The 54,155-nt window shown below is 73.6% G+C and carries 57 protein-coding genes and 1 riboswitch (1 of these 58 running past the window's edge); of the genes, 29 read left to right on the top strand and 28 right to left on the bottom strand.

From position 1 onward, the window contains the following. The 6 genes from ACZ6Z8_RS23515 to ACZ6Z8_RS23490 all read right to left on the bottom strand — a co-directional run. On the bottom strand, positions 1-41 hold the start of the coding sequence (locus ACZ6Z8_RS23515) for an alpha/beta hydrolase family protein (RefSeq protein WP_465612030.1). Its footprint begins 1,168 nt before the window's first position; 41 of the gene's 1,209 nt are visible here — the first part of the coding sequence; the start codon lies at positions 39-41; the stop codon falls past the left edge of the window. Between the two features lie 101 nt (positions 42-142). Next, positions 143-349, bottom strand: a complete 207-nt coding sequence (locus ACZ6Z8_RS23510; RefSeq protein WP_465612029.1) for a hypothetical protein — start codon at positions 347-349, stop codon at positions 143-145. 43 nt (positions 350-392) lie between these two features. Further along, complete coding sequence (locus ACZ6Z8_RS23505) at positions 393-1,448, bottom strand: serine hydrolase domain-containing protein (RefSeq protein ID WP_465612028.1); 1,056 nt, start codon at positions 1,446-1,448, stop codon at positions 393-395. A gap of 192 nt (positions 1,449-1,640) precedes the next feature. Continuing rightward, the gene (locus ACZ6Z8_RS23500; protein WP_465612027.1) at positions 1,641-2,555 is read right to left on the bottom strand and encodes a glycoside hydrolase family 19 protein; all 915 of its coding nucleotides are present in this window, start codon (positions 2,553-2,555) and stop codon (positions 1,641-1,643) included. Positions 2,556-2,790: 235 nt separating this feature from the next. Next, a complete protein-coding gene (locus ACZ6Z8_RS23495) occupies positions 2,791-3,207 on the bottom strand; it encodes an HIT family protein (protein WP_465612026.1) in 417 nt (138 codons plus the stop codon). A gap of 300 nt (positions 3,208-3,507) precedes the next feature. Continuing rightward, positions 3,508-4,203, bottom strand: a complete 696-nt coding sequence (locus tag ACZ6Z8_RS23490) for an MSMEG_1061 family FMN-dependent PPOX-type flavoprotein (protein WP_465612025.1) — start codon at positions 4,201-4,203, stop codon at positions 3,508-3,510. 212 nt (positions 4,204-4,415) lie between these two features. Here ACZ6Z8_RS23490 and ACZ6Z8_RS23485 point away from each other — a divergent pair, with 212 nt between their 5' ends. Next, positions 4,416-4,733: an antibiotic biosynthesis monooxygenase family protein gene (locus ACZ6Z8_RS23485; RefSeq protein WP_465612024.1), complete on the top strand. Its 318-nt coding sequence runs from the start codon at positions 4,416-4,418 to the stop codon at positions 4,731-4,733. 19 nt (positions 4,734-4,752) lie between these two features. Here the strand turns inward: ACZ6Z8_RS23485 and ACZ6Z8_RS23480 are convergent, their stop codons facing one another. Beyond that, on the bottom strand, positions 4,753-4,998 hold the full coding sequence (locus ACZ6Z8_RS23480; protein ID WP_465612023.1) for an SCO4226 family nickel-binding protein: 246 nt from the start codon (positions 4,996-4,998) through the stop codon (positions 4,753-4,755). A 236-nt stretch (positions 4,999-5,234) separates the two neighbouring features. Next, positions 5,235-5,362, top strand: a riboswitch (FMN riboswitch). A gap of 227 nt (positions 5,363-5,589) precedes the next feature. Between ACZ6Z8_RS23480 and ACZ6Z8_RS23475 the strand changes: the two genes are divergently transcribed. From ACZ6Z8_RS23475 to ACZ6Z8_RS23430, 10 genes are all read left to right on the top strand, one after another. Beyond that, positions 5,590-6,357, top strand: a complete 768-nt coding sequence (locus tag ACZ6Z8_RS23475) for a riboflavin synthase (protein ID WP_465612022.1) — start codon at positions 5,590-5,592, stop codon at positions 6,355-6,357. Then, the gene (locus ACZ6Z8_RS23470) at positions 6,354-7,001 is read left to right on the top strand and encodes a nicotinamide mononucleotide transporter family protein (RefSeq protein WP_465612021.1); all 648 of its coding nucleotides are present in this window, start codon (positions 6,354-6,356) and stop codon (positions 6,999-7,001) included. The genes ACZ6Z8_RS23475 and ACZ6Z8_RS23470 overlap by 4 nt, the downstream gene beginning before the upstream one ends. Beyond that, positions 6,998-8,269 (top strand): bifunctional 3,4-dihydroxy-2-butanone-4-phosphate synthase/GTP cyclohydrolase II, encoded by a 1,272-nt coding sequence (locus ACZ6Z8_RS23465; protein WP_465612020.1) that lies wholly within the window; start codon positions 6,998-7,000, stop codon positions 8,267-8,269. Before ACZ6Z8_RS23470 ends, ACZ6Z8_RS23465 begins: the two co-directional genes overlap by 4 nt. Positions 8,270-8,354: 85 nt before the next feature. Further along, on the top strand, positions 8,355-8,828 hold the full coding sequence (ribH, locus tag ACZ6Z8_RS23460) for a 6,7-dimethyl-8-ribityllumazine synthase (protein WP_402816734.1): 474 nt from the start codon (positions 8,355-8,357) through the stop codon (positions 8,826-8,828). A 103-nt stretch (positions 8,829-8,931) separates the two neighbouring features. Beyond that, positions 8,932-9,204 carry a phosphoribosyl-ATP diphosphatase gene (locus ACZ6Z8_RS23455; RefSeq protein ID WP_030279806.1) on the top strand — a complete coding sequence of 91 codons (273 nt, stop codon included), beginning with the start codon at positions 8,932-8,934 and terminating at the stop codon, positions 9,202-9,204. A gap of 63 nt (positions 9,205-9,267) precedes the next feature. Beyond that, positions 9,268-10,116, top strand: a complete 849-nt coding sequence (gene hisG, locus ACZ6Z8_RS23450) for an ATP phosphoribosyltransferase (RefSeq protein WP_402816736.1) — start codon at positions 9,268-9,270, stop codon at positions 10,114-10,116. Positions 10,117-10,278: 162 nt separating this feature from the next. Continuing rightward, positions 10,279-10,719 carry a PH domain-containing protein gene (locus tag ACZ6Z8_RS23445; protein WP_465612019.1) on the top strand — a complete coding sequence of 147 codons (441 nt, stop codon included), beginning with the start codon at positions 10,279-10,281 and terminating at the stop codon, positions 10,717-10,719. 237 nt (positions 10,720-10,956) lie between these two features. Continuing rightward, entirely contained in the window at positions 10,957-12,300 is a 1,344-nt protein-coding gene (locus ACZ6Z8_RS23440) for a hemolysin family protein (protein ID WP_465612018.1), read from the top strand. After that, a complete protein-coding gene (locus ACZ6Z8_RS23435) occupies positions 12,297-13,340 on the top strand; it encodes a hemolysin family protein (protein WP_465612017.1) in 1,044 nt (347 codons plus the stop codon). The genes ACZ6Z8_RS23440 and ACZ6Z8_RS23435 overlap by 4 nt, the downstream gene beginning before the upstream one ends. Positions 13,341-13,492: 152 nt before the next feature. Continuing rightward, on the top strand, positions 13,493-14,479 hold the full coding sequence (locus ACZ6Z8_RS23430; RefSeq protein ID WP_465612016.1) for an NAD-dependent epimerase/dehydratase family protein: 987 nt from the start codon (positions 13,493-13,495) through the stop codon (positions 14,477-14,479). 20 nt (positions 14,480-14,499) lie between these two features. Here the strand turns inward: ACZ6Z8_RS23430 and ACZ6Z8_RS23425 are convergent, their stop codons facing one another. Next, positions 14,500-16,497, bottom strand: coding sequence for an AAA family ATPase (locus ACZ6Z8_RS23425; RefSeq protein ID WP_465612215.1), 1,998 nt, complete (start codon positions 16,495-16,497; stop codon positions 14,500-14,502). A 382-nt stretch (positions 16,498-16,879) separates the two neighbouring features. Continuing rightward, complete coding sequence (locus ACZ6Z8_RS23420) at positions 16,880-17,461, bottom strand: uridine kinase family protein (protein WP_465612214.1); 582 nt, start codon at positions 17,459-17,461, stop codon at positions 16,880-16,882. Between the two features lie 409 nt (positions 17,462-17,870). Here ACZ6Z8_RS23420 and ACZ6Z8_RS23415 point away from each other — a divergent pair, with 409 nt between their 5' ends. Next, positions 17,871-19,034, top strand: coding sequence for an acyl-CoA dehydrogenase family protein (locus ACZ6Z8_RS23415; RefSeq protein WP_465612015.1), 1,164 nt, complete (start codon positions 17,871-17,873; stop codon positions 19,032-19,034). A gap of 99 nt (positions 19,035-19,133) precedes the next feature. Here ACZ6Z8_RS23415 and ACZ6Z8_RS23410 read toward each other — a convergent pair whose 3' ends face one another. Then, complete coding sequence (locus ACZ6Z8_RS23410) at positions 19,134-19,646, bottom strand: hypothetical protein (protein ID WP_465612014.1); 513 nt, start codon at positions 19,644-19,646, stop codon at positions 19,134-19,136. A 229-nt stretch (positions 19,647-19,875) separates the two neighbouring features. On the opposite strand from ACZ6Z8_RS23410, the gene ACZ6Z8_RS23405 reads away from it, so the two are divergent. The 5 genes from ACZ6Z8_RS23405 to fxsA all read left to right on the top strand — a co-directional run bounded on the left by ACZ6Z8_RS23405 (position 19,876) and on the right by fxsA (position 24,852). Next, positions 19,876-20,316 (top strand): Lrp/AsnC family transcriptional regulator, encoded by a 441-nt coding sequence (locus ACZ6Z8_RS23405; protein ID WP_030058365.1) that lies wholly within the window; start codon positions 19,876-19,878, stop codon positions 20,314-20,316. A 31-nt stretch (positions 20,317-20,347) separates the two neighbouring features. After that, the gene (locus ACZ6Z8_RS23400; protein ID WP_465612013.1) at positions 20,348-21,955 is read left to right on the top strand and encodes an amidohydrolase; all 1,608 of its coding nucleotides are present in this window, start codon (positions 20,348-20,350) and stop codon (positions 21,953-21,955) included. A 42-nt stretch (positions 21,956-21,997) separates the two neighbouring features. Beyond that, positions 21,998-22,456: a GNAT family N-acetyltransferase gene (locus ACZ6Z8_RS23395; protein ID WP_465612012.1), complete on the top strand. Its 459-nt coding sequence runs from the start codon at positions 21,998-22,000 to the stop codon at positions 22,454-22,456. Between the two features lie 109 nt (positions 22,457-22,565). Beyond that, positions 22,566-24,218, top strand: a complete 1,653-nt coding sequence (gene lnt / locus ACZ6Z8_RS23390; protein WP_465612213.1) for an apolipoprotein N-acyltransferase — start codon at positions 22,566-22,568, stop codon at positions 24,216-24,218. Positions 24,219-24,273: 55 nt separating this feature from the next. After that, positions 24,274-24,852: an FxsA family membrane protein gene (gene fxsA, locus ACZ6Z8_RS23385; RefSeq protein ID WP_465612011.1), complete on the top strand. Its 579-nt coding sequence runs from the start codon at positions 24,274-24,276 to the stop codon at positions 24,850-24,852. Between the two features lie 91 nt (positions 24,853-24,943). On the opposite strand, the gene ACZ6Z8_RS23380 is transcribed toward fxsA, so the two are convergent. The 3 genes from ACZ6Z8_RS23380 to ACZ6Z8_RS23370 all read right to left on the bottom strand — a co-directional run bounded on the left by ACZ6Z8_RS23380 (position 24,944) and on the right by ACZ6Z8_RS23370 (position 27,531). Next, positions 24,944-25,318, bottom strand: coding sequence for an RNA polymerase-binding protein RbpA (locus tag ACZ6Z8_RS23380; RefSeq protein WP_030279777.1), 375 nt, complete (start codon positions 25,316-25,318; stop codon positions 24,944-24,946). Between the two features lie 277 nt (positions 25,319-25,595). Next, positions 25,596-27,212: a hypothetical protein gene (locus ACZ6Z8_RS23375; protein WP_465612010.1), complete on the bottom strand. Its 1,617-nt coding sequence runs from the start codon at positions 27,210-27,212 to the stop codon at positions 25,596-25,598. Between the two features lie 124 nt (positions 27,213-27,336). Beyond that, positions 27,337-27,531 (bottom strand): hypothetical protein, encoded by a 195-nt coding sequence (locus tag ACZ6Z8_RS23370; RefSeq protein WP_097238968.1) that lies wholly within the window; start codon positions 27,529-27,531, stop codon positions 27,337-27,339. A 405-nt stretch (positions 27,532-27,936) separates the two neighbouring features. On the opposite strand from ACZ6Z8_RS23370, the gene ACZ6Z8_RS23365 reads away from it, so the two are divergent. From ACZ6Z8_RS23365 to ACZ6Z8_RS23350, 4 genes are all read left to right on the top strand, one after another. Then, positions 27,937-28,329 (top strand): ankyrin repeat domain-containing protein, encoded by a 393-nt coding sequence (locus ACZ6Z8_RS23365; protein ID WP_465612009.1) that lies wholly within the window; start codon positions 27,937-27,939, stop codon positions 28,327-28,329. 24 nt (positions 28,330-28,353) lie between these two features. After that, positions 28,354-28,899 (top strand): GNAT family N-acetyltransferase, encoded by a 546-nt coding sequence (locus tag ACZ6Z8_RS23360; protein WP_465612008.1) that lies wholly within the window; start codon positions 28,354-28,356, stop codon positions 28,897-28,899. Positions 28,900-28,973: 74 nt separating this feature from the next. Beyond that, entirely contained in the window at positions 28,974-30,047 is a 1,074-nt protein-coding gene (locus tag ACZ6Z8_RS23355; protein WP_465612007.1) for a serine hydrolase domain-containing protein, read from the top strand. A 106-nt stretch (positions 30,048-30,153) separates the two neighbouring features. Beyond that, entirely contained in the window at positions 30,154-30,654 is a 501-nt protein-coding gene (locus ACZ6Z8_RS23350; protein ID WP_465612006.1) for an NUDIX domain-containing protein, read from the top strand. Between the two features lie 12 nt (positions 30,655-30,666). On the opposite strand, the gene ACZ6Z8_RS23345 is transcribed toward ACZ6Z8_RS23350, so the two are convergent. From ACZ6Z8_RS23345 to ACZ6Z8_RS23335, 3 genes are all read right to left on the bottom strand, one after another. Then, positions 30,667-31,314, bottom strand: coding sequence for a vitamin K epoxide reductase family protein (locus ACZ6Z8_RS23345; RefSeq protein ID WP_465612005.1), 648 nt, complete (start codon positions 31,312-31,314; stop codon positions 30,667-30,669). Between the two features lie 96 nt (positions 31,315-31,410). Beyond that, the gene (locus ACZ6Z8_RS23340; RefSeq protein WP_465612004.1) at positions 31,411-32,226 is read right to left on the bottom strand and encodes a DsbA family protein; all 816 of its coding nucleotides are present in this window, start codon (positions 32,224-32,226) and stop codon (positions 31,411-31,413) included. 168 nt (positions 32,227-32,394) lie between these two features. Next, the gene (locus ACZ6Z8_RS23335) at positions 32,395-33,069 is read right to left on the bottom strand and encodes a hypothetical protein (RefSeq protein ID WP_465612003.1); all 675 of its coding nucleotides are present in this window, start codon (positions 33,067-33,069) and stop codon (positions 32,395-32,397) included. A 147-nt stretch (positions 33,070-33,216) separates the two neighbouring features. On the opposite strand from ACZ6Z8_RS23335, the gene ACZ6Z8_RS23330 reads away from it, so the two are divergent. Beyond that, a complete protein-coding gene (locus ACZ6Z8_RS23330) occupies positions 33,217-34,095 on the top strand; it encodes a CHAD domain-containing protein (protein ID WP_465612002.1) in 879 nt (292 codons plus the stop codon). Between the two features lie 82 nt (positions 34,096-34,177). Here the strand turns inward: ACZ6Z8_RS23330 and ACZ6Z8_RS23325 are convergent, their stop codons facing one another. Next, positions 34,178-34,951, bottom strand: coding sequence for a uracil-DNA glycosylase (locus tag ACZ6Z8_RS23325; RefSeq protein WP_465612001.1), 774 nt, complete (start codon positions 34,949-34,951; stop codon positions 34,178-34,180). A gap of 146 nt (positions 34,952-35,097) precedes the next feature. Between ACZ6Z8_RS23325 and ACZ6Z8_RS23320 the strand changes: the two genes are divergently transcribed. After that, positions 35,098-36,108, top strand: a complete 1,011-nt coding sequence (locus ACZ6Z8_RS23320) for a slipin family protein (RefSeq protein ID WP_465612000.1) — start codon at positions 35,098-35,100, stop codon at positions 36,106-36,108. A gap of 72 nt (positions 36,109-36,180) precedes the next feature. Then, positions 36,181-36,633 (top strand): CBS domain-containing protein, encoded by a 453-nt coding sequence (locus ACZ6Z8_RS23315; protein ID WP_465611999.1) that lies wholly within the window; start codon positions 36,181-36,183, stop codon positions 36,631-36,633. A gap of 60 nt (positions 36,634-36,693) precedes the next feature. Here the strand turns inward: ACZ6Z8_RS23315 and ACZ6Z8_RS23310 are convergent, their stop codons facing one another. The 5 genes from ACZ6Z8_RS23310 to ACZ6Z8_RS23290 form a co-directional block, all read right to left on the bottom strand. Further along, positions 36,694-37,104, bottom strand: a complete 411-nt coding sequence (locus ACZ6Z8_RS23310) for a PaaI family thioesterase (RefSeq protein ID WP_465611998.1) — start codon at positions 37,102-37,104, stop codon at positions 36,694-36,696. A gap of 103 nt (positions 37,105-37,207) precedes the next feature. Then, positions 37,208-40,111 (bottom strand): FAD-binding and (Fe-S)-binding domain-containing protein, encoded by a 2,904-nt coding sequence (locus ACZ6Z8_RS23305; protein WP_465611997.1) that lies wholly within the window; start codon positions 40,109-40,111, stop codon positions 37,208-37,210. A 128-nt stretch (positions 40,112-40,239) separates the two neighbouring features. After that, positions 40,240-41,244: a glycosyltransferase family 2 protein gene (locus tag ACZ6Z8_RS23300; protein ID WP_465611996.1), complete on the bottom strand. Its 1,005-nt coding sequence runs from the start codon at positions 41,242-41,244 to the stop codon at positions 40,240-40,242. A 241-nt stretch (positions 41,245-41,485) separates the two neighbouring features. Further along, positions 41,486-42,166 carry an aggregation-promoting factor C-terminal-like domain-containing protein gene (locus ACZ6Z8_RS23295; protein WP_465611995.1) on the bottom strand — a complete coding sequence of 227 codons (681 nt, stop codon included), beginning with the start codon at positions 42,164-42,166 and terminating at the stop codon, positions 41,486-41,488. A gap of 711 nt (positions 42,167-42,877) precedes the next feature. Continuing rightward, positions 42,878-44,320 carry an amino acid permease gene (locus ACZ6Z8_RS23290; RefSeq protein ID WP_465611994.1) on the bottom strand — a complete coding sequence of 481 codons (1,443 nt, stop codon included), beginning with the start codon at positions 44,318-44,320 and terminating at the stop codon, positions 42,878-42,880. A 330-nt stretch (positions 44,321-44,650) separates the two neighbouring features. Between ACZ6Z8_RS23290 and ku the strand changes: the two genes are divergently transcribed. Next, positions 44,651-45,691 (top strand): non-homologous end joining protein Ku, encoded by a 1,041-nt coding sequence (gene ku, locus ACZ6Z8_RS23285; RefSeq protein ID WP_465611993.1) that lies wholly within the window; start codon positions 44,651-44,653, stop codon positions 45,689-45,691. A gap of 46 nt (positions 45,692-45,737) precedes the next feature. Continuing rightward, positions 45,738-46,022, top strand: coding sequence for a hypothetical protein (locus ACZ6Z8_RS23280; protein WP_465611992.1), 285 nt, complete (start codon positions 45,738-45,740; stop codon positions 46,020-46,022). Between the two features lie 33 nt (positions 46,023-46,055). On the opposite strand, the gene ACZ6Z8_RS23275 is transcribed toward ACZ6Z8_RS23280, so the two are convergent. Both ACZ6Z8_RS23275 and ACZ6Z8_RS23270 read right to left on the bottom strand, forming a co-directional pair. After that, a complete protein-coding gene (locus ACZ6Z8_RS23275) occupies positions 46,056-47,444 on the bottom strand; it encodes an NADP-dependent succinic semialdehyde dehydrogenase (protein WP_465611991.1) in 1,389 nt (462 codons plus the stop codon). A 197-nt stretch (positions 47,445-47,641) separates the two neighbouring features. Next, positions 47,642-47,923: a DUF6158 family protein gene (locus ACZ6Z8_RS23270; RefSeq protein WP_465611990.1), complete on the bottom strand. Its 282-nt coding sequence runs from the start codon at positions 47,921-47,923 to the stop codon at positions 47,642-47,644. A gap of 132 nt (positions 47,924-48,055) precedes the next feature. Here ACZ6Z8_RS23270 and ACZ6Z8_RS23265 point away from each other — a divergent pair, with 132 nt between their 5' ends. From ACZ6Z8_RS23265 to ACZ6Z8_RS23255, 3 genes are read left to right on the top strand one after another with little or no spacing between them, the layout of a single operon-like run. Further along, positions 48,056-48,706, top strand: a complete 651-nt coding sequence (locus tag ACZ6Z8_RS23265; RefSeq protein ID WP_465611989.1) for an ArsR/SmtB family transcription factor — start codon at positions 48,056-48,058, stop codon at positions 48,704-48,706. Then, positions 48,703-49,998, top strand: a complete 1,296-nt coding sequence (locus ACZ6Z8_RS23260; RefSeq protein ID WP_465611988.1) for an MFS transporter — start codon at positions 48,703-48,705, stop codon at positions 49,996-49,998. The genes ACZ6Z8_RS23265 and ACZ6Z8_RS23260 overlap by 4 nt, the downstream gene beginning before the upstream one ends. A gap of 50 nt (positions 49,999-50,048) precedes the next feature. Next, positions 50,049-51,047: an adenosine deaminase gene (locus ACZ6Z8_RS23255; RefSeq protein WP_465611987.1), complete on the top strand. Its 999-nt coding sequence runs from the start codon at positions 50,049-50,051 to the stop codon at positions 51,045-51,047. A 123-nt stretch (positions 51,048-51,170) separates the two neighbouring features. On the opposite strand, the gene ACZ6Z8_RS23250 is transcribed toward ACZ6Z8_RS23255, so the two are convergent. The 4 genes from ACZ6Z8_RS23250 to ACZ6Z8_RS23235 all read right to left on the bottom strand — a co-directional run bounded on the left by ACZ6Z8_RS23250 (position 51,171) and on the right by ACZ6Z8_RS23235 (position 53,967). Then, positions 51,171-51,803, bottom strand: a complete 633-nt coding sequence (locus tag ACZ6Z8_RS23250; protein ID WP_465611986.1) for a vitamin K epoxide reductase family protein — start codon at positions 51,801-51,803, stop codon at positions 51,171-51,173. Beyond that, positions 51,800-52,594, bottom strand: a complete 795-nt coding sequence (locus ACZ6Z8_RS23245; protein WP_465611985.1) for a DsbA family protein — start codon at positions 52,592-52,594, stop codon at positions 51,800-51,802. The genes ACZ6Z8_RS23250 and ACZ6Z8_RS23245 overlap by 4 nt, the downstream gene beginning before the upstream one ends. Before the next feature lie 141 nt (positions 52,595-52,735). After that, a complete protein-coding gene (locus ACZ6Z8_RS23240; RefSeq protein WP_465611984.1) occupies positions 52,736-53,395 on the bottom strand; it encodes a hypothetical protein in 660 nt (219 codons plus the stop codon). 98 nt (positions 53,396-53,493) lie between these two features. Then, positions 53,494-53,967, bottom strand: a complete 474-nt coding sequence (locus ACZ6Z8_RS23235; protein ID WP_465611983.1) for an SRPBCC family protein — start codon at positions 53,965-53,967, stop codon at positions 53,494-53,496. Positions 53,968-54,155 lie beyond the last annotated feature (188 nt).

Here is a 54,155-nt window from a genome sequence, read left to right as displayed (position 1 = left end):
GCCGCCGCAGTGGTGCGACGTCGGCTCGGGTGTCGGGTCATGCGTCTGACGGTAGGTCGCAGCAAGGGAACTGACGTCAGCTCAGCGGCGTACTGTTCCCCTGCGGGACTGGCCCCCGGCGGCCCCTAGGGGGTGGACGCGGTCAGCGGATCGCCTCCAGGACCGTGGCGTTGGTCGGGCCGCCCGCCTCGCACACGGTCTGCAGCGAAACCGTCCGCGAACCGGCCTCGAAGTCGTCCATCGCCTCCCGCGGGAGCGACCGTTTGGCCGCGATCAGCGCGGCACTCACGCCGTGCGGGACGAGCCCGCAGGCCACCACCACATCGCCCGCCCCAAGCGGCTCCGGCAACGGCGACGGCGATCGCGACGGCAGCCGCAGCGGCCGGGCCCCGTCAGCGCCCCGCCGCGCCGAACCCGATCTGCAGCCTCCGCAGCAGCGCGGTGCCCGCCGGGTCGACCGACCGCCGGGTGTTGGCCAGCACCACCACCCCCACCTGCTGCTCCGGGTCGAAGGCGACGAAGGAACTGGACCCGCCCGTCCCCCCGTTGTGCCACAGCTGGAGGTGCCTGCCCTGCTGGGCGTGCAGCCGGTGGCCGAGCCAGCCGAGGTGCGCCCAGGCGAACGGATTGACCCGGTGCCTGGTCTCCCGGGTGAACAGGATCGCGGGCGCCAGCGGCGCGTCGGGCTCGCGCTCGGCGGCCAACTGCGCCCGCAGGAGCAGCGTGAGGTCGGCCGCGGTCGAGCGCAGCCCGCCCATGCCGGGAAGCGCGGCCAGGTCCCAGGAGGGCACCGGCCGCCCGCCCGGCGCGTGGCCGTGCGCCAGGCGTTCGGACCGTTCCGCGCCGGGCCGCAGGCAGGTGTCGGCCAGCCCCAGCGGCGCGCAGACCTCGCGCGTCACCAGCTCCTCGTACCCCTGGCCGGCCCGGTGGGCGAGGGCCATTCCGAGCAGCCCGGCGCCGAGGTTGGAGTAGCGGAAGCTGCGCCCGGGCGCGGAGTGCAGTCGGGTCCGGGCGAGGCCGGAGAGTATTCGCTCGGCGGTGCAATGGGCGTAGGGATCGGGCCGGTTGGGCTGGAGGAGTGCGCGTACCGCCATGCCCCGGGGCAGCCGGGGGAGCCCCGAGGTGTGGGTGGCGAGGTGCCGGAGCGTGATCGGCTGCCCGCCTCGGACCGGGACGGCCGCCCGGCCGGGGAGCGCCTCGGCGAGCGGCTCGTCGAGCCGCACCGCCCCGTCGAGCGCCAGCCGGGCGAGCACGAGCGAGGTGAACACCTTGGTGACGGAGCCGATGTCGAAGAGCGTGCGCGCTCCGGGCGCTCCGCCGCCGGGCCCCGTGCGCCCGGCGCCGCGGATCTCCACCGCGTCACCGGCCAGCCCGGCGACCACCACGCCGACGTGCCGGCCCGCGAGCCGGTCGGCGGTCTGCTCCACGAGGCGGGCGAGTTCGTTCATGCGCCTGAGCCTAGGGGGCCGCGACCTGCGAGGTCGTCCGCCCCGAAAATGATTTCGATCGCTCCGGATGCTCCCACGGGTGTACACCGCGCTCCGCCCGGTCGCGCCCCACGAAGTACGGACCCCTCCCTCCGGAGAAGTAGCACGGCAGCAACGGCGGGCCCGCCGGCAGACGGGCCCGCCGACCCGCCGTCAGCAGCTCAGGTTGCCCCCGGGCACCGTGCCCAGGATCTGCACGAACCCCTGGTACAGGCTGATCCGGTGCTGCATCTGCGCGGTGTTGTTGCCGTTGCACTCCAGCGCGCCGTTGATGCTGCGGATCGTCTCACCGAAGCCCCGCCCGTTGACCATCGCGTCGTGCGCGGTCATGGTGCCGGGGCCGTTCTGGGTGTTCCAGTACCAGAGGCCGGTCTTCCAGGCCACCGCCGGATCGGTCTGCACCAGGTCCGGGTGGTTCAGCAGATCCAGGCCGAGTGCGTCGCCCGCCGCCTTGTAGTTGAAGTTCCAGCTGAGCTGGATCGGTCCGCGCCCGTAGTACGCGGCCTGCCCGGCCGGGCACCCGTACGGCTGCGAAGTGTCGCAGTAGTGTGGGTAGTTGGAGGTGTTCTGCTCGACCACGTAGACCAGACCGCCGGTCTCGTGGCTGACGTTGGCGAGGAAGGCCGCGGCCTCCTGCCGGCGTACGGTGTCACTGCCGGTGGCGGCGAAGCCGGGGTACGCGGCGGTCGCGTCCAGCAGTCCCTGGTACGTGTAGAAGGGGTTCCGGTTCGGGAACATCCGGTCGAACTGCGCCTGGCTGACCGGGAATCCGCCCGGGTCGGACGTCGGCGTCGGTGTGGGCGTCGGGCCGGGACCGGTGGGTCCGCCGCAGGGGCCCTGGTCGGCCCAGACCCCGGAGCCGCCGGTGCTCGGCGGCTCGTTCTGGGTCCACCACCTGGCCGTCCAGTTGTGCCCCTCGTACGAGACGGCGGCGCCGCCCGTGTACACGGCGGCGGGGCTCCACGCGGTGCCGCAGGCGGCGGCGTCGGCGGAGGCCGGGAGGAGCACCGCGAGCGCGAGCGCCGTGACCACGGTGGACAGCAGCGCGAGCAGGCGTTTGGTTGACACGTCATCACCCCTTGTGCGGTGGGGGCCGCACGTCGTCGAGACAGGGACCTGGTCGGGCGGGGGAGCCGGGCACCGTACGGGGGCACGTCGCGGGGGACGGCCGACCGGGGCGCGGGCCGGTACGGGGCCGGCACCGACTCAACCGGAGTGGTCTATACCTGTCAAGAGGTCAGGCGGAAGCCGTTTCCGAAGGGATGTGTGTCCGGGGGCGGAGGACAGCTTTCCGGGGGGGGGCCTACGCCTCCCCGAGCGCCGCCCGCAGCCGGGCCGCGATCTCCGCCGCGCCCGCCTCGTCCGGGTACTTCCCCCGTGGCCAGAAGAACCCGCGCAGCCCGTCCTTCGGATTGCGCGGCACCACGTGCACGTGCAGGTGCGGCACCGACTGGCTGATCCGGTTGTTCGCCGCCACGAAGCTCCCCGCCGCGCCCAGCCCCCGCTCGACCGCCGCCGCCACCCGCTGCACCCGCAGGAAGAACGGTCCGACCTCCTCGGCGGGCAGGTCCGCCAGGGTTCGGTGGTGGGCACGCGGCACGACGAGCACATGGCCGGGGAAGAGCGGCCGGCGGTCCAGGAAGGCCACCGCCGTCCCGTCGTCGAGCACCCGGTGCGCGGGCTCCTCACCCGCCACCACCGCACAGAACACGCAGTCCATCCGTCCATTCAAACCACCGGCGGAGTTCCCGGCACCCCGCGGACCCGGGCCCGCGCACACCGTCACCCGGTCGGCCGCCCGAGCCGGGACGTGCCCGCTGGCGCGCCCCGAACTGCGGGCCCCCGCCGCGGCCCACCCGAACCGCCGCCGCCCTGCCCTGCCCGGCGGCCGGCCCACCCGGACCGGCGGCCGGGCAGCCCGGCGGCAGCGGCGCGCACGCCGGTACAGAAGGGCCGGTACAGAATCGCCGGTACAGAATCGCCGGCGCAGGAGCACTGCGCTGCGCCCGAAGGCGCGGCCCTACTCGTACCGATACAGCAGCGCCTCCCGCTCCGTCTGCTCGATCATCTCGACGGTCAGCGAGTCGTCCCGCAGGTGCGACAGCGTGACCTCCGCCGAGGTCGGCTGGGCGTCCACGGCCAGCCAGTTCTCCGGCTTCCACGCCGAACCCCGCAGCAGCGACTTCGGGCAGTGCGCGTACACCTCCTCCACGGCCACCACGATCGCGCTGCGCGGCGGCTTGCCGACGGCGGTCAGCTGCCGCAGCAGCTCCGGGTCGGTGGAGACGCAGGCGCGGCCGTTGACCCGCAGCGTGGTGTCCCGCCCGGGTACGACGAAGAGCAGCCCGACCCGGCCGTTCTCCAGGATGTTGTGCAGGGTGTCCAACCGCTTGTTGCCGGTGGCGTCCGGAATGGCCAGGGTGTACTCGTCGAGCACCGAGACCAGCCCGGCCGGCCCGCCGCGCGGGGAGACGTCGCAGCGCCCGGCGGCGTCGGAGCTGGCGACGAACACCAGCGAGGAACAGGCGATGAGCCGCTGGGCGACCTCGTGGAGGCGGTCGACCTGCTTGCGGCGGGCGTGCTCGCCCGGCTGCTCGTAGACCTCGCGCAGCTGCGCCGGGTCGGTGAGGGCGTCCGCGCTGAGGGCGGCGAACAGGCCGTTCGGGGTGCCCGGAGCGGTGGTTGACGGTGCGATGGAGTCCGGCGTGAGGGTCATGCGGGGAATCTAGCCGAGGCCGTTCGCCGCACCGGCGGCCCGGGTTCGCGGTCCCGCCGCCACCCCGCGGGCGGACGCCGTCCCGCGCCCACGGCGCCCCCGCCCGCCCAGGACTCCACCACTCTCCGTGAAAGGGCCGCTCCACCCCTCCCCACCAGCGGTTTTCCGCTGATAATGGGGCCAGGGACTCCAGCCAGCCGGAGGTGGTGGCCGTGATCGTCAGAATCTGGGCCGGGCAGGTCACGGCCGATCGCATCGAGGAGTTCTGCACACACCTGGCCAGCCAGGTGCTGCCGCAGCTCGGGCGGACGGACGGTTGCCTCGGCGGTGAACTGCTGCGCTCGGTGGCCGAGGGCGGACTGCACCGGGTGCTCGTGGTCAGTCGCTGGCGCGACGAGGAGGCCCTGCGTGGGTACGCAGGGCCGATGTGGCGGATCCGGCCGGTCTGGTCGGAGGGCGAACTGCACTACCTCATGCACCCGCCGGAGGTCACCCACTTCATGCCGGTCACCGCACCCGCCGTCCTCTGAATCCGAACCGGTCGGTCCCTCACACCGAGAGCGGCACCGAGTGGATCTCGTCCGCCGGGTGCCCGGTCCGGTTGTGGACCCGCTGCACCGCTTCCTTGGACGGTGCTTCGGACAGGCAGTACACCGTGCCCGACTCCGGGTCGGCCCAGGCCTGCTCGAAGCGCACGCCCTCCTCGGCCTCGATCGCCGTGTCGGCCGCATGGGCCGCCTTGAGCTGCTCCGCCGTGATCCCGGTCATCCCGTGGTGGATGTCCATGAACTTCATCGCCGTCGCCTCCGCATCCGAAGCTTGCCCCACCACCAGCCTCGCCCTCCCCGCACCCCGGCGCCACCAGACACCGCCGCACCCACACCTGCACCCGCACCCGCACCCGCACCCCCGGCGCCGCCCACCCCCCACCCGCCCGCATTCCCCGCAAGACCGTGAAACAGGCCACAGCGGAACACTCTCCCTCGGCTTGCGTCCCGCGTGGCACAATGTCGTCAACAGCAGTGACGTTCAGCGCACTCCGGGGTCGGTGAAAATCCGAACCGGCGGTTACAGTCCGCGACCCGTCCGCAGCCAGCGGCCGGTTGACCAGGTGAAATTCCTGGACCGACGGTTAAAGTCCGGATGGGAGGCGTGCGCGGGCGGACGAAGAGCAGTACCCGTGGTCCATCGGCGTCCATCAGGAAATCGGACCGGGCCACGGTCAGGTGAACGGCGGGAGCAGTGTCTCCCGGGCCGGGTGAGAGATCTCCTGGCGGCTCCGGCACCCCCGGCGACGGGTCGTGCACGGGCCTGTGCGCCGGTGCCCGTCCGTGTCATCTCCCTCTGCCGCCCCGGAGTCCGCGCCCCAAGCGCGAGGAGACCCGGGTGTTCACCGGCATCATCGAAGAGCTCGGCGAGGTCGTGTCGATCGAGGAGATCGGCGACTCCTCCCGAATCCGCCTGCGCGGTCCGGTCGTTCGTGACGGTGCGCGCCACGGGGACTCCATCGCGGTCAACGGCGTCTGCCTGACCGTCGTCGACAGCGCCGAACAACTGGCTGCCGAGACCGGCGAGTTCAGCGCCGACGTGATGGCCGAAACGCTGCACCGTTCCAGCCTGGGCGAGCTGAAGCCCGGCTCCCCGGTCAACCTGGAGCGCGCGATGGCGCTCGGCGCCCGGCTCGGCGGCCACCTGGTCCAGGGCCACGTCGACGCCACCGGGCGGCTGTTGAGCCGCGAGCCCGGCGAGCGCGACGCGGACGGCAACCTGCGCTGGGAGGTGCTGCGCTTCTCGCTGCCGGAGTCCATCTCCCGCTACCTGGTGGAGAAGGGCTCGATCACGGTCGACGGCGTCAGCCTCACCGTGGTGGAGGCGGCCCGGGACAGCTTCACCGTCAGCCTCATCCCGGCGACCCTCGCGCTCACCACGCTCGGCACCAAGGCCCTCGGCGAGAGCGTCAACCTCGAAGTGGACGTGCTCGCCAAGTACGTGGAGCGGCTGCTCGAATCGCGCACCCTCCCGAACCTGCCCCACCCACAGCACCCGTACGACCCGAAGAACGCGGAGAACCCGCAGGACCTGCCGGGCACGGACCCGCAGGACCTGCCGGGCACGGACAGCACCACCACGACCACCACGGGGGAATCCAAGTGAGCTGGCTCAGCGGCGAGGCGTTCACCGTCCTCGGCGAACACGTGAAGTGGGCCGACATGATCGGCAACCTGCTCGGCTTCGGCGGCCTGGCGCTCGGCTGGCGCCGCTCGGTCTGGAGCTGGCCGGTCCAGCTCCTCTCCGGCGCCGTGCTGATCGCCGCCTACCTCGGTGGTCACGTCCCCGGCCTGATCGGCAAGCAGCTGATCGTCATCGTCACCGCCGCCTGGGGCTGGGCGCAGTGGCGCCGCGGCCGCCGCGACACGGGGACGATCGCCGTGCGGTTCGCCAGCTGGCCCGAGCGGGCCGCCCTGGTGGCCGGCACCGCGGTCGGCACGGTCGGTCTGGCGATGCTGTTCACCGCCTACCCCAGCCTGTCCTGGAGCCCCTGGTCGGACGCCTACATCTTCGTCGGCACGCTCGCCGCGATGGTCGCCCAGGCGCGCGGCTGGCTGGAGTTCTGGTTCGCCTGGATAGCGGTCGACGCGGTCGGCGTCCCGTTCGCCTTCAACAGCGGCTACACCTTCTCCGGTCTCACCTACTCCGTCTACTTCGTCCTGGTGCTGCTCGGCCTGCGCTCCTGGTGGCTGAGCACCCGTGAGCCGCGAGCCACCTCCGCCAACGTCCCGCAGGGAGCCACGGCATGACCGAGAACCAGACCCACCCCGGCACCACCGGCGACGAGCTCGTCCTCGACCCGGTCGAGCGGGCGATCGCCGACATCGCGCTCGGCCGCGCGGTCGTCGTGGTCGACGACGAGGACCGCGAGAACGAGGGCGACCTCGTCTTCGCCGCCTCCGCCGCGACGCCCGAGCTGATGGCCTTCACCATCCGCTACAGCTCCGGCGTGATCTGCGCCCCGATGACGGGCGCGGAGCTGGACCGGCTCAACCTGCCGCCGATGACCCAGGTCAACGAGGACCGCAAGGGCACCGCCTACACGGTGTCGGTGGACGCCCGCGAGGGCGTGGACACCGGCATCTCCGCCGCCGACCGCGCCCGCACCGTACGGCTGCTCTCCTCGCCCGGCACCGAGCCCGGCGACCTCACCCGCCCCGGGCACGTCTTCCCGCTGCGCGCCGTCGAGGGCGGCGTGCTGGTCCGCCCCGGGCACACCGAGGCCGCCGTGGACCTGGCCCGGCTCGCCGGGCTGGCACCGGCCGGGGCGATCGCCGAGGTGGTCAACGACGACGGCACCATGGCCCGGCTGCCCGAGCTGGTCGCCTTCGCCCGCGAGCACGGCCTGGCGATCATCTCCATCGAGGACCTGATCGCCTACCGCCGCCGCACCGAGCTGCACGTGGACCGGGCCGCCGTCACCGCCCTGCCCACCGCGCACGGCGAGTTCACCGCCGTCGGCTACCAGGGCACCATCGACGGCGTCGAGCACATCGCGCTGGTGGCCGGCGGCCTCGGGCCGGACGGGCGGCTGCCGGACGGCGAGGACGTCCTGGTGCGGGTCCACTCCGAGTGCCTGACGGGCGACGTCTTCGGCTCGCTGCGCTGCGACTGCGGCCCCCAGCTGGAGGCTTCGCTCCAGCGGATCGCCGGGGTCGGCCGCGGCGTGGTGCTCTACCTGCGCGGCCACGAGGGCCGGGGGATCGGCCTGGCGCACAAGCTGCGCGCGTACGAGCTCCAGGAGCAGGGCCGCGACACCGTCGACGCCAACCTGGACCTCGGCCTGCCCGCCGACGCCCGCGACTACAGCATCGCGGCGCAGATGCTGGCGGACCTCGGCGTGCGCTCGCTGACGCTGCTGACCAACAACCCGCAGAAGCTGACCGCGCTCACCGACCACGGCCTCAAGGTCAAGGGGCGCGAAGCGGTCGAGATCGAGCCGGGCGAGCACAACCTGCGCTACCTGCGCACCAAGCGCGACCGGATGGGCCACGACCTGCCCGGCCTCGGCTCCTGACGCACCCCGCCCTGCCGCTGCCCGCAGACGCGCCCCTCCGATCACCGACCACCGAACCGACAGACAGACAGAACGGAACACCGACATGAGCGGCCACGGAGCCCCCGAGCTGACCATCGACGGCGCCGCCGACCTCAAGGTCGCGGTCATCGCCGCCCAGTGGCACGACCAGGTGATGAACGGCCTGCTGGACGGCGCCCACCGCGCGCTCAAGGAGCTGGGCGTCGCCGAGCCGACCGTCCTGCGCGTGCCCGGCACCTTCGAACTGCCGGTCGCCGCCAAGCGCCTCGCCGATCGCGGCTACGACGCCGTCGTCGCCCTCGGCGTGGTGATCCGCGGCGGCACCCCGCACTTCGACTACGTCTGCCAGGCGGCCACCGCCGGCCTCACCCAGGTCAGCGTGGACACCGGCGTCCCGGTCGGCTTCGGCGTGCTGACCTGCGACAACGAGGAGCAGGCGCTCGACCGCGCCGGTCTGCCGGGCTCCGCCGAGGACAAGGGCCACGAGGCCGTCACCGCCGCCGTCGCCACCGCGGTGACTCTCCGCGACCTCCGCTGAGCGCCCCGGTGACCGGTCCCGGACCGTGGACGTCCAGCCGACCGTCCACGGTCCGGGACCGTTTACCGCCCGTCCGCCCGTACGCCGTATGGTGAGTCCCATCATGGCTTCGAAGACATTCGAGGAGCTCTTCGCCGAGCTCCAGCAGAAGGCCGCCACCGGCGACCCCTCGTCCTCCCGCACCGCCCAGCTCGTCCAGCAGGGCGTCCATTCGATCGGCAAGAAGGTCGTCGAGGAGGCCGCCGAGGTCTGGATGGCCGCCGAGTTCCAGTCGGACGAGCAGACGGCGGAGGAGATCTCGCAGCTCCTCTACCACCTTCAGGTGATGATGATCGCCCGCGGGCTGACGCTGGACGACGTCTACAAGTACCTCTAGAACACCCCGCACGCCCGAGCTCCCCGCAGACACCCCTCCCAACAGGTAAGGAAGCAACCTCCCATGCTGCGCATCGCCGTCCCCAACAAGGGTTCTCTCTCGGGTCCCGCGGCGGAGATGCTCCATGAGGCCGGCTACCGCCAGCGGAAGGACCCCAAGGAGCTGGTGCTCGTCGACCCGAACAACGAGGTCGAGTTCTTCTTCCTCCGCCCGCGCGACATCGCCGTCTACGTCGGCTCCGGCCGCCTCGACGTCGGCATCACCGGCCGCGACCTGCTGCTGGACTCGCACTCCAACGCGGAGGAGGTGCTCGCCCTCGGCTTCGCCGGGTCGACCTTCCGCTTCGCCCGCCCCGAGGGCGTGGACGTCAAGGACGTGACGGGCCTGGAGGGCCTGCGCATCGCGACCTCCTACACCGGCCTGGTCGAGCAGCACCTCGCCGACCACGGCGTGAAGGCGACCGTCACCAAGCTGGACGGGGCGGTCGAGACTGCCGTGCAGCTGGGCGTCGCCGACGTGATCGCCGACGTGGTGGAGACCGGCACCAGCCTGCGCAACGCCGGCCTGGAGGTCTTCGGCGAGCCGATCCTGATCTCGGACGCCGTGGTCATCCGCCCCAAGGGCGCCGGCGAGGACGCCCGGGTCGAGCAGTTCCTGCGCCGCCTGCAGGGCGTGCTGGTGGCCCGCCGCTACGTGCTGATGGACTACGACATCCGCGCCGAGAAGGTCAGCGCCGCCGTCGCGCTCACCCCCGGCCTGGAGTCGCCGACCGTCTCCCCGCTGCACACCGAGGGCTGGGTGGCCGTCCGCTCGATGGTGCTCCGCAAGGAGGCCCAGCAGATCATGGACGACCTGTGGGGCATCGGCGCCCGGGCGATCCTGGTCACCAACATCCACGCCTGCCGCCTCTGACCGGCTCGCACGAGCCGCGGACACGCGCTGTCCGCGGGACCTGCTCGCACGCTCGCGGGTAAAGAACGGTTCAATGGGCGGGGACGCCGACCGGCGTCCCCGCCCTCGTGCTGTCGCGAACCCCGGAGCCACCGGGCCCAGAACCACCACCGGAGACCCCACGTGTCCACGCCGCCCGTCGAGTTCCCCGTCACCTGGGCACCCCGCCGCACCCGCGTGGTGCTGCTGCCGGTCTGCGCCCTGCTGGTGGTGCTGTTCGTCGTGCTGGCGATGCTGCTCCCGGCGAGCTGGCAGCTCAACGACCGGATCATGATGGTCGCCAGCGGGCTGCTGTTCGCCGGCGTGGGCCTGATGCTGGCCCGCCCGCGGGTGAGCGCCGACGCGGAGGGCGTGACGGTGGTCAACTTCGTCCGCAGCCGCCGGCTGGCCTGGGCCGAGATCGTCCGGGTCAACTTCCGCCAGGGCGACCCGTGGGCCACCCTCGACCTCGCCGACGGCACCTCGCTCGCCGCGGTGGGCATCCAGTCCGGCGTCGGCAAGGCCCAGGCGATCGCGGACGCCCGCGCGCTGCGCGACCTGGTCGAGCACCACGCCCAGGTCTGACGGCGCGGGCCCACGCGGCCTGCGCCCCGGCGGGCCCGAACACGCTTCCCAGCTGCGCGCCGGTATGGTCTACGCTGGTAAAAGCGGGGCAAAACTTCCGCCCTGCCCGAAAACGACCCCCACTCGAACCGATTCGCGCTTCGAGCGACCTGAGGAGTGACACACCCCCTCGATGGACGATCCGTCCGGTAGTACCTGCGCCGCCTCGCTTCCGACCCACGGAAGGCAGGCGGCACTGTGATCACCGCCTGGCTGCTGTTGTTCGCAGCCGTTCTCCTGATCCTCGCCAACGGCCTCTTCGTGGCCGCCGAGTTCGCCTTCGTGACCGCCGACCGCGGCGCGGTGGACCGGTCCGCCGAAGCGGGGGACGCCAAGTCCGCCCGCGTCGCCCGGGCCCTGCGGCACCTCTCCTTCGAACTCTCCGGCGCCCAGCTGGGCATCACCGTCACCTCGCTGGTGGTCGGCATGCTCGCCGAGCCGGCCCTGTCGACCCTGCTCCAGCCCGTGATGTCGGGCATCGGGGTGCCCGACTCGGCCGCCCGCGGCGTCGCCGTGGTGGTCGGCATGGTGCTGGCCACCGTCGTCCAGATGGTGATCGGCGAGCTGGTCCCGAAGAACTGGGCGATCTCCCGCCCGCTCCAGGTGGCCCGCGCGGTGGCCGCCCCGCACATGGCCTTCTCCTTCGTCTGCCGCCCGCTGATCAGCTTCCTGAACGGCGCCGCCGACCGCACGGTCCGGGCCTTCGGCGTCGAGCCGCAGGAGGAGCTGGAGCACGCCCGCACTCCGGCCGAGCTGGTCTCGCTGGCCCGGCACTCGGCCAGGGCCGGTGCGATAGACGAGGAGTCGGCGACCCTGTTCGTCCGCACCCTCGGCCTCGGCGACCTCACCGCGGAGTCGGTGATGACCCCGCGGGTCGACGTCTCCGCCCTCCAGCGCGACGCCACCGCCTCCGACGTGATCAACCTGACCCGGGCCACCGGCCTGTCCCGGTTCCCGGTCTACGCCGACACCGTGGACGAGGTCACCGGCATCGTGACGCTCAAGGACGCCCTCGCCGTCCCGGCCGCCCGGCGCGGCCGGGTGCGGGTCGCCGAACTGGCTTCGCCGCCGCTGCTGGTGCCCGAGACCCTGCCCGCCGAGCGGCTGCTCGACCAGCTGCGCCGCCTCCAGCCGATGGCCATCGTGGTCGACGAGTACGGCGGCACGGCCGGCGTCGTCACCGTCGAGGACATCGTCGAGGAGATCGTCGGTGAGGTGCAGGACGAGCACGACCCGGCCGACCAGCCCGACCTGCTCCCGCTGCCGGCCGTCGACGGCCTGCCCGCCTGGGTGGCGGACGGCCGCGCCCGGCTCGACCAGCTGGAGGCGATCGGCCTGAACGCCCCGGACGGCCCGTACGAGACCCTGGCCGGCCTGGTCGCCGACCTGCTCGGCAAGCTCCCCGAGGTGGGCGAGCAGGCCGAGTTGCCCGGCTGGCGGCTCACCGTCACCGGCGTCGACCGGCACCGCACCAGCCAGGTCCGGGTGGAGCGCACCAGCGCGCCCGGCCTGTTCGGCACGGACGGGGAGGACGTCCGATGACCGTCCTGCAACTCGCCGTCGCCCTGCTGCTCCTGCTCGGCAACGCCTTCTTCGTCGGCGCCGAGTTCGCCGTCGTCTCGGTGCGCCGCAGCCAGATCGAGCCGCTCGCCGAGGCCGGGCACAAGCGTGCCCGCACCGTGCTGCACGCGCTGTCCAACGTCTCCGCGATGCTCGCCGCCGCCCAACTCGGCATCACCGTCTGCTCGCTGGGCCTCGGTGCGCTCGCCGAGCCGACCATCGCCGCCCTGCTGGAGGGCCCGTTCCACGCGATCGGCGTCCCGTCCGGCCTGATGCATCCGCTCTCGTACGGGATCTCGCTCGCCCTCGTGGTGTTCCTGCACATGGTGATGGGCGAGATGGTGCCGAAGAACATGGCCATGGCCGGCCCGGAGCGGGCCGCGCTCTGGCTCGGCCCGCCGCTGGACCGGCTGGCCCGCTGGCTCGCCCCGGTGATCCGGCTGCTCAACGCCTTCGCCAACGGCGTGCTGAGGCTGTTCCGGGTCGAGGCCAAGGACGAGGTCGAGTCGGTGTTCACCACCGAGCAGCTGATGTACCTGCTGGTCGACTCCCGGGATGCCGGCCTGCTCGACGAGGACCGCCAGGAGCGCCTGGAGGACGCCCTGGAGATGGGCCGCCGCCCGGTCACCGACGTGCTGCTGCCGCCCGAGCAGCTGGTCACCGTCAACCCGAAGGTGACCGCCGCCGAGGTCGAGGAACTCGCCCTGCGCACCGGCTTCTCGCGCTTCCCGGTCACCGACGGCGACCCGGCCGGCCACGGCTACCTGGGCTACGTCCACCTCAAGGACATCCTCGACCTGGAGGACCGGTCGGCGCCCGTCCCGGCCCGGCTGTGGCGGCCGATCACGGTGCTGCGCGGCAGCCTGCCGCTGGACGACGCCCTCGGCGCGATGCGCCGGGCCGCCTGCCACCTGGCCGCGGTGCTGGACCAGGACGGCCGCACGATCGGCGCGGTCATGCTGGAGGACGTCCTGGAGGAACTGGTCGGCGAGATGCACGACCCGGACCACCGGACGGTCTGAGACCCCGGTCCGCCGCCACCCGGCGTCGTTCGCCGACGTTCGCGGTCGTGCGCAGACGTGCTCCGTCGTGCGCCGTCGTTTCGCCGACGGCGATTCTGCCCACAGCAGGCAACGGTTCCCGTGCCGGCCACCCCCGGAGGAGGGTGGTCGGCATGAGACTGCTGCTGCTGGGTGGAACGAAGTTCGTCGGACGGGCCGTCGCCGAGGAGGCGCTGGCCAGGGGCTGGGAGGTGACGGCCCTCAACCGCGGCACGCAGCCCGCTCCCGAGGGCGTACGGGTGCTGCTGGGCGACCGTACCGCCGAGGACGGCCTCGCGGCGCTCGGCACGGGGGAGTGGGACGCCGTGGTGGACACCTGGTCCTGGGCCCCGGCGGCGGTGCGCGACAGCGCCCGGCGGCTGAACGGCCGGGTCGGCCACTACGCGTACGTCTCCAGCCGGTCGGTGTACGACTACCCGCTGCGCCCCGGGGCGGACGAGAAGGCCCCCGTGGTGCCCGCCTCCCCGGACCTCACCGGCGAGGTGCCCTACGCCGAGGCCAAGCGCGGTGCCGAACTGGCCCTGGAGGAGGAGTACGGCGGGAGCGCCCTGCTGGTCCGCGCCGGGCTGGTCCTCGGCCCGTACGAGAACATCGGCCGGCTGCCCTGGTGGCTGAACCGGATCGCCCGCGGCGGCGCGGTGCTCGCCCCCGGCCCGCGCGACCTGCCGCTGCAGTACATCGACGGCCGCGACCTCGCCGCCTGGACCCTGGACGCCGTGGTGGCCCGGCTGGGCGGCCCGTACAACGTGGTCAGCCCGGCCGGCCACACCACCATGGGCGGGCTGCTGGAGGCCTGCGTCCGGGCCACCGGCTCGGCGGCCGAGCTGCGCTGGACCGATCCCGAGCGGATCCTGGCGGCGGGGGTGCAGCCGTGGACGGAACTGCCGGTCTGGCTGCCGCCGGGCGAGCTGTACGACTTCCTGCACGGTTGCTCGGTCGCCCGCGCCGTCGACGCGGGGCTGCGCTGCCGCCCGGTCGCCGAGACGGTCGAGGACACCTGGGCCTGGCTGTGCTCGATCGGCGGCGACGCCCCCCAGCGGGACGACCGGCCGGACGTCGGGCTCGACCCGGATCGGGAGGCGGAGCTGCTCAAGGAGTGACGCGGGCGGGGGAGTTGATGTCAGCCCCGGCCGTCGATCAGCTCCCCGTACGCCTGTACCACGTCCGGCAGCCGCAGGGTCGCCAGGTCATCCCGGCCCGGCGGCTCGCGCAGCAGCGACAGCCGCAGGTCCCGGTAGGCGCAGGACTTCTCGTACAGGGTGCGGATGAACCGGCCGTTGCCCAGGTCGTCGATCCAGCCCTCGCGCACCACGTGGGTGCAGATGCTGGCCAGTTCCTCGGCCGCGTCCTCGTCCCAGCCGTCGCCGTCCCGGCCGGCCAGCGCCGCGCCGATCGCGGTCAGCTCGTTCGGCCGGTAGCTGGGGAAGTCGACCCTGGTGGTGAAGCGGGAGTTGAGGCCGGGGTTGGTGGCGAGCAGCCGGTTCATCCCCTCGGGATAGCCGGCCAGGATCACCACCAGCCGGTCCCGGTTGTCCTCGGCACGCTTCAGCAGCACCTGGAGCGCCTCGTCGCCGTAGGCGTCGCCCTTGGTGTAGCCGGAGTTGGAGAGGCTGTACGCCTCGTCGATGAACAGCACGCCGTCCAGCGCGGAGTCGATCAGCTCGTTCGCCTTGACCGCGGTCTGGCCGAGGAACTCGCCCACCAGGTCGGCTCGTTGGGCCTCGACCAGGTGGTCGCCGGAGAGCAGGCCGAGGGCGTGGAAGACCCGGCCGAGGATCCGCGCCACGGTGGTCTTGCCGGTGCCGGAGGGGCCGGAGAAGACGAAGTGCCGCTTCGGCGGCTGGACCGGCAGCCCCTGCTCGGCGCGCAGTCCGGACATTCTCAACTGGGCGGAGAGTGCCCGTACTTGGCGCTTGACCGGTTCCAGGCCCACCATCAGCGAGAGCTCGGCCAGTGCCGCGTCCAACTCCCGTTCGTCGCCCGCGGGTCGGGGTGCCGGCGGGGGAGCGGTGCGGGGCTGCGCCGCCCCGCGCACCGGCAGCGGCGGGGCCGCTGCGGGCACCACCGGGGCGCCCGAGCCGGAGCGCTCGCCGGCGGCCTGCGGCGCGCCGTCCACCGGGGCTGCGGCGTCCGGTTCGGGCCCGGTGAGCGGGCCGTCCACCAGGGTGGCGTCCACCGAGGCCCCGCCGCCGGCGGGCGCGGTCCCGGTGCCGAACTCGGCGTCGTAGAGCGGACCTTCCACGTACCCGGTGTCGTCCTGGTACCCCTGCTCGCCGCCCGGACCGGCGCCGTCGAGCCCGGCCCCGTCCAGCCCGCCGCCGTCCAGCCCCACCACGTCCGACCCCGTGAGGTCCGGCCCCAGCGCGTCCGGCCCGCCCGGGAGCCCGCCCGCCAGCAGCCCGTCCGCGAGCGCGTCCTCCGCCGAGATCGCCGCCAGCCGGGCGGATGTGTCCATGAACGCCGGATCCGCCCGGTGCACCGCCCGGTACAGCGGCAGCGCCGCCGCGCTGCGCCCGGCCCCCTCGTACGCCCGGGCCAGCCAGTAGCGCAGTTCCTTGCGCTGCGGCTGCTCGGAGCGGCAGCGCGTCAGCGAGGCGGCCAACGGGCCCTGCGCCTGGGCGCACATGTCCAGCCGCACCCGGGCCATGCCGGCGAACAGTCCGGCCTCGATGCCCAGCAGCGGGTCGTCCAGCAGCCGGTCGGTGTCCCGGATCAGCTGCTCCCAGTCCTTGAGCAGGTAGGACCGGCAGGCGTACAGGAACTGCGCGGACGGGTCCTCGCTGGGCGCCGGGCACTGCTCCAGCGCCCGGTCCAGCTCGGCCAGGTGGCGGCCGTCCAGCCAGTGCGAGGCGTGCGCCAGCGCGAGGTCGCGGGCGTCCTCCAGCACCGGCTGCACCCACCAGCCCAGCCAGTACCAGGAGCTGAGCGGGCGCCGGTGCAGCCGCCGCTGCTCGCCGAAGCGCTGCTGGTTGCGGTACATGGCGAGCAGGGCCGCCGAGGTGTCGCTGCGCAGCGCGTGGAGCCCGAGCCAGGCGTCGGCCATGCCCGGGTCCAGCCGGACGGCCGCCCGGAACTCCTCCTCGGCCCGGGTGTAGGCGCCCGCCGTGTAGGCGTCCATGGCGCGCAGCCAGGCCCGGTCGGCGAGCCGGTCCGGGCCGCCCGCCGTGCTGTCGGAACTGTCCACCGTCGTCACTCACGCCCCCCGCGGTGTGGCCCGGGGCCCGGCCGGCGGATCGCAGCGCGCTGGGCCGGTGGTCGGAAGCCCCCGGGGCGCATATGCGCCTACCGGAATCGTACCGGCGCGGGGCTGATCCGGAAGGGTGCCGTGCAGAGTCAAATGCGATTGCGCGCACGGTGGTTGAGCGGGCGAATGGCCGAAACACCGCTGGCCGGCAGGGGTGGGGGAGCGGACCGGACGGCGCCCCCGGCTCACGGGGGAACAAGCCGGGGACGCCGGGTCCGAGGCGCCGGAACGGTGGGTTCCGGCGGCTGAGACGAACCTAGATCCTGGTGATGTCGCAGGTCAAGGGGCTAGTTGAAGCTTCACCGACGGTGCCCGGCAGGATCCGCCCGGTCACCCCGTCGACCCGCGTCGCCGCGAACGGCCGGCTCGGGTCGGCGGCGAAGTGCGCCGCCTCCGCGCGGGCCCAGCGGGCCCAGAACCCGGCGAGTTCCGGCCCGTCCCGTTCCTCGCCGCGCCGCCGGGCCGCGGTGGCCTCCAGCTCCATCCAGATCACCCGGGCCAGCCACGGCCGCACCTCCCGGCGCCCCGCGCCGACGCCCTCCACCAGCACGACCGGGGCGAGCGGCACCCGCGCGGTGCCCTCGAAACGGCTCAGCGTCCAGTCGTAGACCCGGTGTTCGGCGTCCCGGCCGGCCGCCAGCGGCTCCAGCACCTGCTCCCGCAGCCGCCCGGTCCACCCGAAGAGCTCGGTGTGGGTGGCCAGGTCGTCCAGGTGCACCACCGGCGCCCCGCCGAGCGCCGCCGCCAGCCGCCCGGCGAAGGTCGTCTTGCCGGAGCCGGCGTGCCCGTCCACCGCGACCAGCCGCACCGGCCCGCAGGACGGCGGCAGCGCGCGCAGCTCGGCGGCGAGCGCGTCGAGCGCGTGGAGCCCGTCCCGCCCGTCGAGCGCGCCAGTCCCGTCGAGCGCGCCGGACCCGTCGAGCGCACCAGCGTCGCCGGCCGTGCCGACGGCGCCGGGCGTGCCGACGGCGCCGGGCCCGGTCGGCGCGGCGCCGGGAGCGGACGGACGACGGGAGGAAACGGTTCCGGATGCAGCCACAACGGCAACCCTACGGTGCCGTAGCCCACCACTGCGGACAGTTCATCTGTGCTGGTCGTGACGGCGGCGCGGCTTTCGGGCATACTCGCCTTCGCCACGCCTGTGAACGGCCGTTCACCGCAACCCGGTGCCGGTCGGGCCCGACCCGCCACACCGCGCCGGACCCCGCCACCCCGGGCCGGCGCCCGATCGAGGAGGCGACCCCGCCATGACCCCCTCCCCCGTGAAAGCCGTGGAGCGCCAGCTGCCCAGCGAGGAGGCCCGCGAACTGCTGAGCCTCACCCGGGACCTGGTCCAGCGCGAGCTCCAGCCGCGCGCGGCGGAGGACGAGGCCGCCGGCCGGTTCCCCCGGGAGGCCTTCCGCACCCTCGGCGAGGCCGGCCTGCTGTCCCTGCCGTACGACGAGAAGTACGGCGGCGGCGAGCAGCCCTACGAGGTGTACCTCCAGGTCCTGGAAGAGCTCGCGTCCGGCTGGCTGGCCGTCGGCCTCGGCGTCAGCGTGCACACCCTGTCCTGCCACGCGCTGGCCACCTTCGGCAGCGAGGAGCAGCGCGAGAAGTGGCTGCCCGGCATGCTCTCCGGCGAGCAGCTCGGCGCCTACTGCCTCTCCGAGCCGCAGTCCGGCTCGGACGCGGCCGCCCTGCGCACCCGCGCCGACCTGGACGGCGAGGAGTACGTCGTCAACGGCACCAAGGCGTGGATCACCCACGGTGGCCAGGCCGACTTCTACAGCGCCCTGGTGCGCACCGGCGCCGAGGGTGCCAAGGGCATCAGCTGCCTGCTCGTCCCCGCCACCCAGCAGGGCCTGTCGGCCGCGCCGCCGGAGCACAAGATGGGCATGCGATCCTCGCCGACCGCCCAGCTGCACTTCGACGGTGCCCGGGTCGCCCGGGAGCGGCTGATCGGCGAGGAGGGCCAGGGCTTCCAGATCGCGCTGGCCGCACTGGACTCCGGCCGCCTCGGCATCGCCGCCTGCGCGATCGGCGTCGCCCAGGCCGCGCTCGACCTCGCGGTCGACTACGCGCGCACCCGGCGCCAGTTCGGCCGCCCGATCGCCGAGTTCCAGGGCCTGTCCTTCATGCTCGCCGACATGGCCACCCAGATCGAGGCCGGGCGCTCGCTCTACCTCGCCGCCGCGCGGCTGCGCGACGCCGGCCGGCCGTTCTCCAAGGAGGCGGCGATGGCCAAGCTGTTCTGCACCGACACGGCGATGCGGGTGACCACCGACGCCGTCCAGGTGCTCGGCGGCTACGGCTACACCCAGGACTTCCCGGCCGAGCGGTACATGCGCGAGGCCAAGGTGCTGCAGATCGTCGAGGGCACCAACCAGATCCAGCGCCTGGTGATCGGCCGCCACCTCACGAAGGGCTGAGCCCTTCCCCGATGCGGCCTCCGGCCGTCACTCCAGGGTGCGGAGTGACGGCCGGAGGCGATTTCCCCGTGGTGCCAACCGGCCTGCGGGCGACGGGAGTCAGCGGCGTGCGAGGCGCCGGCGCTGCTCCGGGATGGTGGCCAGCGGCGCGGCCGCGGGGGCGGTCCGCACGGCCTTGGCCGGGACGGCGACGGCGGCCGTCGCGCTGCGCACCGGGCGGTGCACCAGCGCGTGGGAGAACGGCTGGGTGCGCCAGTCGAGCCCGCTCGGGAGCTTGAACAGCGCGTCGAACCCGGACGGTTCGGCGTCCTCGGGGGCCTCCACCTCCGCCAGGTCGTCGGTCGGCGCGCCCGAACCGGGGCAGACGGCGGGGGCGAAGGGGTTCCAGGAGGTGGGCAGCAGCGCGTGCTGCGGCAGCCGCTCCTCGTCCGCCACCAGGGCGATCGGGCGACGGCACTCTGGGCAGTGGACCCGGAAGATGTCCCAGGTCTCGGCCTCGCCGGGGTCGGTACCCGGCGCGTGATCGGCCGCGTGATCGACCCCGAGGTCGTCGCGGCCGGTCATATCGTCGGTCTCGTCGGCGGCCAGCACGCGCTGGTCAGTAGCAGGCATGAGGATCCCCCTAGGATCGGGCCCGGCGTGGTCGCTCAGGGCCACAACCAGCACTTCCCTGCCGTCCGGGCTCATAATCCTGCGGAGTTGCGCACCGCGATGCACCGGGTGTGTCCTTGGCCACACCCCCCGCCACATTCACCCGGCAAATGCCCGCGTGACACCTGCAATCCGACTGTGTGCCACCACCGTGCGCCCCCGTGCTCCCGACCCGGTAGGTTTGCGCACTGTGGAGGATCTCGACCAACGCATCGTCCAGCTGCTCCTGGAGGACGGCCGGATGAGCTACACGGACCTGGGCAAGGCCACCGGCCTGTCCACCTCGGCGGTGCACCAACGGGTGCGCCGCCTCGAACAGCGCGGGGTGATCCGCGGCTACACCGCGATCATCGACCCCGACGCCGTCGACCTGGCGCTGACCGCGTTCATCTCGGTCAAGCCCTTCGACCCCAGTGCCCCGGACGACACCCCGGACAGGCTGGCCGGCCTGCCCGAGATCGAGGCCTGCCACAGCGTCGCCGGTGACGAGAACTACATCCTCAAGGTGCGCGTCGGAGCCCCCGGCGACCTGGAGGACCTGCTCGCCCGCATCCGCAGCGCCGCCGGAGTGTCCACCCGCACCACCGTCGTCCTCTCCACTCCCTACGAGGCGCGACCCCCGAAGCTCTGACCAGGAACGGGAGGGGTGCAGACTTAGCGGCATGACCGAACGCACCTCCCGGACCGTCCTGCTGCGCGGCGGCGCCGTCTACAGCCCCGCCGACCCCTTCGCCACCGCGATGCTCGTGGAGGGCGGGCACATCGCCTGGGTCGGCAGCGACGGCGCCGCCGAGGCGTACGCCGGCACCGCCGACGAGATCGTCGAGCTGGACGGCGCGCTGGTCACCCCCGCCTTCGTCGACGCCCACGTGCACGCCACCGCCACCGGCCTGGCGCTCACCGGCCTCGACCTCACCGGCAGCCCCTCGCTGGCCGCCGCCCTGGCCGCCGTCACCGCCTTCGTCGAGGCCCGGGAGGAGCCCGGCGGAGTGCTGATCGGCCACGGCTGGGACGAGACCGGCTGGCCCGAGGGCCGCCCGCCCACGCTCGCCGAACTCGACGAGGCCGCCCGCGGCGCCGCACTCTACCTCTCCCGCACCGACGTGCACTCCGCGCTCGCCACCACCGCGCTGCGCACCCTCACCGAGGGCCTCGCCGGGCGCCCCGGCCACGACGCCGAGGGCCCGCTCACCAAGGACGCCCACCACGCCGTCCGGCGGACCGCCCTCGCCCACCTCACCCCCGAGCAGCGCCGGCAGGCCCAGCGCGCCACCCTGACCCGCGCCGCCGAACTCGGCATCGGCGCGCTGCACGAGTGCGCCGGTCCGGAGATCTCCTCCGAGGCGGACCTGACCGCGCTGCTGGCCCTGGCCGCCGAGGGTGACGGACCCGAAGTCTTCGGCTACTGGGGTGAGTTGGGCGGCATCGAGACCGCCCGCAGGCTCGGCGCGGTGGGCGCCGGCGGCGACCTCTTCGTGGACGGCGCGCTCGGCTCGCGCACCGCCTGCCTGCACGCCCCGTACACCGACGCCGAGCACACCGGCACCGCCTACCTGACCGCCGAGCAGGTCGCCGACCACGTCGCCGCCTGCACCGGGGCCGGGCTGCAGGCCGGTTTCCACGCCATCGGCGACGCCGCCGTGGCCGCCGTCGTCGAGGGCGTGCGGGCCGCCGGCGAGCGGGTCGGAGCCGACCGGGTCAGGGCGCTGCGCCACCGGGTCGAGCACGCCGAGGCACTCGACGACAAGGCGATCGCCGCCTTCGCCGAACTCGGCCTCACCGCCTCCGTCCAGCCCGCCTTCGACGCCGCCTGGGGCGGCCCGGAGGGCATGTACGTCCAGCGCCTGGGCGCCGAGCGGGCCGCCGGCCTCAACCCGTACGCGGCTCTGCTGCGGGCCGGCGTCCCGCTGGCCTTCGGCTCGGACGCCCCGGTCACCCCGCTCGACCCCTGGGGCACCGTCCGCGCCGCCGCCTTCCACCGGACCCTGGAGCACCGGATCTCGGTCCGCGCCGCCTTCACCGCCCACACCCGCGGCGGCTGGCGGGCGATCGGCCGCGACCAGGACGGCGTGCTGGTACCCGGCGCGGTCGCCAACTACGCGATCTGGGCCGCCGACGAGCTGGTCGTCCAGGCCCCCGACTCCCGGGTGGCCGGCTGGTCCACCGACCCGCGCTCCGGCACCCCGGGCCTGCCCGACCTCACCCCGGGCCGCGAACTGCCGGTCTGCCTGCGCACGGTGGTCCGCGGCCGCACCGTGCACCAGCGGTAAATCGGATGAGCCGGCCGGTCGGCGCCTCGTAGGTTGACGACCATGACGACCGAACCACTGGTACCCGCCGACTTCACCGTCCCGCGCGAGCTGCTCGCCCCGGAGTTCCGCCTGGAGCCCCTGGGCGAGCAGCACAACGCCTCCGACCACGCCGCCTGGACGGGCAGCATCGAGCACATCCGCGCCACCCCCGGCTGGTCCGGCCGGGGCTGGCCGCCCGTGGACGGCATGCCCCCGGAGCGCAATCTCGCCGACCTGCGCCGCCACGCCGCCGACTTCGAGGCCCGCCGGGGCTTCACCTACACCGTCCTGGAACCGGACCGCGACGAGGTGATCGGCTGCGTCTACATCTACCCGGACCGCGAGGACCCGGGCGTCGTGTCGGTCAGCTCCTGGGTCCGCGCCGACCGCGCCGAGCTGGACGCCCCGCTGTACCGCGCGGTCTCCGCCTGGCTCACCGACCACTGGCCGCTGGGGCGCTTCGTCTACACCGAGCGCTGACCGCCGGATCCCCCTACCACCCTCACCTCACGCCTCCCCGACGTTCCGGGGTACCTTCTTCGCACAGCGTCCGAACAGCAAGCCCCAGGAAGATGGTGCGCCGGTGGCCATTCCCGTCACCCAGGAGCGGTCCGGGACCGCTCGCGAGCCACAGGACCCGGCCCCGAAGCCCGGTCGCGGCGCCCGCACGCTCGCCAAGGTCCGCGCCGGGCTGCCGCGCACCGGCCTCGCCGCGCTGGCCGGCCTGCTGCTCGCGCTCGCCTTCCCGCCGTACGACCTGTGGCCGCTGTCGTTGCTCGGCGTCGCCGCGCTCTCGCTGCTCACCCGCGACCGTACCTTCCGCCAGGGCGCCTGGACGGGCTTCGCCTTCGGCTTCCCCTTCTTCCTGATGCTGCTCAGCTGGCTGCGGGTGGTCGGCTGGGACGCCACGGTCGGCCTGTCCGTCATCGAGGCGCTGTTCCTGGCCCTGCTCGGCGGCGCACTGGCCCTCACCTCCCGGCTGCCCGGCCGGCCGTTGTGGGCCGCGGCCCTGTGGGTCACCCAGGAGTGGGCGCGCGACCGGCTGCCGCTCGGCGGCTTCCCCTGGGGCCGGCTCGCCTTCGCCAACACCGCCACCCCGTACACCCCGCTCGCGGCGCTCGGCGGCGCCCCCCTGGTGACCTTCGCCGTCGCGCTCTCCGGCACCCTGCTGGCCTGGGCGGCGCTGCGCCTGCGCGGGCCGGGCCGGACGCCGAGGACCGGCCTTCGGGCGGCCGCGCCGGCGGTGCTCGGCGCGGTGGCCGCCCTGCTGGTCGGCTACCTCGTCCCGGTGCCCACCGCCGCGAACGACACCGTCAAGGTCGCCATCGTCCAGGGCAATGTGCCGAACCCGGGCATGGACTTCCTGGGCCGCCCGATGATGGTCCTCAACAACCACGCCTCGGCCACCGAGCGCCTCGCCGCCGACATCCAGGCCGGCAAGCGGCCGCGCCCCGACGTGGTGATCTGGCCGGAGAACTCCTCCGACCTCGACCCGTTCAGCGACCCGCTGGCCCGGCAGCGCATCGACGAGGCGGTCAAGGCGGTCGGCGTGCCCACCCTGGTCGGCACCCTGGTGGACGGCCCGGACGCCCAGCACGTCCAGAACGAGGGCATCGTCTGGGACCCGGTCACCGGCCCCGGCGCCTCCTACACCAAGCAGCACCCCGTCCCGTTCGGCGAGTACGTGCCGTTCCGCGCCGAGCTGATGAAGGTGATCACCCGCCTCCAGCGGGTCGCCCGGGACTTCTACCCCGGCGACCACAACGGCGTGATGCAGCTCGGCCCGGCGAAGATCGGCGACGTGATCTGCTTCGAGGTGGCCTACGACGAGATCGTCCGGGACACCGTGGGCAGCGGCGCCCGCGTCCTGGTGGTCCAGACCAACAACGCGACCTACGCCAGGACCGGCCAGCCCGAGCAGCAGCTCGCGATGAGCCGGCTGCGCGCGGTCGAGCACGGCCGGGTCGTCCTGATCGCCGCCACCAGCGGCATCAGCGCGGTGATCGCCCCGGACGGCACCGTCGAGCAGCGCACCGCGGAGCTGACCCCGGCCGAGCTGTCCGCCACCGTCCCGCTGCGCGACGGCACCACGGTGGCCGACCGGGTCGGCGCCCTCCCGGAGTGGACGCTGGCCGTCGGCGGCCTGCTGGCCTGCGGCGCCGCCGTCCTGGTCGGCCGTCGGCGGAAGCCGGAGGTCGGAACACCGGCCGCCGGGGCATCGTTGGAACAGGTGGTGCCGTAGCCGGCCCGGACCTCCCGTGCGGCGCGCAGAGCACCGCTTGGAGTGGATTCGTACCGTGACCCAGCAAGCTACCCCCGCCCGTCCGGTCCCGCGCGGCAGGCTCCGCCGGGTGCTGCCGCTGCTGATCACCGCCTGGCTGGTGCTGGAGATCTGGCTGCTGATCCTGGTGGGCTCGTGGCTGGGCGGCTTCGCCGTCCTGCTGCTGCTCATCGGCGGCGGGGTGATCGGCGGCTCGCTGATCAAGCGGGCCGGGCTGAAGGCGCTGTCGGCGGCGATCGAGCAGAGCAGGGACCCCCGGTCCGAGCAGCCGCAGACCGGCACCACCATGACCGTCCTGGCCGGGCTGCTGCTGATCGTCCCCGGCTTCCTGTCCGACCTGGTCGCCCTGACCCTGCTCTTCCCGCCGACCCGGGCGCTGTGGCGGGCCGTCGGCCGCAAGGTCGCGGACAAGGCGATCCGCAGCGCCTCGCCGGTGGGCGCCGACCCCTTCGCGGACGCGGTGCGGCTGCAGGAGCAGCTGCGCATCCACCGCCCGGACGGGAAGGTGATCCAGGGCGAGGTGGTCGACCCGGAGACCGGCCCGCGCGGCCCGCAGGGCCCGGACACCACCTACCGCCCGCCGATCAACGGCTGACGACACTCAACGGCTGACGACACGCGAAAGGGACCCTGGTGACCAGGGTCCCTTTTCGCGTCCTCCCGCACGCGGCGGGAGCGAGGTGTTGTCAGGCGCTCTTGCGGGTGTCCCGCGGGTGCACCGCGAGGTTCATCCCACCGGAGCGGAGCACGGCCAGCCGCTCGGCCAGCACCTCCTCCAGCTCCTCGCGCGTCCGGCGCTCCATCAGCATGTCCCAATGGGTGCGCGTGGGCTTGACCTTCTTCTCCTCCGGCTCGTCACCGTCGAGAAGTGCCGCCTCCTGGCCACAGAAGCGGCATTCCCACACCGGGGGGATCTCCGCTTCGACCGAGAAAGGAACCTCGAATCGGTGTCCGTTCTGACATGCGTACTCGACGGTCTGGCGGGGAGCCAGATCGATACCACGGTCGGTCTCGTAGCTAGTGGCCCCGAGTCGCGTGCCGCGGAGAGCTCGCTCGCTCATGAATCGTGCCTCCCGGGCTTATGGCCCACAGGACTAGTGGTCGCTGTTCTTCGTCGTTCGGTCAACGCTCGGCTTCCGACGAAGATTCCCGTCCCGGGACATGCGTCGTCTGTCGTGCCGCCCCTGTTTGTACCCACCAGCGCCCGATTTGTCACATCTGGCCGGGGATATCGCACCAGGTGTCACCTATTTCACATCTGGTGATCGTGCGGCCTTTCTGTGACGAGCGTACCGGGAGGCCGTTCGGCGCCTCCCGTCGACCCCGCTTCCCGCGGGATCAGGAGATCGGTCGGGAACGGATCATCGGCTCGGTCTTGCCGAGGTCGACCGGGTGGTGCGACGGCATGGTGCCGTCCGTCCGGACCATCGGCGGGCGGTCCGGGCGGGGCGGCGCCGCGGGGGCCGGCTCGGTCCTGCTGTCGCGGTGCGGCAGCAGGGCGATCACGGCGTCCCGCAGCTGGGCCGGGGCCTCGTCGTCGAGCGGGTCGACGGTGGCCGGCACCTGGAGCCGGACGGGGGAGCCGTTGCCGATCCGGGCGTAGCCGCGGCCGACCGGGGCGTGCGCGGCGGGGACGATGTCCAGCGGGGCGCCGAGCGCGGCCCGGCTCTCCTCGGGGCCGGCCGGGCCGAGCAGCACCCGGGCCCGGGTGGTGGCGCGGACGGTCGGGGTGATCCGGTCCCGGGCCTCGACGTCGTCGGCGATCACCACGGTGACCCGGGCGGCCCGGCCGTGCCGCAGCGGCAGCTCCAGCAGGTCCTGCGGGTCGGGGCGGCCCTCGGCGTGGGCGAGTTCGCCCAGCTCGGTCGGGTGGTCCAGCAGCAGCCACAGCGGCCGGGTGACGTCCTCGGGCAGGCTGGCGCCGGTGTGCCGGGAGGCGTTCAGCGCGGCGAGCCGGCGCTCGGTCTCCTGGGCTGCCCAGTTCAGCGCGGCCAGCGCGCCGTGCAGGCTGGTCTCCACGGTGTGCACGCCGGGCCGGTTGACCAGGCAGGCGTGCTCCCCGGTCCCGGCGCCGTCGATCACCACCAGGTCGCCGTACGGGAGGGCCTGGAGCGCGATCGAGCGGATCAGGCTGGAGGTGCCGTAGCCGGCGACGCCGAGGGCGAGCAGGTGGGGCTCGGAGGAGCGCGGGCCGGTGCGCCAGACCACCGGCGGTTGCTGGGTGACGGCTCCGCCCCGGGTGACCGGGATGGTGCGGGCGGTGCCGTCCTCGTCGGTGAAGCCGAGCACGATCTCACCGGGCGCGGCCACGAAGCGCTGGGCGACGACGTCGGTGGGCAGCGGGGCGAGCGCGGTGATCCGCAGCCGGTTGGACTCCTCGTCCCAGTCGAAGCGGTACTCCCGGGCCCGTCCGGCCTTGCCCTGGACGACCTGCTCGATCCGGGCCCGGGCGGCGGGCTCGGTGTCGGTGAAGTAGGCGGGGTAGCTCAGCTCCAGCCGGGACAGCCGGCCCTCGCCGTCGAACTCCCAGGAGCCGAAGGCGTTCTTGTAGGAGCCCTCGAAGTGGTAGAGCGGGTTAGCGTCCTCGGGCCCGCACAGGTACGGGGTGAGGGCCGAGTAGAGGGCGCCGAGCTTGATGTCGGCCACGTCGGGCGCGGGCGCGGCGGGGGGCGCCTTGGGGGCCCGGCCGGCCCAGGCGGCGCTGGCCATCAGGGCGATCAGCGCGAACAGCAGGCCGTGCGGCAGCAGGTAGATGCCGATCAGCATCGCGGCGGACAGGAACAGTGTCGGGCCGCGGCGTTCCTTCGGGGTGGCCTGCCAGCGGTCCTTGGCCCAGCCGGCGTGGTGGCGCAGCCCGCGGCCGATCACGGCGAGCGGGGCGAACATGTCGGTGGCGTGGTCCCCGGCGGTGCGGGCGATCTCGCGGCCCTTGACGAGGTGGCGGTGGAGCGGCATTCCGTGACTCCCCGGTCGAGTGGGACGGGTGGGACGGGCGGGGGTGAGGGGGGACTGCTCGTGGTACGACGGGGCCCGGGGCGGTGGGATCCGCGCCCGGGCCGGTGGGGGAGTGGCGGCACACCTAGAACCGGATGCCGCCGAGCAGGCTCGCCAGGCTGGCGCCGCCCGCGGTGATGCTCGGGGCGATCGAGGAACCGGCGACGTAGAAGCCGAAGAGGGCGCAGACGATGGCGTGGGAGACCTTGAGTCCGTCCCTGCGGAAGAACAGGAAGGCGATGGTGCCGAACAGGACGATGCCGGAAATCGAGAGGATCACTTCTGCTCCTCGGGGAGGGGGGACGGGGGACAGTGTTACGTAAAGTGCACTTATCGTGACAAAAAGTAATAGATGATGGAACGGCGCAAATGGGTGGTTTCGCCGTGCAGTGCCGCCGGGAAGCCGACGGCGGTAGGCGAACCGGTCCGGGTGGGGCCCGGTGCCGCGCGGACGTCACGTGGAATCGGTGCCGCGACGCATTCCCGGCGGGCGGGCGGGGGGTTTCCGGGGGGTCCCGGAAGTTCGCTCGAACGGCCGCGCGACCCGTTCGGCCGTCCGTCGTACCGGGTTCCGCACCGGCACGGCCGTGATCCGGAATCCGGACGCCGGCTGGCCCGGTCCGGCGCCGACCGCTACGGTGCGGTACGCACGAACCCCGCCAGACCCCTGGAAAGGCAGTCCGCCATGACCGATGCCCCCGACGCCGAGGTGATCGCGCTCGCCGGGAAGCTGTTCGACGCCGCCCGGGCCGGCGACACCGCCACCCTGACCGCCGCCGTCGACGCGGGCGTCTCCGCGGACCTCACCAACGGCAGCGGCGACACCCTGGTCATGCTCGCCGCCTACCACGGCCACGCGGCCACCGTCGAAGCCCTGCTCCAGCGCGGCGCCGACCCGAACCGCGCCAACGACAAGGGCCAGACCCCGCTGGCCGGAGCCGTCTTCAAGGGCGGCGCGGACGTCGTCGACGCCCTGCTGGACGGCGGCGCCGATCCCAGGGTCGGCGTCCCGTCCGCCGTCGACGCCGCCGCGATGTTCGGCAGGACCGAGCTGCTGGCCCGGTTCGAGGGCCGCTGAGCCGAAGCCGTAGGCTCTTCCACCATGGAGAGCACCGCCACCGAGGTCGCCGGCGCCGAGGTCACCGGCGCCGAGGTCACCGGCACCGTCGAGTTCCGCATCACCGGGTACGCCCACCCCGACGCGCAGGCGCTGTCGGCGGAGGTGCAGCAGGAGTACGTCCGCCGCTACGGGGACCCGGATGAGACCGTGATGCACCCCGAGGACTTCGAGGCGCCGGCCGGTCTGTTCATGATCGCGTACCTGGGCGGCCGCCCGGTCGCCTGCGGCGGCTGGCGGGCCAAGCAGGCCGGCCCGGACGGGCTGCGGGGCGGGGACGCCGAGCTGAAGCGGATGTTCGTGATACCGGACGCGCGCGGCCGGGGCCTGGCCCGGGCGATGCTGCGCCGGCTGGAGGAGACCGCCGTCGAGGCCGGGCGCACCCGCTTCATCCTGGAGACCGGCACCGAGCAGCCCGAGGCGATCGCGCTGTACGGCTCCGAGGGCTACGAGGCGATCCGCAAGTTCGGCATCTACAAGGACCATCCGCAGAGCATCTGCATGGGCAAGGAGCTCCCGGCGACGGTCTGAGCGGTCGCGGTCCGGGCGTCGACGGCGGGGGTGCCGACGGTCTGAGCGGTGCGCGCGCCGGGTAGACACCGGTGATGAGCCACCAACCGCCCGACACCGAACGGCTTCCCGCCCTGGCCGCGCCCGGCGGACCGCTGGACCGACTGGTCCGCGAGGGCGTGCGCACCGTCGGGGCGGGCGCCGTCTGGGCCGTCGGCGACGCCGGGGGCACGCTCGGCGGCGGTGGCCACGGCGCGCTCGGGCAGGGCCCGTACGCGCGGCTCGCCGCCGGGCCGGACACGCTCTACGACCTCGCCAGCCTCACCAAGATCGTGGCGCTCTGGCCCTGCGCCGGGGTGCTCCGGCAGGCCGGGCGGCTGCCGCTGGACGAACCGCTCGGCCGCTGGTGGCCGCCCACCGCCGGGCGGCCGGCCGGGGCGGTGACGGTCCGTCAACTCCTCGCCCACACCGCCGGTCTGCTCCCGTACACCCGCTTCGAGCAGCTCTACGGGCGGGCACCGGCGGCGATCCGGGCCGGGGTGATCGCGGCCCCGCTGCACCGCGCGCCGGGGACCGCCGTCGAGTACACCGACCGCGCCGCCGTACTGCTCACCTACCTGGTCGAGGACCTCGGCGGTGCCCCACTGGACGAACTCGCCGCCCGCTGGGCCTGGCGGCCGCTGGGCATGACCGACACCCGCTACGGGCCGCTCGATGCCGCGGACACCGCCCGCGCCGCGCCCACCGAGTACGACCCGTCGGCCGGCGCCCACCTGCGCGGCGTGGTGCACGACCCCTCCGCCCGGCTGCTCGGCGGCGTCTCCGGCAACGCCGGGGCCTTCTCCACCGCCACCGACCTCGCCCGCTTCCTCGCCGCCGTGCTCGCCCCGCCGCCCCAACTCCCCTGGGGCGAAGCGTGGATCACCGAATCGCTGCGCGAACAGACCGGCGGCCTCGCCCCCGCCCGCGGCCTGTCCTGGCTGTACGCCCCGGGCACCGATCCCGCCGAGGGCACCTTCGTCCACTACGGCTTCACCGGCACCGGCATCTGGGTCTCCCGCCGACTCGGCCGCTGGGCCCTGCTGCTCACCAACCAGGTGCACCACAGCCGGGTCACCCAGTCCCTCACCGACCTGCGCAACGCCTTCCGGCGGGCCGTCTTCGGGTGAGGGGAGCACGCAACCCGATCGGGTGGATTAGCTGCGAACCGCCTTTCGCACAGCGGTGATCGGGGCAGGGTGGCCGCGACGGAGGACGGCCGGCGGAGGAGGCGCGATGACGGACACCTGGGAACTCTCGGAGGAGGAGTGGCTCTCCCGGATGGTGCGCGCCTACATCGGCTGCAGCGTGCTGCTCACCGACCGGGACGGCAAGGTCCTGCTGCTGAAGGCCAGTTACCTCGACCAGTGGCAGTTCCCCGGCGGCGGGATGGACCCGGGGGAGGGGCCCGCCGAGTGCGCGGCCCGGGAACTGTGGGAGGAGACCGGACTGGTGGTGCGGGACCTGCGGCTGCTGGTGGTGGAGTGGCGCGAGGCGATTCCCGACCAGGGCCGACACGCCCACCCGGCCGTGCACTTCATGTTCGACGGCGGCGTGGTCGAGCCGGGCGCGGTGGTCCGGCTCCAGGCGGAGGAGATCGCCGACCACGGCTACTTCACCCCCGCCCGGGCGGCCGCCCTGCTGCACCCCTGTGCGGCGGGCCGGCTCACCGGGGCCCTGGAGGCCCGGCGCACCGGCGCCGCCACGCTGCTGCACTCGGCGGGGTACGTGGGATGAGCCCGGGGCCGGTCAGAGCAGGGTGCTCCAGTAGTACCAGAACCGGTTGAGCACCAGCAGCGCGATCACGGCCGCCCACAGCACCGGCAGCGCCCAGTGGTAGCGCGCCGCCTCCCGGACGACCGTCTCCAGCCGCGGCCCGACCGGGATCACACCGGTGCGCAGGTTGTGCAGCGTGATGTACCAGAACAGCACCACCGTCGTCGCCCACACCACCATGCAGTACGGGCACAGCGCGCCGATGCCGTACAGCGACTGGTCGATCAGCCAGTGCGTGAACACGATGCCCAGGGTGGTCCCGGCCTGCAGGCCCAGCCAGAACCAGCGCCGGTAGGCGGCGCCGGCCAGCAGTCCCGCGCCGATCGCCGCCAGCGCGCCGAAGGCGGCCAGGCCGAGCAGCGAGTTCGGGAAGCCGAACACCGCGGCCTCCTCGGTGCGCATCACCGAACCGCAGCTGATGATCGGATTGATGTTGCAGCTCGGGACGTACGACGGGTTCTCCAGGATGCGGAGCTTGTCGAAGGTCAGCACGGCCGAGGCGGTCAGGCCGACCAGTCCGCCGAGGAACAGCAGCAGGGCGAGCGCCCGGCCCGCGCCGATCGGGCCGGGGCCGGCGGCGTCGGGGGCGGGACGGGAGAGGTGCACGGTGGTCGCGGTCATGACAGCACACTCCGGGGGCTGGCTGGGAGGGGCCGGTCCGGCCGGGAGTTCGGCCGGACCGGTGGTGCCGTGCGGTGCAGCGCGGGGCGGTGCGGCCTACTGGAGGCCGGCGGCCTGCCTGACCTGGGCGGTGAACTGCTCCGGGGACGCCGCGGCGTTGCCCGTGAACAGGTTGATCGGCTTGCCGTCCACCTTGACCGTCGGGGTGCCGGTCACCTGGCTGTTGTTGAACGCGTCGGCCACCTTCGCCGCCCACGGCGCGTACGTCCGGTCGGTGACCGCCTTCACGAAGGCGTCCGTCTTCAGCCCGGGCACCTGGCCCGCCAGATCCAGCAGGTGGTTGACGTCGCCGAAACCGTCCTCGCGCTCGTCCGGCTGGTTGGCGTACAGCACGTCGTGGAACGCCTTGAACTTGTCCACGCCCTCGTTCAGCGCGGCTCCGGCCGCGGCGAGGGCGGTGCGCGAGCCCTTGCCGCCGAGGTTCTTGTCCAGGAAGGCGGCCAGGTGGAACTCCACCTTGATCTGCCCGTCCTGGGTCAGCTCCTTGACCGTCTGGCCGTTCGCCGCCTCGAAGTGCTTGCAGACCGGGCAGCGGAAGTCCTCGTACACCTCCATGGTGTGCGGGGCGTCGGCCTTGCCGTAGGTGATCACCGTGCCGTCCGGACCGGTGGCGTTGGCCGGCACGACCAGCGGGGCCGCGGACGCGGCCGCGGCGGCCGGGTCGTCCTTCTTCGCACCGGTGTTGATCGCGAGCGCCACACCGCCCGCCAGGGCGAGCACGACGACGGCGGAGACCGAGACGACGATCCGCTGACGGCGCTTGGCGGCCTGCTGCTCGCGGCGCTGCGCCTCCTGGATGCGCTCGCGGGCGCTGATGCGCTTGGCCTCGCGCTTGGTGGGGTTCTGAGCCATGGGGAAGTCAACTCCTGTACGCGGCGCGCGGGTGCGCGCGGGTGGCCGCACAGACGGGTGCGGCGGGGACAACTGACGCGGGAGTTGGGCGCACTGCCCGGGGCGTACGGGACCGTGTTCCACGGAGACGTGCGCACGGAACCGTGGGCACGGGAGCGGGGTACGCGCTCAGCAGGCAGGCGCGAGGACCGGCGGACCACGCCGGGGAGCCGGGCTCAGCACCACGTCCTCGCGGCGCGGCCGCTCGTGGTCCGACACCGGCAGCGGCACCCGCAGCACCGGGCGCACCGGAGCGGGGACCAGCAGGACGAGCAGCGCCCGCAGCGGGCGGGCCACCGACTGGCGCAGCGCGCGCAGCGCCCGGGCCAGGCCGGTCAGCGCGGAGTCGCCCAGCCGCAGCCAGGCGGAGGCCGCCAGGGCGATCACCAGGTGCACCAGCAGGAGCAGCAGCTGGGTCGCGGCGGGCGCCAACTGCCCGGCGTGGCCCAGCGGGGCTCCCAGCAGCGAGCCGTCCACCGAACCGCCGCCGCAGACCAGCAGGTTCACCCCGCGCGCGGAGACGTGCTCGGACAGCACCGGCCCACAGCCGGTCTGGCCCAGGTTGAAGGTGGTGTTGAGCAGCAGCTCGACCGGCACCATCACCCCGGAGATGTGCAGCAGCCGTCGCTCCCCGCCGGCCAGCACGGCCGCGACCAGGAACACCACGGCACTCGCCGTGGCCACCAGCGACAACGGCAGCGGGCGACCGGTGATGACGACCTGGCCCAGCGCGGCCATCGGCACGGCGAGCGCGGTGAACACCGCGGCCCGCAGGGCCCTGGTCGCATGGGTGGAGATCGTCACGCTCCGGAGTATGCCATGCCCCTTACGGCGGACACGAGAGCGCGTACGGATACGGCGTCCGGGTGACGCCCCCTCAGGCGCCGAGCGGTCGACAGGACGGCCCGCGCGACTAGCCTGGAAGACATCCCGGCGAGGGGGTGCACACACATGGCGAGGCCCGACACCACGGTCGGACAGGTGCTGCTGGACCGCATCGAGGCCCAGGCGGTGGTGCTCGCCGGACTGGACGACGCCGTCCGGGCGGACGAACCCGACGCGGTCCACCGGATGCGGGTCGCCTGCCGGCGGCTGCGCAGCGCCCTGCGGACCTTCCGTCGCCTCCTCGCCCCCGGCACCACCGACGAACTGGTCGCCGACCTGCGCTGGCTGGGCGCCGCGCTGGGCCGCGCCCGGGACCGCGAGGTGCTCGCCGAACGCCTGGCCGCCCGGGCCCGCGAACTGCCCGCCGCCTGTGCACCGGAACGGGTCGCGGAGGCCCTGGAGCAGTGGGGCCGGGCCGAGTACCGCCGGGTCCGGCCCGAGGTGGTCGCCGCCCTCGACAGCCCCCGCCGCCGTTCCCTCGCCGCGGCTCTGACCGCCCTGCTCGCCGACCCGCCGCTGCGCCCCCGGGCCGCCCGCGCCGCCGCCCCCGAACTCGCCCGCATCGCCGCCCGCGAGCAGCGCCGCACGGCCCACCGCGTCCGCACCGCCCTCGCCGCCGACCCCGGGCACCGCGACCGCGCCCTGCACGAGGCCCGCAAGGCCGCCAAGCGCGCCCGCTACGCCGGAGAGGCGGCCGCCCCCGCCGTCGGCCCGGTGGCGGAGCGCTACGCGGAGCGGATGAAGGCCGTCCAGGAGCTGCTGGGCGAACACCAGGACGCGGTGGTCGCCGCCGCGGCCCTGGCCGACCTGGCCGCCGAGGACGGCGAGCCCTTCGCCTGCGGAGTGCTCTACGCGGGCCAGCTGGCGGCGGCGGAGGCGGCCCGGGGGCGGCTGCCGGAGGTGTGGGCGGCTGCGGGAAAGCGGGGACTGACGCGGTTCGGATAGCCCGGCGTCCGGCATGCGATGGGGGCGACAGCGGCCCGGCCGGGCCCGAGCCCGGCCGAGAGGGGGCGGTTTCTAGGGGCCGCTACCGGGGCCTGAGCCCCGCCGAGAGGGCCGCGTCGCGGAGCAGGTCGCGGAGCATCGTGGTGGTGAGCCGGCCGGTGTTCGTGTTGCGCGGACTCACGTGGTAGCAGCCGTAGAGCCGCAGGTCGGGCCCGCCGTCGCGGGCCGGGAAGGTGGCCAGGGCGGCGTGGCCGAAGGCGGGGCGGGGGCGCGGGACCGCCCAGCCGGCGTCGGCGATCACCGGCAGCATCGCCTGCCAGGCGAAGCCGCCGAGGGCGATGACGGTCCGGACGGTGGGGCGCAGCAGCTCCATCTCACGGGTGATCCAGGGGCGGCAGGTGTCGCGTTCGGCGGTGCTGGGCTTGTTGTCGGGCGGGGCGCAGCGGACCGGGTCGGTGATCCGGACGCCGTACAGCTCCAGGCCGTCGCCGTGGCGGACGGAGTGCGGGCGGTTGGCGAGGCCGAGCTCGTAGAGGGACGCGTAGAGGAGGTCGCCGGAGGGGTCGCCGGTGAAGATCCGGCCGGTGCGGTTGCCGCCGTGGGCGGCGGGGGCGAGGCCCACCAGGACGAGCGGGGCCTCGGGCGGGCCGAAGCCGGGGATGGGACGGGCCCAGTAGTCCCAGTCCTGGTAGGCGCGGCGCTTGGTGCGGGCGGCCTCCTCGCGCCATTCGACCAGCCGTGGGCAGGCCCGGCAGCCGGTGACGACGCGGTCGAGTTCGGCGACTCCGGTGGTGCGGGCGGCGGCCTCGGCGGGATGACGGGGATGGTTCGGGTCGTCGGCGGGGACCAGCTGCATGGTCCCGATCCTAGGCGGCGCAGCCCGTCCGGTCCGGTCGCTGACGGGCAGGCGTAGCGTGGAATCAGTTGCTCCGACGGCCCCGGCCGGTCCGGCCAGCGGTCGCCGGGGGCGAGGGTGTGCGCGGAGGCCGCGAGGAGGCCGCGATGATCGTCGATGCGGTGCTGGGGGCTCTCGGGGGGCTGGTCGGGCTGGGGGCGGTCTGGGCGGGGCTGAGCATCCGGGTGGTCCAGCAGTTCCAGAAGGGCGTGGTGTTCCGTTTCGGGCGGGTGCGCGAGGAGGTCCGGGAGCCGGGGCTGGTCGCGCTGATGCCGATCGCGGACCGGCTGCGCCGGGTGAACGTGCAGATCGTGACGATGCCGATCCCGGCGCAGGAGGGCATCACCCGGGACAACGTGACCGTGCGGGTGGACGCGGTGGTCTACTTCCAGGTGCAGGACCCGGTGAAGGCGACGGTCAACGTGCAGGACTACAACTTCGCGATCTCCCAGGTGGCGCAGACCTCGCTGCGGTCGATCATCGGCAAGAGCGAACTGGACGACCTGCTCGCCAACCGCGAACCGATCAACCAGGGCCTGGAGTTGATGATCGACAGCCCGGCGCTGGGCTGGGGCATCCAGATCGACCGGGTGGAGATCAAGGACGTCGCCCTGCCGGAGTCGATGAAGCGCTCGATCGCGCGCCAGGCGGAGGCCGAGCGGGAGCGGCGGGCGCGGATCATCACGGCGGACGGCGAGTACCAGGCGTCGGAGCGGCTGTCGGAGGCGGCGGCGGTGATGAGCGCGACCCCCGCGGCGCTGCAACTGCGGCTGCTGCAGACCGTGGTGGAGGTGGCGGCGGAGAAGAACTCGACGCTGGTGCTGCCCTTCCCGGTGGAGTTGCTGCGGTTCCTGGACAGTGCGACGGAGTCCCAGCAGCGGGACCTGCTGGCGGCCGCCGCGGCGGCGGCCGGGGCGAAGTCCGTGGAGCAGGCGGTGGAGAGCGGCGAGGTGCCGGAGCCGGACCTCGACCGGGAGCAGCCCAAGCACGAACTCCCGCCGCTGGAGGACCTGTTGTCCCGCTCGCCGCTGGAGGGCCAGGACCTGGAGGGCGGTCGCGCGGAGGCGGACGGGAACGGCGGGCCGGGCGGGCCCGCGGAGCCGGGGGCGACGGCCTGACGGGTGCCCGGTGGCGTGCGGCACCGGCCCGGACCACGATGGACGAGAGGGAGCGAGGTCAGGAGGCGGACCATGACCAGAGCCGGCGACATCATGCACCAGGGCGCGGAGTGCATCCGCGAGCACGAGACGCTCGCGGACGCCGCCCGGATCATGCGGGAACGGCACGTGGGCGCGCTGCCCATCTGCGGGGAGAACGACAAGCTGCTGGGGATCGTGACCGACCGCGACATCGTGCTGCGCTGCGTCGCGGAGGGGCACGACCCGGCACAGGTGACGGCGGGCGACCTGGCGCTCGGGCGGCCGATGACGGTGGAGGCGGACGAGGACTGCGAGCAGGTGCTGCGCGTGATGGAGCAGTACCAGGTCCGCCGGCTGCCGGTGATCAGCCACCCGGAGCACAAGCTGGTCGGAATGATCAGCGAGGCGGACATCGCGCGCGGGCTGCCGCAGGCGCGGCTCGCCGAGTTCGTGACGGCGGTGTGCGCGGAGGAGCCGCCGAAGAAGGAGGCGCTGCAGGGCTGATCGGGCCGGATGTCCGGGTGCGACCGGGCCCGCTCCCCGCGGGCCGGTCGCACCCGCACGTCAGCCCAGCGCGTAGACGGAGGTGGCCCGGGCGGCGGGCTCCTCGGCGCCCTCGGCGGTGAGGGTCACGTCGAGGAAGGCGATCCGGCGACCGAGCTTGGTGACCACGGCGTGGACCAGGACGTCCTGGCCGCTGACCGCGCGCTGGAAGCTGGTGGACTGCTGGACGGTGGTCATCGGCGCGAAGCCGCCCCGGGCGGCCGAGAGGGCGACCACGCAGGCGGTGTCGGCGGCGGCCATCAGCGCCTGACCGGACAACCCGCCGCCTTCGCGGGCGAGTTGGTCGGACCAGGGCAGTCGCAGCACGGCGTGCCGCTCGCCGGTCTCGGCGGTGGTCAGCCCGAGTGCCTGAACCCAGGGGGCGAAGTTGTCGGCGAGGAGCTTGTCCGCCTCGGCGGGGGTGAGGGTCATCACGCCATTGTGCCGGGCGCGGGGGCGCCGGAGCGGTCCGTCCCGACCAGGACGCGCCGGACCAGCTCGTCCAGGCCGGCCCGCAACTCGGCGGCACGGGCGGTCAGTCGGTCGGCCGGTCGGCGGCCCGCAGCTCCCGGGCGATCAGTTCCGCCAGGTGCAGGGCCTGGCGCCCGTCCGCGAGTTGGGCGATCTGGGTGCGGCAGCTGAAGCCGTCCGCCAGGACCACCGTGACGGGGCCGGCCGCCCGGACCTCGGGCAGCAGCACCCGCTCGGCGATCGCCTCGGACACCTCGAAGTGGCCCCGCTCGAAGCCGAAGTTGCCCGCCAGCCCGCAGCAGCCGGAGTCCAGCACCCGGTTGTGCAGGCCCAGTCGGGCCTCGATCCGGCGGTCGGCCGCGCTGCCGAGGACCGCGTGCTGGTGGCAGTGGGTCTGGGTGACGGCGTCCAGCCGGACCTGCGGGAGCGGGGCGTCCGGGGCGTGCTCGTCGATGAACTCGGCGAAGGTGCGGGTCCGTTCGGAGAGCGGGCGGCCGTCCGCGCCGAGCAGTCGGGGCAGGTCCTCGCGCAGGGTGGCGGTGCAGCTGGGGTCCAGGCCGACCACGGGGGTGTCGGCCGGCAGCCCGGCGGCCGCCAGCGCGCCCAGGCTGCGCCGCAACACGCTGCGGGCAGCGCCGAGTTGACCGGTGGAGTACCAGGTGAGGCCGCAGCACACCGGTCCTTCCGGAAGCCGGACGTCGAAGCCCAGGTGCTCCAGCACCTCGACGGCCGAGCGGAGCACGTTCGGCTGGAGGTGGTTGGAGAAGGTGTCCGGCCACAGCAGCACCGGGCGCCCGCCCGCCGGGGCCGGGTGGGCGGCGCGGTGCCGCCGGTACCAGCGGGTGAAGGTCTCGGGCGGGAAGACCGGCAGCACCCGGCGCCGGTCGATCCCGCCGAGCCGCTTGAGCAGGGCGCCGGCCGGGGAGCGGACCAGCGAGTTGGCGGCCCCCGGAGCGAGCGCCACCGCCCGCAGCCACAGCGGCAGCCAGCCCATCGAGTAGTGCGACAGCGGGCGCGGCCGGTGGCGGTAGTGCTGGTGCAGGAACTCGGTCTTGTAGGTCGCCATGTCGACGTGCACCGGGCAGTCGCTCGCGCAGCCCTTGCAGCTCAGGCAGAGGTCCAGCGCCTCCCGCACCTCCTCCGAGCGCCAGCCGTCCGGGATCGTGTCCCCGCGCAGCATCTCGGCGAGCAGCCGGGCCCGGCCTCTGGTGGAGTGCCGCTCCTCGCCGGTGGCCATGTAGCTCGGGCACATCACCCCGGTGGTCGGGTCCACGCACTTGGCGACGCCGACGCAGCGGTGCACCGCCTTGGTCAGGCTGCCGCCGTCCTGCTCGTACGGCAGGGCCAGCGGCAGCGGGCGGCGCGGGGAGGTGACGAAGCGCAGGTCGGCGTCGAGCGGCCGCGGGTCCACCAGGGCGCCCGGGTTGAGCAGGTTCTCCGGATCCCAGATCCGCTTGAACTCGCCGAACAGCTGCATGACTTCGGGCGGGTACATGCGCGGGAGCAGCTCGGCGCGGGCCTGGCCGTCCCCGTGCTCACCGGAGAGCGAACCGCCGTGGGAGACCGCCAGGTCGGCGGCCTGCTCCAGGAACTCCCGGAAGACCGGGGCGCCTTGGGGCCGGTCCAGCGGGAAGTCGATCCGCAGGTGCACGCAGCCGTCGCCGAAGTGCCCGTACGGCACGCCGCGCAGCCCGTGCCGGCGCAGCAGGGCGCGCAGGTCCCGCAGGTAGGCTCCGAGCCGCTCGGGCGGGACGGCGGAGTCCTCCCAGCCGGGCCAGGCCTCGCCGCCTCCGGGCAGCCGGGTGACGATCCCGGCGCCCGCCTCCCGGACGGCCCACAGCTGGCGCTGCTCGACCGGGTCGGTGACCAGGGCGACGGCGGCCGAGCGCTCGCGGCGCACCGCGTCGGCCAGCCGGCGGGCGGCCTGGTAGGCCTCCAGCGGGGTGGTGCCGCCGGTCTCCAGGAACAGCCAGCACGCGCCCGCGGGCAGCCGGTCCAGCGCGGGCGGGCGCGGTCCGGCGGCCAGCAGTGCGGCGATCAGGTCGGCCGCCATGCCCTCGGCGGTCAGCGGCCCGTACGGCAGCAGCGCCGGGACGGCGTCGGCGGCGGCGCCCTCGTCGGGGTAGCCGGCCACCACCAGGGCGCGGGCGGGCGGTTCCTCCACCAGCCGGACGGTGGCGCCCAGCAGCAGCGCGCAGGTGCCCTCGGTGCCGGTGAGCGCCCGGGCCAGGTCGTGGCCGTGCTCGGGCAGCAGCGCGTCCAGCGGGTAGCCGGAGGTGCGGCGCGGCAGCCGGGGCATGCCCTGGCGGATGACGGCGAGGTTGCGGTCAGTGAACTCCTGGAGCCGGGTTTGGAGTTGGCCGACCCGGCCGGGCGCCTCCCGGAGCGCCGCGCGCTCGGCGCCGGTCAGCCGCCCGCCCACGGTCAGCTCGGTGCCGTCCGTGAGCAGCAGGTCCAGCCGCTCCACGTTGTCGGCGGTGCGGCCCCAGACGAGCGAGTGGGCGCCGCAGGAGTCGTTGCCGATCATGCCGCCGATCGTGCAGCGGCTGTGGGTGGACGGGTCCGGGCCGAAGCGCAGTCCGTACGGCCTGGCGGCGCGCTGGAGGTCGTCCAGCACGGTGCCGGGCTGGACGCGGGCGGTGCGGGCCTGCGGGTCGACCTCCAGCACCGCGCCGAGGTGCCGGCGGAAGTCCAGCACCACCGCGCCGGGGCCGATCGCCTGCCCGCCGACGCTCGTCCCGGCGCCGCGCGCCACCACCGGCACCCCGTACCGGCGGCAGAGCGCCAGCGCGGTGCGGACGTCGTCCAGGTCGGCGGGCTTGACCACACCGAGCGGCAGCTGCCGGTAGTTGGAGGCGTCGTGGCTGTAGACCGTGCGCTCGGCCGCGCCGAAGCGGACCTCCCCGCGCAGCACGGCGGTCAGCTCACGGGCCAGTTCGGCCCCGGGGGCGGCGGACGGACGGCTCACCAGGGACCTCCCGGACGGGGTGCGGCAACGGCTCCGCCGATGATCGCAGCCGGGGCGCGGTCCGGGAACCGGGCACGACGGCGGTACCGCCGACGGGGTGCACGTCCGACCCGCGCGACCGACCCGCGCTACTTGCGACCGGTGAGGGTGCCGCGGGCGATGTGGGAGAGCTTGGCGACCTCGAAGGCCGGGTAGGCGCCGCCGGCCAGCAGGCTGAACTTGATGCCCAGGCGGCCGCCCGGCTTGCGGTGGCCCGGGGGCATGAAGCGGCGGTGGTGCTCGGCGGCCCGGTGGAAGAACTGCGGGCGTTCGGCGCGGGTGACGCAGCCGGCGAGATCGAAGACGAACAGGTAGTGCCGGATCATCCGGACGAACAGGGCGTCGCGCACCGCGTACAGGTGCGGCTGGTCCTCCAGCAGGGCGAAGCTGCGCTCGTACTGGTCGAACAGGTCGAAGACGCTGCTGCCGGGGCCGCCGGCCGGGTGGACGGTCTCCCGGCGGCGCAGCTGGACGCACTCGCGGGCCAGCACAGCGGCCTTGCGGGCACCGAGCAGCGCGGCGTGGACGACCGGAATCTCCTCGTACCGGCCGTCGGGGAAGGCGAGCCCCAGTTCCTCCCAGTGGCCGCGGCGGATCAGCCGGTCCCAGACCAGCGGCGGGGCGCCGAACAGCGCGGGGCGGTCGAAGGGGGCGAAGGGCTCCGGGCCGGCCTCGGCGAGCAGGGCCTCGGCGCCGCCCGGCCAGTCGCGGTCGTTGTGGCGGCGGGAGTGGCCGAACAGCAGGACATCGACCGGGCCGGTCTGCTGGAGCCGGTCGGCGAGCGTCTGGAGGGCGTCCCGGGGGAGCAGGTGGTCGGCGTCCAGGAACAGCAGGTAGTCGCCGGAGGCCCGCGCCGCACCCGCGTTCCGGCTCACTCCGACCCCGACCGCCGCGTTCAGGTGCAGCACCGACACCTGCGGGTGCCGGGCCGCGAACGCGTCGGCGAGCCCGCCCGCGGTCTCGGGGGAGCGGTCGGCGACCACGATCACCTCGACGTTCGCCAGGGACTGGGCGAGCAGCGAGTCCAGGCAGTCGGCGAGCTGTCCGTGCTGGTCGTAAGCGGGGAGCACGACGCTGATCAGGGGTGAGGGCATGACGCCGGAGCGTAAGAGGGCGGGCGAACCGTGGCAAAGGCCTGACGGTGCGTAACTCAGGGCAATCAGTGCCAAATCGTACGAGCGTGCGCCATATCTTCACGTCGCCTTCTGGACGTGCACACGCCGACCGGCGACGCCGCCAGGCCCGCGACGCGGTGTGCGTCGCGGGCCTGGGGCGTGTACGGAGTGCCGGGTCGGGTCAGCACCAGTGGCGGACCCTGGACCCTGGGGTCAGGGCTCAGTACCAGTGGTGGGCCTGCCAGAACGACCAGGCGCCGCAGGGGCTGCCGTAGCGGCTGTTCATGTAGTCGAGGCCCCACTTGATCTGGGTGGCCGGGTTGGTGCGCCAGTCGGCGCCCGCCGAGGCCATCTTGGAGCCGGGCAGGGCCTGCACCAGGCCGTAGGCGCCGGAGGAGGCGTTGACGGCCAGCGGGTTCCAGCTGCTCTCGCGGAACACGATGTTGCTGAAGCACTGCAGCTGGCCGGCCGGCACGATCTGCGCGGCGATCTGCTGCGGGGTGCCGGAGTAGCTGTTCAGGTTCTGGCGCTGCTGGGAGCGGGAGGCGGCCGCGTCGGCCTGGGCCTTGGCGTCCGCCTGGGCCTTCGCGTCGGCCTCGGCCTGCGCCTGGGCAGCGGCGTCGGCCTGGGCCTTCGCCTGCGCGTCCTGGGCGTCCTGGGCGGCCTTCGCGTCCTGGGCCGCCTTGGCGTCCTGGGCGGCCTTCTCGGCAGCGGCAGCGGTGTCGGCCTGGCCCTGGTCGCCGACCGGCTTGCCGTCCACCGAGACGGCGGCCACCGGGGCGGCGGCCTCGGTGGTGCCCCCGACCTGCGGGATGGCGAGCGCGGCGGTGGCGGCGCTCGCGACCACGAGGGTGGCGACGCCGGTGATCAGGGAGTTGCGGCGGGCATGGCTGAGCTGCATGGAGCGGACGATCCTTTTCCGTCGGGGCCGTGCCAGGGGCACTGGCGGGCATCGCGCGGGCTCCGGGTGAGCGGGGCCCGCGCGGCCGTCCGGGACGGCCGTGGCGCCCCGGCGGTGACGACGGGGCGGGCGGGCTGCGCACGGCGGACTCGGCCGGCCGGCGCTGCCTGGCGACGGGCCATTCTTGGCAGGGCCGGAGACGGGTGGCAAAGGCGTTCGCTACTACGCCCCGTAGTGGTTGCGGGGCGGGCGGGATCAGGGTGGCCGGTAGGTTTGGGGAGGTTTGTCCGTTTTGGACACCTGGAGGTCGCGAGCGGCCCGAACCCGCGGAAGACGGCGCCGGAAGCGGCGATGGCCTGCGTTCTTCAGGGCGGGCACGGCGAACGCGCGGGCCGCCCGGCATCGGCGGCCGAGGTCGTTCAGCCGATGCCCCGGCCGTGACCACTATCCAGGGCCGTAGATGCGAAACCCCCTGTGGGCGGGCTCACACGCCGGCGGCGACGACATCGACGCAGCGTGACCGGCCGGTGGCCGCGCGCCGGGGGCGGCGCGGCGCCCGCACACGGGGGCGCGGTGGTGGCCGGGAAACGGCACCGGGCCCGGGAAACGGCACCGGGCCCGGGAAACGGCACCGGATCCGGGAAACGGCACCGGGCCCGGGAGCCTCCGCAACGGCTCCCGGGCCCGGCGTTCGAGCGCGGCGCGGACGGGTCAGGACTTCGCCGCCACCGCCGCCTTCCGCCGCCGGCTCACCACGGCCGAGGCGGCGAGCACGATCGCCGCGGCGGCCAGCGACAGGTACATCTGCTGCCGTCCGTCGTCGTCCGTGAACATGTAGACCATCACGAAGCCGATCATGCCGATGGCGACCCAGGTGAGATAGGGGTACAGCCACATCCGGACGGTGTGCCGCTCGGGCATCTCGCGCTCGATGATCTTGCGCATCCGCAGCTGGGTGGCGCAGATGACCAGCCAGACGAACAGGGCCACGGCCCCGGAGGAGTTCAGCAGGAAGGCGAAGACCGTCTTCGGCGAGGTGTAGTTGAAGAAGACGGCGACGAAGCCGAACACCACCGAGGAGAGGATGGCCACCCGCGGCACGCCGCGCGAGGTCACGGTCGCGAAGGCCTTCGGGGCGTCGCCGCGCCGGCCGAGCGAGAAGGCCATCCGGGAGGCCGTGTACATCCCGGAGTTGAGGCAGGACAGCACGGCCGTCAGCACGATCACGTCCATCACCTGGCCGGCGTGCGGGATGCCCACGTGGTCCAGCACGGCCACGTACGGGCTGGCCTTGACCTCGGCGGAGTTCCAGGGCAGCAGGGTGACCACGAGCAGGATCGAGCCCAGGTAGAAGATCCCGATGCGCCAGATGACGCTGTTGGTGGCCTTGCTGACCGCCTTCTCCGGGTCCTCCGACTCGCCGGCCGCCAGGGTCACGATCTCGCTGCCCATGAAGGCGAAGACCACGGTGAGCATGCCGGTGAACACCGCGCCCACGCCGTGCGGCAGGAAGCCGCCCTGACCGGTCAGGTTGGTGGTGCCGACCGCGTGGGTGCCGGGCATCAGGCCGAAGGCGGCGAGGGTGCCGATCACCAGGAACGCGGCGATCGCGACCACCTTGATCCCGGCGAACCAGAACTCGAACTCGCCGTAGGAGGCGACCGAGAACAGGTTGGTGGCGGTCAGGACGCCCATGACTATCAGCGCCCAGCCCCACTGGGGTACGCCCGGCACCCAGTTGTTGAGGATCTTGGCGCCGGCGGTGGCCTCGACCGCGAGCACCACGACCCAGAAGAACCAGTAGAGCCAGCCGATGGAGAAACCGGCCCAGCGGCCCAGCGCGCGGTCCGCGTACGCCGAGAACGAGCCGCTCTGCGGGTCGGCCGCGGCCATCTCGCCCAGCATCCGCATTACCAGCACCACCAGCACGCCGGCCAGGGTGTAGGAGAGCAGGATGCCGGGGCCGGTGGACGCGATGCCCGCGCCGGAGCCGACGAACAGGCCGGCGCCGATCACGCCGCCGATGGCGATCATCGACAGGTGGCGGTTCTTGAGCCCGGCCTTCAGGTGGCCGTCGCCACCGTGTCCGACGGGGCCGAGCTGGTGGGGGGTCTGGGTGGCGCCCGCCGCCTGCTTGGTGGTGTCCGCACTCATGGAGTGTGTCCTCTGCCTTTCCGGCGCGGCATGACCCTCGGCTCGTCGTGCCGCAGGGTGGGGGACAGATCCGCGCATTGCGGTGCAACCTAACTTCTACGCCCGAGTATCGGAACAAAGCTTTGATAACTGTTCGCTTACCGAACACAAAAGCCCAGGTCAGGGTGGGTGGAGAGGGGGTGCGAAAAGCTCAGATCTGATGCACCGTCAGTGGCGTCGGAGCCCTCTGCGGCCCGCGGGGGTCGAGTTGCGGTCGAGCTGTGGCCGATCGTGGCAAACCCGGGCACAGTGGGAGTCTCGGGGCACTTCGGACGTTCTCGGAGCCACTCCATGCAGACGACCTGGAAGGGGACGATCAGCTTCGGGCTGGTCAGCATCCCCGTCCACCTCTACTCCGCGACCCAGGAGCACGACGTCCCGCTGCACCAGGTGCACGCCAAGGACGGCGGACGGGTGCGGATGAAGCGGTACTGCGAGCGGGAGGAGAAGGAGGTCCCGTACGCCGAGATCGCCAAGGGCTACGAGTCGCCCGACGGCCGGACGGTCACGCTCAGCGACGAGGACCTCGCCGACCTGCCCCTGCCCAGCAAGAAGGTCATCGACGTGCTGGCCTTCGTGGACGCGACCGAGATCGACCCGCTGATGTTCTCCAAGGCCTACTACGTCGGCGTCGCCGACAAGGCCGCCGCCAAGCCGTACGCCCTGCTGCGCGACGCCCTGGTCGAGTCCGGGCAGATCGCCGTCACCAAGATCGCGCTGCGCACCCGGGAGTCGCCCGCGGTGCTGAGGGTGCACGACGGGACGCTGGTGCTGCAGACCTGCATCTGGCCCGACGAGGTCCGCCCGGCGACCGGGATCGCGCCCGAGGAGAACGTCACGGTGCGGCCGCAGGAGCTCAAGATGGCGCGCTCGCTGATGGACACCCTCTCCGAGGACTTCGACCTCTCCCAGCTGCACGACGACTACCAGCAGGCTCTCCAGCAGGTGATCACCGCCCGGCTGGAGGGCGTCGAGGTCCCGCACGAGGAGGAGGCCGGCGAGGCGCCGGACAACGTGATCGACCTGATGGAGGCGCTGCGCAGCAGCCTCAAGCAGGCCAAGGGCGGGCGGGCGCCGGGCGCCGAGGAGGAGGAAGAGCCTTCGCCGCCCGGCAAGCGTGCGGCGGCGAAGCGGACCGCGACCGCGAAGGGCGCGACTGCGAAGGACGTGGCCGCGGAGGACACGACTGCCAGGACCGCGGCAGGCAGGACCGCGACGAAGAGCACCGCGGCCGGCAGGACCGCGGCCGGGAAGAGCGCCGCCGCCAAGAAGGCCGCCCCGGCGAAGAAGACCACCACCCGCAAGTCCACGGCTCCGCGCAGGGCCTCCTGACCGTGCGGGCCGGACTGTCCCCTCTCCAGCACTGGAGGCGATCCCGATGGACCTGCTCACCTACAAGGAATCCGAGACCGGCCCCGACGCCCCGCGGAACCCGAGCCGGGGGTACCGGGCCTGGCACTGGCTGCTCAGCCTCAGCCCGACCGTGGTGACGTTCATGGTCGCGCTCTCGATCGGCCTGTGCATGGTCGCCGTCCAGACCGGCTGGGACCCGATGCTCGGCCTGATGGCCTTCTTCTGGTTCCTGACCTTCATCGCGCTGGTGGGCATGGTCGCCCGCTGGGCGACGCCCGGCCGGGGCAGGCACCGCATGGCGGCCTCCTGACCCGGCGGGGCGGCACGGCGCGTCCGGGAGGGCTCAGCCGATCCACACCGTGGTGACGTTGCAGAACTCCCGGATGCCGTGCCCGGACAGCTCCCGACCGAAGCCCGAGCGCTTGACGCCACCGAAGGGCAGCGCCGGGTGGGAGGCGGTCATGCCGTTGAAGAACACCCCGCCGGCCTGGATGTCGCGGACGAAGCGCTCCTGCTCGTCCGGGTCGGTGGTCCAGACGTTGGAGCTGAGCCCGAACGGGGTGTCGTTGGCGAGTGCCACCGCCTCGTCCAGGTCGGCGACCCGGTAGACGGTGGCGACCGGGCCGAAGGTCTCCTCCTGGTGGATCCGCATCGCCGGGGTGACGCCGGTCAGGACGGTCGGCTCGTAGAACCAGCCGGTGTCCCAGCCCATCGGGCGGTTGCCGCCGCACTCGACCCGGGCGCCGTGGGTGCGGGCGTCCTCGACCAGCTCCTCCAGGTCGTCCCGGCCCTGGCGGCTGGCCAGCGGGCCGACGTCGGTGTCCTCGTCCATCGGGTCGCCGATCCGCAGGTCCCGCATCGCCTCGGTGAAGGCGGCGGTGAAGCGGTCGTAGACGTCGGTGTGCACGATGAAGCGCTTGGCCGCGATGCAGGACTGGCCGTTGTTCTGCACCCGGGCCCGTACCGCCGTGTTGACGGCGGCCTCCAGGTCGGCGCTCGGCAGGACCACGTACGGGTCGCTGCCGCCCAGCTCCAGCACGGCCTTCTTCACCTCGTCGGCCGCGGTGGCCGCCACCGCCCGCCCGGCCGGCTCGCTGCCGGTCAGGGTCACGGCGGCGACCCGGTGGTCCCGGATCACGCCCTCGACCGCGCCCGAGCCGATCAGCAGGGTCTGGAAGCAGCCCTCCGGGAAGCCGGCCCGCCGGAACAGCTCCTCGATGGCGAGCGCGGTGCGCGGCACGTTGGAGGCGTGCTTGAGCAGGCCCACGTTGCCCGCCATCAGGGCCGGTGCGGCGAAGCGGATCACCTGCCAGAAGGGGAAGTTCCACGGCATCACGGCGAGCACCGGGCCGAGCGGACGGTAGCGCACGTACGCCCGGGCGGCCCCGCTGTCGGCCACGTCGGCCTGGGCCGGGTGCTCGTCGGCGAGCAGCGCCTCGGCGTTGTCGGCGTACCAGCGCATCGACTTGGCGCACTTGGCGGCCTCGGCGCGGGAGGCGGCGAGCGGCTTGCCCATCTCCTCGGTCATGGTCCGGGCGACGGCCTCCTGGTCCCGGTCCAGCAGGTCGGCCGCCCGGTGCATCAGTTCGGCGCGGACGGTGAAGGAGGTGCTGCGGTACTCGTGGAAGGCGGCCTCGGCGCGGGCCAGTCGCCGCTCGATCCCGGCCGCGTCGAGCGGTTCGAAGGTCTGGACGGTCTCGCCGGTCGCGGGGTTCACGCTGGCGATGGGCATGCGGGCTCCCAGTGGGGTTCGGGTCCGGTGCGTCTGTCCTCCCACCCTCCCCGACGCCCCGCCCCCGGACACGCCACCGCGCCCGGCGTGTCCCGCCCGGGCGGCGGTGTGCGTCGGGCCGCGGTGTGCGTCGGGCGGGGGTGTGCGTCGGGGAGGGGCGACCGCCGGCCCCGGGAGCCGCTCCGGTGCTCCGCGTCCTACTCCGGCAGCGACTCCACCCGGGCCGCCGCCTCCCGGGCCCGGGCTCCGGCCCTGGTCCGGGCCGCGGTGACCTGGCGGCTCGGGAAGCGGTGCAGGTACTCGGCCTCCAGCTCCCCGGTGCGCAGCGTGTGCCGCTTGAGCGCCTCCTCCGAGCCGTACAGGAAGGTCTCGTGGCGCGTGCGGTGCAGCTGCTCCAGCTCGTGCAGCAGGGTGTCGTTGCCCAGAGCGTGCGGGGAGATGCCCTCGGGTCGGATGTGCGGGTCGTTGGCGTGCCGCATCTCGGTACCTCCTCGGTGAACTCGGCGAAGCGGGCGAATTCGGCGGAATCCCCCTCCTACCGGGTGCCCGGTGTCCGGTGCCGGTACACCCGTTCCCTCGGACGGCAGTGCACAAGAGTTGTTGTAAAAGAAGTGTCGTACAAGAGTTCTTGTGGATATCCTCCCGGCATAGACGACACGACCGGCCGCACGCCCGCGACCACCGACGACCCGCGAGGCACCCGGGAGATCCAGGACTCCCGGGTGCTCGCCGCCCTCACCCACCCGCTGCGCCGCCGGCTGATCGACCTGCTCAAGGTCGACGGGCCGGCCACGGTCGGGAAACTGGCCGAACGCACCGAGCAGGCGGTCGGCAACGTCAGCCACCACCTGAAGGTGCTGGCCGAGAGCGGACTGATCGAGGAGGCGGCCGGGCTCGCCCGGGACCGGCGCGAGCGCTGGTGGCGACTGGCCGACCGCGAACTCAGCTGGACCAGGGCCGACTTCGACGGCGACCCGGTCACCGAGGCCGTCGCCGAAGCGGCCGGATCGATCCTGCTGGAGCGCCAGGTCGAGCTGGTCCGGGAATGGGCCGCACGGCGCGGCGGGTACGGGCCGGACTGGCGGGACGGCTGCTCGGTGGCCACCCAGGCCTGGCTGCGGCTCACCCCCGAGGAGGCCCGGGAGCTGGCCGCGGACCTCCATGAGGTGATCCAGAAATGGGCGCACCGGCCGGTGCCCGAGGACGGACGGGAGCGCGAGACCGTCCTCGCCTTCGCCCACAGCGTCCCGGCCAAACCGTGACGGCCACCCTCGCCCCACCGTCCGGGAGCCCCGAAGTACGGTCCCGCTGGGGCCTGTTCGCCCACCACGACTTCCGGCTGCTGTGGGCCGGGCAGACCGTCAGCCGGCTGGGCAGCAGCGTCACCACCGTCGCGCTGCCGCTGGTCGCCGTGCTCACCCTGGGCGCCGGGCCGCTCTCCACCGGCCTGCTGACCGGTGCGATCTGGCTGCCCTGGCTGCTGTTCGGCCTGCCGGCCGGGGTGTGGGTCGGCCGGGCGCCCCGGCGGGCCGTGATGATCGGCTGCAACCTCGGTTCCGCCGCGCTGTTCGCGAGCGTGCCGGTGGCGGGCTGGTTCGGCGTGCTCGGCATGACGCAGCTGGTGGCCGTGGCCTTCCTCAGCGGCGTCTGCTCGGTGTTCTTCGACGCCGCCGACCAGGCCTACCTGCCCGAACTGGTGGCGCCGGAGGACCTGATCGAGGGCAACGCCAAGCTGACCGGCAGCAGCTCGGCGGCCGACGTCGCCGGGCGGGGGCTCGCCGGGCTGATCGTCCAACTCGTGGGCGCCACCGGCGGATTGCTCGTCGACGCGGTGAGCTTCCTGGTCGCGGCCGGCACCCTGCTGCGGATCCGCGCCCGGTCGGAGCCGGCGGCCCCGGGGCAGGCGGACCTGCTCGGACAGGTCCGGGAGGGGCTGTCCTTCCTGCTGCGCGACCCGTACCTGCGCGCCTTCCTGTGCTTCGGCGCCGCCGCCAACTTCGCGCTGATGGGCTACCAGTCGATCCTGGCGCTGTTCCTGGTCCGGTCGGCCGGGACAGCCCCGGGCTGGGTCGGCGTCCTCGCCTCCGCGGCCGCGGTCGGCGGCGTGCTCGGCTCGCTGGCGGCCCGGCCGCTGTGCCGCCGGCTCGGGACGGCGCGCGGGACGCGGATCGTGCTGCTCACCGTCACCCCGTTCGGCCTGCTGATGCCACTGGCCGGGCCGGGCGCCGGGACGGTGCTGTACGTGATCGGGTCGCTGGCGGTGGTCGCGGCGGTGGTGCTCTGCAACATCGTGCTCGGCAGCTTCCGGCAGTCCTACACCCCGCCCGAGCTGCTCACCCGGGTGACGGCCGGCTCGATGTTCGCCGTCCACGCCACCATCCCGCTCGGCGCGCTGACCGGCGGGGCGCTGGGCGAACTGATCGGTCTGCGGGCGACGATGTGGGTGATGACCGGACTGCTGACGCTGGCCGGGACCCTGCCGCTGTTCTCGCCGCTGCGCACCCTCCGGGAGCTGCCCACGGCGCCCCCAGAGAACGGGAAGATCGTAGGATGAATCCTTCCGTACCTTCAGATTCACCCCCCGACAGCACGGACGGATCGCACATGCCGCTTCCCAAGGCCGAACTCCACCTGCACATCGAAGGAACCCTCGAACCCGAGCTCGCCTTCGCCCTCGCCGCCCGCAACTCCGTCGCGCTGCCCTACGCCGATACCGGGGAACTGCGGAAGGCGTACTCCTTCAGCGACCTCCAGTCCTTCCTGGACCTCTACTACGCGCTGATGGCCGTGCTGCGCACCGAACAGGACTTCGCCGACCTCGCGGACGCCTATCTGGCCCGGGCAGCCGAGCAGGGCGTGCGGCACGCGGAGATCTTCTTCGATCCCCAGGCGCACACCGCCCGCGGAGTGCCGCTCGGCGTGGTGGTGGACGGCCTGACCCGGGCGCTGGCCTGCAGCGAGGAGCGGTACGGCATCAGCACCCAGCTGATCATGTGCTTCCTGCGCGACGAGTCCGCCGACTCCGCACTGGAGACCTTCGAGGCCGCCCGCCCGTACTTCGACCGGATCTCGGGCATCGGCCTGGACTCGGCCGAGGTCGGCAACCCGCCCGCGAAGTTCCGCGAGGTCTACCGCCGGGCCGCCGAGGCCGGGCTGCGCCGGGTCGCCCACGCGGGCGAGGAGGGCCCGGCCTCGTACATCACCGAGGCGCTGGACGTCCTGGGCGTCGAGCGGATCGACCACGGGCTGCGCTGCCTGGAGGACGGCGAACTCGTGGCCCGCCTGGTCCGCGAGCAGATCCCGCTCACCCTCTGCCCGCTCTCCAACGTCCGCCTGCGCTGCATCGACACCCTCGCCGACCACCCGCTGCGTGAGATGCTGGACGCCGGGCTGCTGGTCACCGTCAACTCCGACGACCCGGCCTACTTCGGCGGCTACGTCGAGGACAACTTCCGCGCCGTCCGACAGTCCCTGGCCCTCGACCCGGAAACCCTGCGGCGACTGGCCGCCAACTCCTTCCGGGCGTCCTTCATCGACGACCGGCGGCGGGCCGAACTCCTCGCCGAGGTCGAGCGGTACGCCTTCGAGCCGGTCGAGGGCTGACGACCGGCGAGGGCTGAAGACCGGACGAACCCGGGGCCCGGACGGGCCGGCCTGACCAGCCTGTCCGGGTGACCCTTCGTGTCCGCCGTCCGCCTCCTCGTCGGGAGCGGACGGCGGACGGGATCAGATCAGGGTGCTCCAGTAGTACCAGAACCGGCTGAGCACCAGCAGCGCGATCACCGCGTACCACAGCGCCGGGACGACCCAGTGGTAGCGCGCGGCCTCCCGCACCACCACCCGCCCCCTCGGGCCGACCGGGATCACGCCGGAGCGCAGGTTGTGCAGGGTCGTGTACCAGAACAGCGGGATCATCGCGGCCCACACCACCATGCAGTACGGGCAGAGCGCGCCGATCCGGTACAGCGTCTGGTACATCAGCCAGGTCACGAAGCCGATCCCGAAGACCGTCCCGGCCTGCAGCCCGAGCCAGAACCAGCGCCGGTACGAGGCCCCGGCGAGCAGCCCGGCGCCGATCGCGATCACCACCCCGAAGGCGACCAGGCCGATCAGCGAGTTGGGGAAGCCGAAGGCCGAGGCCTGGTCGCTGCGCATGATCGAACCGCAGCTGATGATCGGATTGATGTTGCAACTGGGGACGTACGACGGGTCCTCCAGCAGGCGGATCTTGTCCAGAGTAAGGACCGCCGAGGCGAACAGACCGACCGCGCCGCCGATCAGCAGCAGCCAGGCGAACGGACGGCTCGCACCGAAGGCCCGCGCGGCGGGGGTTCGCGCGGCGGGGGCGGCGGTCGTCACCCGGTCACCTGCTTGACCATCGCGGTGAACTCCTCGGGCGACGCGGCCTTGCCGTTGGTGAGCACGTCCAGCTTCTTGCCGTCGAGCTTGACGGTCGGGGTGCCGGTGACGTCGCTCTTGTTGAACTCCTCGTTCACCTTGGCCGCCCACGGCGCGTAGGTGCCGTCCTGGACGGCCTTGACGAAGCCGGCGGTCTTCAGCCCGGGCACCTGGCCGGCCAGATCGAGGATGTGGTTGACATCGCCGAAGGCGTCGCTGCGCTCGTCGGGCTGGTTGGCGTACAGCACGTCGTGGAAGGCCTTGAACTTGTCCACGCCCTCGTTCAGCGCCGCACCGGCGGCGGCCAGCGCGGTGCGCGAGCCCTTGCCGCCGAGGTTCTTGTCCAGGAACGTCGCCAGGTGGTACTCGATCTTGTACGTGCCGTTGTCGGCGAGCTGCTGAACGGTCTTCCCCGTCGTGGTCTCCAGCTGCTCGCAGAACGGGCAGCGGAAGTCCTCGTAGATCTCCAGGGTGTGCGGGGCGTCGGCCCTGCCGTAGGTGATCACCGTGCCGTCCGGACCGGTGGTGTTGGCGGGCGCGACCAGCGGGCCGCCGGCGGCGGAGTCCGAGGAGGAGCCGGAGGAGCCGCCGACGGCGAAGGCCACCCCGGCCGCGAGGGCCAGCACGGCGGCGGAGGCGGCACCGACCACCACCCGGCGACGGACCCGGTCGGAGCGTTCGGCCTGGGCGCGGGCGGCGCGCATGCGCTCGGTGGCGTTGGTCTTCTCGTCGGTCTTGCGGGTGTTGCTCATGGGATTCGTCCTGTGCTCTCGGGCGTGCGGAAGGGCGGCGCGACCGGGACCGGAACCGGTACCGGGTCGGCGCGGAGGAGAGAGACGACCGCTGAGGGAGGGAGCCACGGCCCCGGGGACAGCCCCTGGGACGGCCCGGGCTCAGACGGCCAGGGCGAACACCGGCGGACCGCGCCGGACGGCCGGACGGACGACCACGTCCTCGGCCGGGACCAGCGAGCGGCTGGCCCGGGGGAACGGCACCCGGACCACCGGACGGGCCGGGACCGGCGGGAAGAACAGCCGCAGCCAACGGGCGGCGGCCGGCAGATGGCGCTGCAGGAACTCGCCCAGCACCAGCAGGGCCCGGCCGAGGCCGGTCAGCGCGGCGTCCGCGCGGCGCAGCCAGAACGCCCCGGCCAGCGCGATCACCGTGTGCAGCAGCAGGAGCAGCAGGATGCCGGTCTGCTCGGACACGCCGTGGCCGAGCAGAAACCCGCCGAGCGAACCGCCGCCGCACAGCAGCGGCTGGAAGCCGTGCCCGGCGTCGGGCGGAAGGGAGGGGCAGGAACGCTGGGCCAGGTCGAACAGGGCGCTGACGCCCAGTTGCAGCGGCAGGAAGGCCGCCGCCACCACCGGGTAGCCGCGTTCGCGGCCGGCCAGGGCGAAGGCCAGGACGAAGACGGCGGCCGAGGCCAGACCCATCGTGCCGACCGGCAGCGAGCGGCCGGTGACCAGCACCTGGCCGAGCCCGGCGAGCAGCACGACCAGCGCGGCGAAGACCGCCGCACGGAGCGTCCTGGTGACCGGGCCGATGTCCATGGGATCCGAGTCTGCCACAGGTCGAGGGCGGAACGGCCTGGCCGGCGGGAGGCTGTGAACAGCCTCACCACCCTTGCTGAGCTGGGCTTATGCCGTTCTTACGGGTGGTGGGGAGCGGTGGCCGGGGGGTCGTCGGCGGCGCTCACCCGGGCTTCGACCAGCTCTCGGAAGTGTTCGAGGTCGCCGCGCACCGCGCGTTCGATCGCCCCGGCCTGGGCGAAGCCTCGCGGGCCGCCGAACTCGCGGTGCAGCGCCTCGGGGTCGTACTCCACCCGGATCTGCAGGCGGGTGTGCCCCGGGTCGAGTGGCAGCAGGGCGAAGGCGCCGCGGAGGTGCACGGAATCCAGCGTCCGCCAGGCCATCACCCGGCCCCGGCCGCGGTCGGTGATCTCGGTGTCCACCGACCGCTCCGTCGTACCGACCTGGACGTCGAGGTGGGCGAGGTTGCGGCCGTGGGGGTGGGCGGTGCGGACGCCCTCGACGAACTGGGGGTATTCGTGCACCCGGTGGAGTTGCTCCCAGGCGGCCAGGGCGGGGGCGGCTATGTCGATCTGTTCCTCAAGGGTGGTCATGGGGGGCCTCCTCCGTACCCACCCTGCGCTTTCCCTTGCAGGGAGGCAAAGGGGGGTGGGGGGTTGGGGGTGTTCGGGGGGCTTTCGGGAGGGTGGGTGACGCCGGGGGCGGGTCCGGGGGGGGGGGGGGGGGGGGGGGGGGGGTTTTTTGTGTGGCGTCGCAGGTGGTGGGGGGGGTGGGGCCGGGG

It is taken from the genome of Kitasatospora sp. NPDC101108, from assembly GCF_055584725.1.
This window is presented reverse-complemented; position numbering and strand designations above follow the sequence as displayed.

Excerpts from the sequence above, each read along its gene's own strand:
- ACZ6Z8_RS23340 (WP_465612004.1), bottom strand. The coding sequence starts at position 32,226 with ATGGCTCAGAACCCCACCAAGCGCGAGGCCAAGCGCATCAGCGCCCGC.
- ACZ6Z8_RS23365 (WP_465612009.1), top strand. The coding sequence starts at position 27,937 with ATGACCGATGCCCCCGACGCCGAGGTGATCGCGCTCGCCGGGAAGCTG.
- ACZ6Z8_RS23320 (WP_465612000.1), top strand. The coding sequence starts at position 35,098 with ATGATCGTCGATGCGGTGCTGGGGGCTCTCGGGGGGCTGGTCGGGCTG.
- ACZ6Z8_RS23275 (WP_465611991.1), bottom strand. The coding sequence starts at position 47,444 with ATGCCCATCGCCAGCGTGAACCCCGCGACCGGCGAGACCGTCCAGACC.
- ACZ6Z8_RS23425 (WP_465612215.1), bottom strand. The coding sequence starts at position 16,497 with ATGGACGCCTACACGGCGGGCGCCTACACCCGGGCCGAGGAGGAGTTC.
- ACZ6Z8_RS23245 (WP_465611985.1), bottom strand. The coding sequence starts at position 52,594 with ATGAGCAACACCCGCAAGACCGACGAGAAGACCAACGCCACCGAGCGC.
- ACZ6Z8_RS23255 (WP_465611987.1), top strand. The coding sequence starts at position 50,049 with ATGCCGCTTCCCAAGGCCGAACTCCACCTGCACATCGAAGGAACCCTC.
- ACZ6Z8_RS23415 (WP_465612015.1), top strand. The coding sequence starts at position 17,871 with ATGACCCCCTCCCCCGTGAAAGCCGTGGAGCGCCAGCTGCCCAGCGAG.
- ACZ6Z8_RS23310 (WP_465611998.1), bottom strand. The coding sequence starts at position 37,104 with ATGACCCTCACCCCCGCCGAGGCGGACAAGCTCCTCGCCGACAACTTC.
- ACZ6Z8_RS23345 (WP_465612005.1), bottom strand. The coding sequence starts at position 31,314 with ATGACCGCGACCACCGTGCACCTCTCCCGTCCCGCCCCCGACGCCGCC.
- ACZ6Z8_RS23465 (WP_465612020.1), top strand. The coding sequence starts at position 6,998 with ATGACCGAGAACCAGACCCACCCCGGCACCACCGGCGACGAGCTCGTC.
- ACZ6Z8_RS23505 (WP_465612028.1), bottom strand. The coding sequence starts at position 1,448 with ATGAACGAACTCGCCCGCCTCGTGGAGCAGACCGCCGACCGGCTCGCG.
- ACZ6Z8_RS23435 (WP_465612017.1), top strand. The coding sequence starts at position 12,297 with ATGACCGTCCTGCAACTCGCCGTCGCCCTGCTGCTCCTGCTCGGCAAC.
- ACZ6Z8_RS23325 (WP_465612001.1), bottom strand. The coding sequence starts at position 34,951 with ATGCAGCTGGTCCCCGCCGACGACCCGAACCATCCCCGTCATCCCGCC.
- ACZ6Z8_RS23330 (WP_465612002.1), top strand. The coding sequence starts at position 33,217 with ATGGCGAGGCCCGACACCACGGTCGGACAGGTGCTGCTGGACCGCATC.
- ACZ6Z8_RS23280 (WP_465611992.1), top strand. The coding sequence starts at position 45,738 with ATGGACCTGCTCACCTACAAGGAATCCGAGACCGGCCCCGACGCCCCG.
- ACZ6Z8_RS23400 (WP_465612013.1), top strand. The coding sequence starts at position 20,348 with ATGACCGAACGCACCTCCCGGACCGTCCTGCTGCGCGGCGGCGCCGTC.
- ACZ6Z8_RS23235 (WP_465611983.1), bottom strand. The coding sequence starts at position 53,967 with ATGACCACCCTTGAGGAACAGATCGACATAGCCGCCCCCGCCCTGGCC.
- ACZ6Z8_RS23290 (WP_465611994.1), bottom strand. The coding sequence starts at position 44,320 with ATGAGTGCGGACACCACCAAGCAGGCGGCGGGCGCCACCCAGACCCCC.
- ACZ6Z8_RS23360 (WP_465612008.1), top strand. The coding sequence starts at position 28,354 with ATGGAGAGCACCGCCACCGAGGTCGCCGGCGCCGAGGTCACCGGCGCC.
- ACZ6Z8_RS23315 (WP_465611999.1), top strand. The coding sequence starts at position 36,181 with ATGACCAGAGCCGGCGACATCATGCACCAGGGCGCGGAGTGCATCCGC.
- ACZ6Z8_RS23270 (WP_465611990.1), bottom strand. The coding sequence starts at position 47,923 with ATGCGGCACGCCAACGACCCGCACATCCGACCCGAGGGCATCTCCCCG.
- ACZ6Z8_RS23410 (WP_465612014.1), bottom strand. The coding sequence starts at position 19,646 with ATGCCTGCTACTGACCAGCGCGTGCTGGCCGCCGACGAGACCGACGAT.
- ku (WP_465611993.1), top strand. The coding sequence starts at position 44,651 with ATGCAGACGACCTGGAAGGGGACGATCAGCTTCGGGCTGGTCAGCATC.
- ACZ6Z8_RS23295 (WP_465611995.1), bottom strand. The coding sequence starts at position 42,166 with ATGCAGCTCAGCCATGCCCGCCGCAACTCCCTGATCACCGGCGTCGCC.
- ACZ6Z8_RS23395 (WP_465612012.1), top strand. The coding sequence starts at position 21,998 with ATGACGACCGAACCACTGGTACCCGCCGACTTCACCGTCCCGCGCGAG.
- hisG (WP_402816736.1), top strand. The coding sequence starts at position 9,268 with ATGCTGCGCATCGCCGTCCCCAACAAGGGTTCTCTCTCGGGTCCCGCG.
- ACZ6Z8_RS23430 (WP_465612016.1), top strand. The coding sequence starts at position 13,493 with ATGAGACTGCTGCTGCTGGGTGGAACGAAGTTCGTCGGACGGGCCGTC.
- ACZ6Z8_RS23355 (WP_465612007.1), top strand. The coding sequence starts at position 28,974 with ATGAGCCACCAACCGCCCGACACCGAACGGCTTCCCGCCCTGGCCGCG.
- ACZ6Z8_RS23495 (WP_465612026.1), bottom strand. The coding sequence starts at position 3,207 with ATGGACTGCGTGTTCTGTGCGGTGGTGGCGGGTGAGGAGCCCGCGCAC.
- ACZ6Z8_RS23490 (WP_465612025.1), bottom strand. The coding sequence starts at position 4,203 with ATGACCCTCACGCCGGACTCCATCGCACCGTCAACCACCGCTCCGGGC.
- ACZ6Z8_RS23375 (WP_465612010.1), bottom strand. The coding sequence starts at position 27,212 with ATGCCGCTCCACCGCCACCTCGTCAAGGGCCGCGAGATCGCCCGCACC.
- ACZ6Z8_RS23300 (WP_465611996.1), bottom strand. The coding sequence starts at position 41,244 with ATGCCCTCACCCCTGATCAGCGTCGTGCTCCCCGCTTACGACCAGCAC.
- ACZ6Z8_RS23455 (WP_030279806.1), top strand. The coding sequence starts at position 8,932 with ATGGCTTCGAAGACATTCGAGGAGCTCTTCGCCGAGCTCCAGCAGAAG.
- ACZ6Z8_RS23350 (WP_465612006.1), top strand. The coding sequence starts at position 30,154 with ATGACGGACACCTGGGAACTCTCGGAGGAGGAGTGGCTCTCCCGGATG.
- ACZ6Z8_RS23480 (WP_465612023.1), bottom strand. The coding sequence starts at position 4,998 with ATGAAGTTCATGGACATCCACCACGGGATGACCGGGATCACGGCGGAG.
- ACZ6Z8_RS23240 (WP_465611984.1), bottom strand. The coding sequence starts at position 53,395 with ATGGACATCGGCCCGGTCACCAGGACGCTCCGTGCGGCGGTCTTCGCC.
- ACZ6Z8_RS23380 (WP_030279777.1), bottom strand. The coding sequence starts at position 25,318 with ATGAGCGAGCGAGCTCTCCGCGGCACGCGACTCGGGGCCACTAGCTAC.
- ribH (WP_402816734.1), top strand. The coding sequence starts at position 8,355 with ATGAGCGGCCACGGAGCCCCCGAGCTGACCATCGACGGCGCCGCCGAC.